The sequence below is a fragment of the Xanthomonas vasicola genome, assembly GCF_000772705.2.
GTDB classification, from domain to species: Bacteria; Pseudomonadota; Gammaproteobacteria; order Xanthomonadales; family Xanthomonadaceae; genus Xanthomonas; species Xanthomonas vasicola.
The window spans coordinates 1-57,671 of the sequence record NZ_JSBW02000022.1 but is presented as its reverse complement, the minus strand read 5'-3'; the positions used below and the strand labels follow the sequence as shown (position 1 = coordinate 57,671).

The 57,671-nt window shown below is 63.9% G+C and carries 45 protein-coding genes, 1 other RNA gene and 4 pseudogenes (1 of these 50 running past the window's edge); 25 read left to right on the top strand and 25 right to left on the bottom strand.

The genetic code is table 11. From position 1 onward, the window contains the following. The 3 genes from NX05_RS04610 to NX05_RS04600 form a co-directional block, all read right to left on the bottom strand. Window positions 1-188, bottom strand: partial view of a D-2-hydroxyacid dehydrogenase family protein gene (locus NX05_RS04610; protein ID WP_039431819.1) — the beginning only. Its footprint begins 805 nt before the window's first position; only the first 188 of its 993 coding nucleotides appear in the window; it begins with the start codon at window positions 186-188; its stop codon lies off the left edge, out of view. Beyond that, window positions 188-508, bottom strand: coding sequence for a DUF1820 family protein (locus NX05_RS04605; RefSeq protein ID WP_008572943.1), 321 nt, complete (start codon window positions 506-508; stop codon window positions 188-190). Before NX05_RS04605 ends, NX05_RS04610 begins: the two co-directional genes overlap by 1 nt. Before the next feature lie 115 nt (window positions 509-623). Further along, window positions 624-1,316 carry a rhomboid family intramembrane serine protease gene (locus NX05_RS04600; protein WP_010364746.1) on the bottom strand — a complete coding sequence of 231 codons (693 nt, stop codon included), beginning with the start codon at window positions 1,314-1,316 and terminating at the stop codon, window positions 624-626. Window positions 1,317-1,534: 218 nt separating this feature from the next. Between NX05_RS04600 and NX05_RS04595 the strand changes: the two genes are divergently transcribed. The 3 genes and pseudogenes from NX05_RS04595 (at window position 1,535) to NX05_RS04580 (ending at window position 5,184) form a co-directional block, all read left to right on the top strand. Beyond that, window positions 1,535-2,875, top strand: a complete 1,341-nt coding sequence (locus tag NX05_RS04595) for an outer membrane protein transport protein (RefSeq protein ID WP_039431821.1) — start codon at window positions 1,535-1,537, stop codon at window positions 2,873-2,875. A 246-nt stretch (window positions 2,876-3,121) separates the two neighbouring features. Beyond that, entirely contained in the window at window positions 3,122-3,823 is a 702-nt protein-coding gene (locus tag NX05_RS04585; RefSeq protein WP_010376389.1) for a 2OG-Fe(II) oxygenase, read from the top strand. Between the two features lie 244 nt (window positions 3,824-4,067). Next, window positions 4,068-5,184: pseudogene (locus NX05_RS04580) on the top strand (PA0069 family radical SAM protein). 132 nt (window positions 5,185-5,316) lie between these two features. On the opposite strand, the gene NX05_RS04575 reads toward NX05_RS04580, so the two are convergent. Continuing rightward, window positions 5,317-5,907, bottom strand: a complete 591-nt coding sequence (locus NX05_RS04575) for a hypothetical protein (RefSeq protein ID WP_039431825.1) — start codon at window positions 5,905-5,907, stop codon at window positions 5,317-5,319. Continuing rightward, a complete protein-coding gene (locus tag NX05_RS04570; protein WP_005927202.1) occupies window positions 5,907-6,536 on the bottom strand; it encodes a hypothetical protein in 630 nt (209 codons plus the stop codon). The genes NX05_RS04575 and NX05_RS04570 overlap by 1 nt, the downstream gene beginning before the upstream one ends. A gap of 472 nt (window positions 6,537-7,008) precedes the next feature. Here NX05_RS04570 and cls point away from each other — a divergent pair, with 472 nt between their 5' ends. The 3 genes from cls (at window position 7,009) to NX05_RS04555 (ending at window position 9,591) form a co-directional block, all read left to right on the top strand. Further along, complete coding sequence (cls, locus tag NX05_RS04565; protein ID WP_010364759.1) at window positions 7,009-8,469, top strand: cardiolipin synthase; 1,461 nt, start codon at window positions 7,009-7,011, stop codon at window positions 8,467-8,469. 74 nt (window positions 8,470-8,543) lie between these two features. Then, window positions 8,544-8,813 (top strand): hypothetical protein, encoded by a 270-nt coding sequence (locus NX05_RS04560; protein ID WP_039431828.1) that lies wholly within the window; start codon window positions 8,544-8,546, stop codon window positions 8,811-8,813. Window positions 8,814-8,823: 10 nt separating this feature from the next. Then, on the top strand, window positions 8,824-9,591 hold the full coding sequence (locus NX05_RS04555) for a pyridoxine 5'-phosphate synthase (RefSeq protein WP_010364763.1): 768 nt from the start codon (window positions 8,824-8,826) through the stop codon (window positions 9,589-9,591). Between the two features lie 409 nt (window positions 9,592-10,000). Here NX05_RS04555 and NX05_RS04550 read toward each other — a convergent pair whose 3' ends face one another. The 11 genes from NX05_RS04550 to dnaA all read right to left on the bottom strand — a co-directional run bounded on the left by NX05_RS04550 (window position 10,001) and on the right by dnaA (window position 23,368). Beyond that, complete coding sequence (locus NX05_RS04550) at window positions 10,001-10,414, bottom strand: ExbD/TolR family protein (protein WP_005912449.1); 414 nt, start codon at window positions 10,412-10,414, stop codon at window positions 10,001-10,003. Window positions 10,415-10,417: 3 nt separating this feature from the next. Beyond that, window positions 10,418-10,840 (bottom strand): ExbD/TolR family protein, encoded by a 423-nt coding sequence (locus NX05_RS04545; RefSeq protein ID WP_010364790.1) that lies wholly within the window; start codon window positions 10,838-10,840, stop codon window positions 10,418-10,420. A gap of 46 nt (window positions 10,841-10,886) precedes the next feature. Next, the gene (exbB, locus tag NX05_RS04540) at window positions 10,887-11,648 is read right to left on the bottom strand and encodes a TonB-system energizer ExbB (RefSeq protein WP_005912445.1); all 762 of its coding nucleotides are present in this window, start codon (window positions 11,646-11,648) and stop codon (window positions 10,887-10,889) included. An 84-nt stretch (window positions 11,649-11,732) separates the two neighbouring features. Further along, a complete protein-coding gene (locus tag NX05_RS04535; RefSeq protein WP_039431830.1) occupies window positions 11,733-12,404 on the bottom strand; it encodes an energy transducer TonB in 672 nt (223 codons plus the stop codon). Between the two features lie 153 nt (window positions 12,405-12,557). Next, on the bottom strand, window positions 12,558-13,751 hold the full coding sequence (locus NX05_RS04530) for a tetratricopeptide repeat protein (protein ID WP_010376399.1): 1,194 nt from the start codon (window positions 13,749-13,751) through the stop codon (window positions 12,558-12,560). 276 nt (window positions 13,752-14,027) lie between these two features. Beyond that, window positions 14,028-14,834: a M48 family metallopeptidase gene (locus tag NX05_RS04525; protein ID WP_039431832.1), complete on the bottom strand. Its 807-nt coding sequence runs from the start codon at window positions 14,832-14,834 to the stop codon at window positions 14,028-14,030. A 186-nt stretch (window positions 14,835-15,020) separates the two neighbouring features. Further along, window positions 15,021-15,857 (bottom strand): CPBP family intramembrane glutamic endopeptidase, encoded by an 837-nt coding sequence (locus NX05_RS04520; RefSeq protein ID WP_039431834.1) that lies wholly within the window; start codon window positions 15,855-15,857, stop codon window positions 15,021-15,023. Window positions 15,858-15,924: 67 nt separating this feature from the next. Further along, window positions 15,925-18,369 carry a DNA topoisomerase (ATP-hydrolyzing) subunit B gene (gene gyrB / locus NX05_RS04515; protein ID WP_039431835.1) on the bottom strand — a complete coding sequence of 815 codons (2,445 nt, stop codon included), beginning with the start codon at window positions 18,367-18,369 and terminating at the stop codon, window positions 15,925-15,927. Between the two features lie 113 nt (window positions 18,370-18,482). Then, window positions 18,483-19,589, bottom strand: coding sequence for a DNA replication/repair protein RecF (gene recF, locus NX05_RS04510; RefSeq protein ID WP_039431837.1), 1,107 nt, complete (start codon window positions 19,587-19,589; stop codon window positions 18,483-18,485). A gap of 1,072 nt (window positions 19,590-20,661) precedes the next feature. Next, window positions 20,662-21,762 carry a DNA polymerase III subunit beta gene (gene dnaN, locus NX05_RS04505; RefSeq protein ID WP_010364809.1) on the bottom strand — a complete coding sequence of 367 codons (1,101 nt, stop codon included), beginning with the start codon at window positions 21,760-21,762 and terminating at the stop codon, window positions 20,662-20,664. A 277-nt stretch (window positions 21,763-22,039) separates the two neighbouring features. After that, entirely contained in the window at window positions 22,040-23,368 is a 1,329-nt protein-coding gene (dnaA, locus tag NX05_RS04500) for a chromosomal replication initiator protein DnaA (protein WP_039431839.1), read from the bottom strand. A gap of 242 nt (window positions 23,369-23,610) precedes the next feature. On the opposite strand from dnaA, the gene rpmH reads away from it, so the two are divergent. The 6 genes and pseudogenes from rpmH (at window position 23,611) to mnmE (ending at window position 28,895) form a co-directional block, all read left to right on the top strand. After that, window positions 23,611-23,751 carry a 50S ribosomal protein L34 gene (gene rpmH / locus NX05_RS04495; protein WP_002805908.1) on the top strand — a complete coding sequence of 47 codons (141 nt, stop codon included), beginning with the start codon at window positions 23,611-23,613 and terminating at the stop codon, window positions 23,749-23,751. Between the two features lie 38 nt (window positions 23,752-23,789). Then, window positions 23,790-24,227, top strand: coding sequence for a ribonuclease P protein component (gene rnpA / locus NX05_RS04490; protein ID WP_010364838.1), 438 nt, complete (start codon window positions 23,790-23,792; stop codon window positions 24,225-24,227). Window positions 24,228-24,252: 25 nt separating this feature from the next. Then, on the top strand, window positions 24,253-25,977 hold the full coding sequence (yidC, locus tag NX05_RS04485) for a membrane protein insertase YidC (protein ID WP_039431841.1): 1,725 nt from the start codon (window positions 24,253-24,255) through the stop codon (window positions 25,975-25,977). Window positions 25,978-26,055: 78 nt separating this feature from the next. Further along, a pseudogene (locus NX05_RS25335) lies at window positions 26,056-26,760 on the top strand (polysaccharide deacetylase family protein); the annotation flags it as partial. Between the two features lies 1 nt (window position 26,761). After that, a pseudogene (locus tag NX05_RS25330) lies at window positions 26,762-27,394 on the top strand (tetratricopeptide repeat protein); the annotation flags it as partial. A gap of 160 nt (window positions 27,395-27,554) precedes the next feature. Continuing rightward, window positions 27,555-28,895 carry a tRNA uridine-5-carboxymethylaminomethyl(34) synthesis GTPase MnmE gene (gene mnmE, locus NX05_RS04465; RefSeq protein WP_039431848.1) on the top strand — a complete coding sequence of 447 codons (1,341 nt, stop codon included), beginning with the start codon at window positions 27,555-27,557 and terminating at the stop codon, window positions 28,893-28,895. Window positions 28,896-29,051: 156 nt separating this feature from the next. On the opposite strand, the gene NX05_RS04460 is transcribed toward mnmE, so the two are convergent. Beyond that, on the bottom strand, window positions 29,052-29,909 hold the full coding sequence (locus tag NX05_RS04460; protein ID WP_039431850.1) for an acid phosphatase: 858 nt from the start codon (window positions 29,907-29,909) through the stop codon (window positions 29,052-29,054). A gap of 190 nt (window positions 29,910-30,099) precedes the next feature. On the opposite strand from NX05_RS04460, the gene NX05_RS04455 reads away from it, so the two are divergent. Further along, window positions 30,100-32,400 carry a TonB-dependent receptor gene (locus NX05_RS04455; protein WP_039431852.1) on the top strand — a complete coding sequence of 767 codons (2,301 nt, stop codon included), beginning with the start codon at window positions 30,100-30,102 and terminating at the stop codon, window positions 32,398-32,400. A 248-nt stretch (window positions 32,401-32,648) separates the two neighbouring features. Further along, complete coding sequence (locus NX05_RS04450; RefSeq protein WP_039431854.1) at window positions 32,649-33,749, top strand: glycerophosphodiester phosphodiesterase; 1,101 nt, start codon at window positions 32,649-32,651, stop codon at window positions 33,747-33,749. Window positions 33,750-33,828: 79 nt separating this feature from the next. Here the strand turns inward: NX05_RS04450 and NX05_RS04445 are convergent, their stop codons facing one another. Together NX05_RS04445 and NX05_RS04440 are read right to left on the bottom strand one after the other, a co-directional pair. Continuing rightward, window positions 33,829-34,614, bottom strand: a complete 786-nt coding sequence (locus tag NX05_RS04445; RefSeq protein ID WP_017112429.1) for a rhomboid family intramembrane serine protease — start codon at window positions 34,612-34,614, stop codon at window positions 33,829-33,831. Between the two features lie 337 nt (window positions 34,615-34,951). After that, complete coding sequence (locus NX05_RS04440) at window positions 34,952-35,908, bottom strand: TerC family protein (RefSeq protein WP_039431856.1); 957 nt, start codon at window positions 35,906-35,908, stop codon at window positions 34,952-34,954. A gap of 264 nt (window positions 35,909-36,172) precedes the next feature. Here NX05_RS04440 and NX05_RS04435 point away from each other — a divergent pair, with 264 nt between their 5' ends. The 3 genes from NX05_RS04435 (at window position 36,173) to NX05_RS04425 (ending at window position 39,303) form a co-directional block, all read left to right on the top strand. Next, complete coding sequence (locus NX05_RS04435) at window positions 36,173-37,339, top strand: class I SAM-dependent rRNA methyltransferase (RefSeq protein WP_039431857.1); 1,167 nt, start codon at window positions 36,173-36,175, stop codon at window positions 37,337-37,339. Window positions 37,340-37,457: 118 nt separating this feature from the next. Continuing rightward, entirely contained in the window at window positions 37,458-37,778 is a 321-nt protein-coding gene (locus tag NX05_RS04430) for a hypothetical protein (protein ID WP_010364861.1), read from the top strand. Window positions 37,779-38,061: 283 nt separating this feature from the next. Next, on the top strand, window positions 38,062-39,303 hold the full coding sequence (locus NX05_RS04425) for a dipeptidase (protein WP_026112275.1): 1,242 nt from the start codon (window positions 38,062-38,064) through the stop codon (window positions 39,301-39,303). Window positions 39,304-39,545: 242 nt separating this feature from the next. On the opposite strand, the gene NX05_RS21785 is transcribed toward NX05_RS04425, so the two are convergent. Beyond that, window positions 39,546-39,620, bottom strand: a non-coding RNA gene (locus NX05_RS21785) — sX9 sRNA. A 200-nt stretch (window positions 39,621-39,820) separates the two neighbouring features. On the opposite strand from NX05_RS21785, the gene NX05_RS04420 reads away from it, so the two are divergent. The 6 genes from NX05_RS04420 (at window position 39,821) to NX05_RS04395 (ending at window position 49,596) form a co-directional block, all read left to right on the top strand. Next, complete coding sequence (locus NX05_RS04420; protein ID WP_026112276.1) at window positions 39,821-41,131, top strand: MFS transporter; 1,311 nt, start codon at window positions 39,821-39,823, stop codon at window positions 41,129-41,131. A gap of 25 nt (window positions 41,132-41,156) precedes the next feature. After that, a complete protein-coding gene (locus tag NX05_RS04415) occupies window positions 41,157-42,326 on the top strand; it encodes a glycerate kinase (RefSeq protein ID WP_017118145.1) in 1,170 nt (389 codons plus the stop codon). A gap of 242 nt (window positions 42,327-42,568) precedes the next feature. Further along, complete coding sequence (locus NX05_RS04410; protein WP_039431871.1) at window positions 42,569-43,759, top strand: sugar diacid recognition domain-containing protein; 1,191 nt, start codon at window positions 42,569-42,571, stop codon at window positions 43,757-43,759. A 120-nt stretch (window positions 43,760-43,879) separates the two neighbouring features. After that, window positions 43,880-45,628 (top strand): sensor domain-containing diguanylate cyclase, encoded by a 1,749-nt coding sequence (locus NX05_RS04405; protein ID WP_039431860.1) that lies wholly within the window; start codon window positions 43,880-43,882, stop codon window positions 45,626-45,628. A gap of 120 nt (window positions 45,629-45,748) precedes the next feature. Next, window positions 45,749-46,138, top strand: coding sequence for a DUF2628 domain-containing protein (locus NX05_RS04400; protein WP_039431863.1), 390 nt, complete (start codon window positions 45,749-45,751; stop codon window positions 46,136-46,138). 971 nt (window positions 46,139-47,109) lie between these two features. Next, on the top strand, window positions 47,110-49,596 hold the full coding sequence (locus NX05_RS04395; RefSeq protein ID WP_039431873.1) for a GH92 family glycosyl hydrolase: 2,487 nt from the start codon (window positions 47,110-47,112) through the stop codon (window positions 49,594-49,596). Between the two features lie 529 nt (window positions 49,597-50,125). On the opposite strand, the gene NX05_RS04390 is transcribed toward NX05_RS04395, so the two are convergent. The 5 genes and pseudogenes from NX05_RS04390 to NX05_RS04370 all read right to left on the bottom strand — a co-directional run bounded on the left by NX05_RS04390 (window position 50,126) and on the right by NX05_RS04370 (window position 54,679). Beyond that, window positions 50,126-51,541: an amino acid permease gene (locus NX05_RS04390; RefSeq protein WP_039431864.1), complete on the bottom strand. Its 1,416-nt coding sequence runs from the start codon at window positions 51,539-51,541 to the stop codon at window positions 50,126-50,128. A gap of 218 nt (window positions 51,542-51,759) precedes the next feature. Next, complete coding sequence (locus NX05_RS04385; protein ID WP_010376430.1) at window positions 51,760-52,140, bottom strand: hypothetical protein; 381 nt, start codon at window positions 52,138-52,140, stop codon at window positions 51,760-51,762. Window positions 52,141-52,270: 130 nt separating this feature from the next. Further along, a pseudogene (locus NX05_RS25225) lies at window positions 52,271-52,882 on the bottom strand (glutathione S-transferase family protein). A 163-nt stretch (window positions 52,883-53,045) separates the two neighbouring features. Next, window positions 53,046-53,276, bottom strand: coding sequence for a hypothetical protein (locus tag NX05_RS04375; RefSeq protein ID WP_010376436.1), 231 nt, complete (start codon window positions 53,274-53,276; stop codon window positions 53,046-53,048). 479 nt (window positions 53,277-53,755) lie between these two features. Beyond that, complete coding sequence (locus tag NX05_RS04370; protein WP_039431866.1) at window positions 53,756-54,679, bottom strand: LysR family transcriptional regulator; 924 nt, start codon at window positions 54,677-54,679, stop codon at window positions 53,756-53,758. 95 nt (window positions 54,680-54,774) lie between these two features. Between NX05_RS04370 and NX05_RS04365 the strand changes: the two genes are divergently transcribed. Together NX05_RS04365 and NX05_RS04360 are read left to right on the top strand one after the other, a co-directional pair. Next, the gene (locus NX05_RS04365; protein WP_017118148.1) at window positions 54,775-55,782 is read left to right on the top strand and encodes a zinc-binding alcohol dehydrogenase family protein; all 1,008 of its coding nucleotides are present in this window, start codon (window positions 54,775-54,777) and stop codon (window positions 55,780-55,782) included. 183 nt (window positions 55,783-55,965) lie between these two features. Beyond that, window positions 55,966-57,498, top strand: a complete 1,533-nt coding sequence (locus tag NX05_RS04360) for a DNA recombination protein RmuC (protein ID WP_172645685.1) — start codon at window positions 55,966-55,968, stop codon at window positions 57,496-57,498. The last annotated feature ends 173 nt before the right edge of the window (window positions 57,499-57,671 follow it).

Genomic DNA, 57,671 nt, shown 5'->3' with positions numbered 1-57,671 from the left:
AGCGCCGCATCCACCCGCGTGCGCTCGCGGATCAGCACCACCGCATCGGCGTCGGCCAGCCACGCAACACGCGCATCGAGATGCTCGTCCAGTGCGCCTATTACCTGCACCTGGTGACCTTGCATGCGCTGCACAAAGGGCAGCTGAGCCACAGCACCCTGATAGTCGTCGGGCACCAGGATGCGCATCAGCGTGGCTTGATCGGCGAGGGGAACGGAGTGACCACCTTGTCGCCGGTGGTGGCATCGCGAATCACCGACTGGCCTTTTTTCTCGACCTCTTCGATCCGCACGATGCTCTGCATCGGCAGGTGCAAGGTCTTGGTGTTGCCGAATTCTTCGCGCAGGCGTTCTTCGGTGGGGTCCACCACCAGCCCATCGTGCACGTCGAACACCAGCTCGCCGATCTGGTTGAAGCCCCACAGATGGCTGCCGGTGACCTCACGCGCGTAGAGCTCGTACACCTTGCCGTGATTGAGGAAGGTGACTTTGTACAGAGACTTGGACATGCCGCGATTATAGGCGCGCCCGCCTGGCCGCCGAAGTGCGCGGCATCGCGCGTTACTGGCTCCGCAGCGCAGCGCTCAGAGCCTGCTCAGCCCAACGCCCGGTGCGCTGCGCGCCTCAGAAGCCGTGGCGCTTGCGCAGCCGCCGCGCGATCGCCGCGCGCACCGACAAGCCGTACACGATGCCGAATACAAAGCCGGCGATATGCGCCGACCACGCCACCATGCCGAAGGCCGGGCCGATGTAGGCGAACACCACCTGCAGCATTGCCCAGGCGCCGATCAACAGCGGCGCCGGCACCCGGATGAATTCCAGAAACACGCCCAGCGGCAGCACCACGCCCAGCTTGGCGCCCGGAAACAGCGCCAGATAGGTGCCGATCAACGCCGACACCGCGCCCGATGCACCGATGATCACGCGGTCTGGGGTGCCGATGGCAAAGATCGCCGCCAGGTTGGAGGCCGCGCCGCCGACCAGAAACAGCAGCAATAACCGCCATGGGCCAAGGATGCGCTCGGCCGGCAGCCCGAAGATCAGCAAGAACACCAGGTTGCCGAGCAGATGCGACCAATCGGCGTGCAGGAACAGCGCAGTGAACAGGCGCAGCACGCTGCCGTCGCGCAAGGTGGCCCACCAGTCGCCCAGATTGGAGACGCCACTGGAAAGTGCGCCCCAGTCCAGCCACAGCGTATTGCGCGCCTCGCCCGGCCGACTGATCGACCACAGATACGCCAGCCACACGGTCGCGAACAGCAGCGGCACCGCCCAGCGCGGCGTGGGTTTTTTGCGGGAAGGAAGAGAGACGAACATCGGACGGGGACAATAGCCGGTCCGCGCCGCTGAACCCAACCCTAACCTGATGCCACGTTCAGCGTGCGATTCGTTATTGTTCGGTTAATCGCCATAGGTATACTGCGTACGGCGTCGTATGTCGGGGGGGGGTCTCCGGCGCGCTCCGGGCACTGGATTGGTGCTGGACGCGGGCGCTGAATCGACCATTGCAGTCCTTATCCGGAGAGCTACAACTTATGTCTACTGCTTCCACTCTCAGCCGCGCCACCCTGTTGGCCGTCGGTATCGCTGGCGTGCTGGCCGTTGGTCAGGCGCACGGCGCCGCATTCCAGCTGAAGGAAAACAGCGCCAAGGGTCTCGGCCGCGCATTCGCAGGTTCGGGCAGCGCCCCGGACGATGCCTCGATCATCGTCAACAACCCGGCCGGTATGCGCCAGCTGGACGGTCGCCTGTTCCAGGCCGACGTCAGCGCCATCAGCTTCTCGGCCAAGTTCCAGCCTGAGTCAGCCAACTATGCCAACGGCGCTCCGGTCTCCGGCGGCAACGGCGGCGATGCCGGCATGATCGCACCGGTCCCGGCGATGTACTTCCACGTGCCGTTCGGCGAGAACGACAACATGCACCTGGGTACCTCGCTGACCGCGCCGTTCGGCTTCAAGACCGAATACGACCGCGACTGGGTCGGCCGCTACCACGGCACCAAGACCGAGCTGCAGGCGATCGACTTCAACGTCGCGTTCTCCTATGACGTGAACCCGTACGTGTCCTTCGGTGCCTCTGTGTTCGCCGAGCGTCTGGATATCGACCTGGCCAACGCCGTCGATTTCGGCAGCGTGCTGGCCGCGCGCCGCGTGCCGGGCTTCGCGCCGGGCAGTGCCGATGGCTACTCGCGCATCAAGGGCGACAGCACCGAAGTGGGCTTCACCCTGGGTGGCTTGTTCAGCATCGATGAGAACACCCACATCGGCTTCAGCTACCGCTCGCAGGTGGACCACAAGATCACCGACGGCACCGCCGACTTCACCACACCGGGTAACGCTGCTGCCGTGCTCGCGGTTGCCGCACCGGGCACCTTCGTCGACACCAAGGGCCGCGCCACCGTCAAGCTGCCGGCCAGCGCCACCGCCAGCTTCACGCATAACGTGAACGAGCAGTGGTCGATCATGGCCGATGTCACCCGCACCGCCTGGAGCAAGTTCGACCAGGTGACCGTGGACTTCGCCTCCAACCAGCCCGACAGCGTGCTGGACTTCTCCTACCGCGACACCACCTTCGCCTCGATCGGTGCCGACTACCGCATGAGCGATACGGTGACCCTGCGCGGCGGCCTGGCATACGACCAGACCCCGACCACCGCCGAACACCGCGACGTGCGCGTGCCGGACGCGAGCCGCAAGTGGGTTTCGCTGGGCATGAGCTGGCGTCCGTCGGCGCAGACCGAGTACAACTTCGGTTACACCCACCTGTTCACCAGCGACCCGACCAGCGACACCCGCAGCGCCACCGGCGACCGTCTGGCTGGCAGCTACGACGTGAAGGGCGACGTGCTTGCCGCTTCGATCAACTACAAGTTCTGATCGTCGCAGCCTGCGTTGTTTGACGAAAAACCCCGCTTCGGCGGGGTTTTTCTTTGCTGCGTTGCACGCCCAACACGCGCAACCAGCAACCAGCGAAGCGGGCAAGGCACCGCGCTTCACCACCTTGCGCGGTATCGCCACGTGGCCACGCATTGGTGATGTCGACAACGTCGCGTGCGGATCCCGCTTGTGCGCCATGCATGGCGAACGCTGCAGCCGGCGCGCCAGATTGCTATGGTCAGGCGCATGAGCCAACCCGACTTCATCCAGATCACCGACAACGCCGTCTCGCGCGAAGATTGCGCGGCCATCGTGCAACGCATGCGCCAGAGCCAGCAACTGCATCCAGGCCGCATCGGTGGCGGTGTGTTCCCCGACCTCAAACATAGTCGTGACCTGCGCATCAGTGGCATGGCCGAATGGGCGGAAGTGGAAAGCCGCCTGCAGCAGGCCGTGTTCGACGGCGTGCTCAGCTATCTGCGGCAGTATCCGCAGGCCCTGATCTCACCGCTGATGCTGCAGGTGACCACCGCCGATGGCACACCGCATCGCCTGGTGGCCGAGGACATCGTGCAGATGAGCGACCAGGCGTTGGGCGATCTGACGCGCACCTGCCTGCGCCCGGGCGCGATCAATCTGCAGTGGTATACCGCCGATCAGGGCGGCTACCCGTATTGGCATTGCGAGCTGTATCCGCGCGATGCCAGCGCCGACACGCTGCATCGGCATCTGCTGTGGACGCTGTATCTCAACGACGACTTCGCGCAAGGCGAAACCGAATTCCTGTTCCAGCAACGCAAGGCCCGCCCACGCACCGGCAGCCTGCTGATTGCCCCCACCGCCTTCACCCACACCCACCGCGGCAACCGCCCGGTCGGCGGTGACAAGTTCATTGCGACGAGCTGGATTTTGTTTCAGTCGGCGCAGGCGCTTTACGGCGGGGAATAGGGAATCGGGAATAGGGAATGGGGAATCGCAACGGCGGCGCTTTCTGCTGTTGCTGTTGCTGTTGCTGTTGCTGTTGCTGTTGCTGTTGCTGTTGCTGTTGCTGTTGCTGTTGCCGATTTCCGTTTCCCGATTCTCCATTCCCCCGCTGCGACTGCGCCCTGCACTGCGTCGTAGCAGTTGTGCTCGCTCCCTGGACCGGTACACGTCGCTTGCACCGGGCGTCGTTAGTAAGAATACTAACGGCATGCAGAAGAACTCTTTCCCCGGCGCGAGCGCGGCAGCTGAGCGCGATGTCCGCAGCTCGCGCACGGTCATCAAGGGGCGCGGCACCACCGCCTACGTGCCCGGTCGTTTCTCGGTCACCACCGCCGTCGAGATAGACGATGGCTGGGGCGCGCTCGATGCCGACGGCGAGACTGCCATGCGTCCCAAGACCGTGGTGGCCGAGGAAATCGCGCGCAACATCATCAGCCGCAACAACTCGCCCGACATCGGGTTCTCGCAGTCGGTGAACCCATACCGCGGATGTGAGCACGGCTGCGTGTACTGCTTTGCCAGGCCCTCGCACGCCTATCTGGATCTGTCGCCGGGGCTGGATTTCGAAACGCGCATCTTCGCCAAGCCGAATGCGGCCGCGCTGCTGCGCGCGGAGATCGCACGCCCGTCCTACCAGTGCTCGCCGATCGCGTTGGGGATCAATACCGACGCCTACCAGCCCGCCGAGCGGCGCCTGCACATTTCCCGCCAATGCCTGGAAGTGCTTGCAGAGGCCCGCCACCCGGTCAGCTTCGTGACCAAGGCGGCGTTGATCGAACGCGACATCGATGTGCTGGCCGAGATGGCGCAGCACAACCTGGTGTCGGTGTATTTCTCGATCACCACGCTCGACAATCGGCTCGCGGCGAAGATGGAGCCGCGCGCCGCCGCGCCGCATGCGCGACTGCGCGCCATGCAGGCGCTACACGCTGCCGGCGTACCGGTGGGCGTGCTGGTCGCTCCGGTCATCCCGATGATCAACGACCAGGAACTGGAGCGCATCCTGGACGCGGCCGCAGCCCACGGCGCACGTTCGGCCGGTTACGTTGTTGCGCTTGCCGCACGAACTCACCCAGTTATGGCGCGAGTGGCTTGAGCTGCACTATCCGGATCGCGCCAAGCATGTCATGAGCCTGATCCAGCAGATGCGCGGCGGCAAGGACTACGACAGCCGGTTCGGCAAGCGCATGGTCGGCGAGGGTCCGTTTGCGGAACTGATCGCGCAGCGGTTCTCCATCGCGTATCGGCGCCTTGGGTTCGGGCGATTGCCCAGGCTAGTTCGACGCCGGCTAATCGCAGTGCCTCCTATCGTTATGGGGAGATAGGCGGGTATTCCGAGGTCGGGGTTAATTGCACCCCGCCACGTTGAAGCCCCGGATCCGAAATAGCAGTGCACATCCAATCGTTAGGCTATGTTTATTTGCAATGTTGGACCGATCGACCAGGATTGCTTACTGTCAATCACCGCCGGATTGAGGAAGGACAACGGAGATAGGGCGCTTTCCGTCCGCAGCTTGGAAAGCACCGGGCCAAAAAGCGATAATTCCAGCAGCACAGCTGCCTCTTTCGCAGTGAACAGTGATGTCGTCGGAGTTTCCCGGATGCACTGCTGCCGCTGCGATCACGACCGCTAAGCTTCCAGCCAAATACCAATAGAGGCTCATCGATCGTTTCCTAGCAAGCAGCACTGAAAGAGAAAAGAGAGCGGCAAAGAAGCCTGCTCCCAGAAGCGATTTAAGCCAGGTGACCAAAAAAATGTGGACGTGTACCAAGCCAGAGAAGGCATAGGTCGCGAGGGCTGAAAACGTCAGCCAAGCAGCAACAGCCATGATGAAGGCCGCCCCAGCGGTCTTATGTCCACGCCACACCAAATCTGCTTGCAGCAGAAAAAAAGCTAAAAGCAGAATGGGAGCTACTGCATAGCACAGCAGTCCGATCTGGCGTTGAGTCGCCACAAAGAGCACAGAGCAAGCCAACGTTCCCGCGAGCAGAACTGTTTCGCGAAAGCGCAGGCTTAACCTGCGCTCCCTGATGCGGATGGTCCTCATTATTTGACTTGGACCACATCACCGACAAGGACAGTGCCACTACCTACCGTGACTGTGCCTCCAGAGATGGTGGCTGCACCACTTGACGTGAGCCAGTCTATGCCGCGCTGGTAGTCGGGCCGAGATGCTGCGCCCGGGCTTTCGTAGGAGCTGTAATCGACATTGATCGGCTCACTGCTGGACGTCCCAATGAGATTGCCCGCCGAATCGTAGGCTTCAACGTAAACAATGGCGCGCTTTGCGGAATCATAGGCGAAGATCGCTCTGCTCTTGTCGTTGAACGTGGTATCGATGCGGATGCTGTAGTCCTCCGAACTCCTCCATTTATAGGCGTTGGAGAGAACCTGTTGGATGAAAAAGATGAAATTCTCGCCAGTATTGGGCACTTGCCAGTCGTTTTTTTCAAGCCACTGGATGACTTGTTGACGGGTCGCACCTTCCCGGCGTACGTCGAAGGCGCTGGCGAAGGCAGACGACTCGTCGGACGCCACCTCAACCATTCGGCTGACCGAACTCGGTGCAACAGTTCCATTCGCCAAGTCGATCTTTACGTTGAGCGTGCCAATATTTCCATAGCTCCGATACACCGACGAGTAGATGGCGAATTGGTCGGCATCCGCTTGAGACACGGGCTGCTCCTGAATCCCGGGTGGTGCCACCGAGACGGGGCCGTTTACAGTATTGACTGTGTAGAGGTATGGAACGCCTGTGGTGCGATCACCGATGTAGACTTGGCCAAGACCGGAAGTCAGCTGAGTTGCTAGTACTCCTCGCTGCGTCTGCGTGCACGAATCGCAGAAGTGAATGTCATTTGCAGTGGCTTTTCCGACAAATCCTAAGAGCACCAAGCTGCTGAACATTGCGATCATCTTCATCATCAAAAGCTCCGTTTCGATCCCCTGCTGCACGAGTGTCACTGCCTTCATGGCTACCGTCAAACCTCAATCCAGGCGTCATTTGCGAAGGTCGAGCTTGATCACATTAGATCGTTGTGATGTCCGAGCATCCTGCGAACAATCACGCGCGATCATCGGAGCTCGAGCAGCACTGCGGCAGTCCAGGCGCCCGTCAGACCGCTGCAGCGGCTCTTAGAATCCGCGCATGCTCGCATTTGCACAGGGCGCGTGGGATTGGCTGGCCAACACTCCCCACCTCGAAGCGCTCCTTCTCGCCGCCTATGTGCTGTACCTGCTGTGGATCGCCGCCTGGATCGTGCTGCAAAAGCGCGAGCCGGTGGCCACGCTGAGTTGGGTGCTGTCGCTGGCGGCGCTGCCGTATCTGGGGCTGTTGATCTACTACTGGCTGGGCCCGCAAAAGGTCAAACGCCAGCGGCTGCGGCGCGGGCGCTCGCGCTCGGGCATGGAGAGCTACAGCAGCGTCTGCCCGCCGGATGCCGACTGCACAGAGCTGGCCAAGATCGCCCAATCCACCACCGGGCTGGCGCCCAGCAGCGCCACAGAAGTGCACTGGCTGGTGGATGGCGCTGCCACGTACGCCGCCATCATCGAAGCGATCCGTGATGCGCGCGACCACATCCATCTGGAGTACTACATCTTCCAGCCCGACCGCAGCGGCACCGCGATCTGCGCTGCGCTGATGGAACGTGCCCGCGCCGGAGTCAGGGTGCGGCTGCTGATGGATGCGATCGGCTCATCGGCGATGACCCGGCGCGTGTTGCGCACGCTGCGCGAGGCCGGAGTGGAAACCGCCTGGTTTCATCCCTCGCAGCTGCTCAAGCCGTTCAAGCGCCCGTGGTTGAACCTGCGCACCCACCGCAAGGTGATCGTCATCGATGGCCGAGTCGGCTTCACCGGCGGCATCAACGTCACCGACGATGAAAACGAGCAGGTGCGCAAAGATGCCTATCGCGACCTGCACGTGCGCCTGCAGGGCCATGTGGTGCGCAGCCTGCAGCTGGTTTTCCTGGAAGACTGGCTCTATGCCACCGGCCAGGGCCGCGCCGCATTCCATGGCCAGCAGCTCTGGCCGGACGATGTGCCCACCCGTGCGCAAGGCACGGTGGATGCGCAGGTGCTGGTGTCTGGCCCGGATTCGTCCTGGGAAGCGATCCACCGCCTGATGGTCGCAGCCATCCATGAGGCCAAGCACCGCGTGTGGCTGGTCACCCCGTATTTCGTCCCCGGCGAAGCCGCGCGCATGGCGCTGACCTCGGCCGCGCTTGGCGGGCTGGACGTGCGCCTGCTGGTGCCGCGGCTGAGCGATTCGCGCCTGGTCACCTACGCGGCACGCTCGTATTTCGACGAGCTGCTGGAAGCCGGCGTGCGCATCTACGAGTACGGCCCGCGCATGTTGCACACCAAGGCGCTGCTGGCCGACGACGATGTCTGCATCGTCGGCAGCGCCAATTTCGACAGTCGCAGCTTCCGGCTCAATTTCGAATTGTCGATGCTGTTCCGCGACCAGGCAGTGGCGGCAGAGATGGCAGGGCTGATCGGCGCCGACATGGAACAGGCGCAGGAAGTGCGTTTCGTGCGGCATCGGCCGTTATGGCGTTCACGCCTGCCGGAAGCCTTCGCGCGGCTGTTATCGCCGCTGCTCTGACCAACGGCGCGGTGCCCACGTGGAACCACGCCGGGCACGGCGTTACACTGCCGCCACTCAACGGGGAGCTCGTCATGCACTGGCTGTTTCTGCTTATGGCACTGGGTGCGCTGGTGCTGGCCTTCAGCACGCCGCACGTGTGGTTGCTGGTGGTTTCGCTGCTGGTGGCATTGCTGCTACTGCTGCTGTGGACACGCGGCTGGTTCGCCTCGCGCATGGACGACACCCAACGCGACACCAGCAGCATGATCGACCCGGCCGAGCTGCGCCGCCTGCGCGAGCTGGCAGAAGCACGCAAGTCGGCTGCACTGGCCGCTGCACGCGACAACGAGCCGCAGGCCTGATGACCGCCGTATGACCACTCGGCTCAGCGTTAACGTCAACAAGATCGCGGTGCTACGCAATTCGCGCGGCGGCACCGACCCGGACGTGGTGCAAGCTGCACGCACCTGCATCGCCGCCGGTGCGCACGGCATCACCGTGCACCCGCGCCCGAACCAGCGCCATATCCGCGCCGACGACGTCTTCGCACTGAGCGCGCTGACGCGTGCGCATGCGGTGGAATTCAATATCGAAGGCAACCCGTTCGCGCCGCCGCGCGCGGGCTATCCGGGGTTGCTGGAGTTGTGCCGCGCCACGCGCCCGGAGCAGATCACGCTGGTGCCGGATGGCGACGGGCAACTGACCTCCGACCATGGCTTCGATTTTGCGCAGGACACCAGGCAACTTGCCGCGCTGATCGCCGCGTTCAAGGCGGTCGGTAGCCGTGTCAGCCTGTTCGTCGATGCCGGTAACCCGGACATCGCCCGCGCAGCCGCATTGGGCGCAGACCGCATCGAGTTGTACACCGGCCCATATGCGTACGCGCATGCCAGCGGGCAGGCAGATACCGCATTGGCACTGTTCGCCGATGCCGCGCAGCGTGCCAGTGCCGCCGGCCTGGGCATCAATGCCGGACACGATTTATCGCAAGCCAATCTCGGCGATTTTCTCGCCACAGTTCCGGGCGTGCTGGAAGTATCCATCGGCCACGCCTTGATCAGCGAAGCCTTATATCAAGGGTTGGATGCGAGCGTGCGCGCGTACGTCGAGATTTTGCGCGGCGGTCGCTTTACCGCCTGATTTGGCGCAATGCCGACAGTCGATCGTGCGCGAACGCTGGTTGGCATGGCGACGCAGTGGCGGTGTCGTTTGATGCAGCGGCGAAGGACACGCCTGTTATTGGGGTAGTAGGCAGACAGCAGCTCGCCGCAGGCGATGCAAGGTAATCCACAGGGAATGGACGATGGCCGCGCGCATCGAATCAGCACGTGGCCACTTTGTCGCGTGCCATCTGGCACCGCGCCAACCAGATAAGCCGGCAACGTTCTAATGCACTGGCTGCTCAGCCGCCAGGAGCAATGTGATCGAGATCGCTGCGCCACAGCCATGTTTACAACTACCACTACCCACACAGCAGAAAAAAACGCCACCGTTTCCGGTGGCGTTGCAGTCGCGTCATGACTGTTGTGTTGCGGTCTTGCAGAGACGTTTACTGCTGCATGAAGCCGATTTTCTTCATCTGCGAGTTCTTCGCAGCGGCCAGCACCTTCGCCATCACTTCGTACTCCGCATCCGGATTTGCATCGATGCGTAGTTCCGGCTGATTGGTCGGATCGGCCTGCACCACTTCTTCCATCTTCTGTTGCAACACATCGACCGGAGTCGGACTGTTGTTCCAGAACACCTGGTTGCTGGCGTCGATACGCAACTCGATCGGCGGCGGCGGTTCGGTCGTCTGCGGTGGCGGGTTGAGCACCCGCTGCGGCAGGTCCACGGCGATCGGATAGGTCATGATCGGCGCGGTGACGATGAAGATGATCAGCAGCACCAGCATCACGTCCACGAGGGGCGTGACGTTGATGTCGGCCATCGGCCCACGGCTTCCACCAGTACTAAATGCCATGGCTTACTGCCCCTTCACTTTGGTTGCAACGAAACCGACGTCCAGCATGCCCTGACCCTGCGCGATCTTGGTGATCTCGTTGATCGTACGCATCTTGGTCGTGCGGTCGCCACGCAAATTGAGCGGCGGCTGCGGGGTCTGCTGTGCTGCGGTGGACAGGCGCGACTCCAAGGCTTCCTTGGAAATCGGCTCGTCGTTCCAGTACAGCGACCCATCTTCCTTGACGGCCAGAGTGATCGGCGCGGCGCGTTTCTCCGCATCTTCCTTCTGGATCAAGTTGGCCTGTGGCAGCTCCACCTTGACCTTATGGGACATCAGCGGCGCCGTAATGATGAAGATGATCAGCAGCACCAGCATGACGTCCACCAGGGGCGTCACATTGATGTCGGCCATCGGGCCACCGCTGTTTCCACTACTGAAGGCCATAACGGGCTCCGTCTAAATCGTTGCGAAGTCGTTCTTTACAACCGGATTAGCGAACGCGCGAACCGGTGGCGAAGAAGTCGTGCAGGTCGTGGGCGAAGGTGTCGAACTTGGCGATCACCGAGCTGTTGACCTTGGAGAAGAAGTTGAACGCGAACACGGCGGGGATGGCGACGAACAGACCGATCGCGGTCATGATCAGCGCTTCACCCACCGGGCCGGCAACGGCGTCGATGGAGGCCGAACCGGTTGCACCGATTTTGATCAGCGCGCCGTAGATGCCCCACACGGTACCGAGCAGACCGACGAACGGTGCGGTCGCACCGACGGTGGCCAGCAGGGTCATGCCCGACTGCAGCTTGGTGCTTTCGCGGGTCACGGCCTGACGCAGGGCGCGGTCGACGAACTCCGAACGGCTCAGGCTCTCGCCCAGGCCACCGGTGCTGCCTTCGGCGCGCTGGTGGTGAGCAGCAGCCTGGGCTGCGTCTAGTGCGATCTTGGAGAACGGCTCGGAAGCCGGCTGTTCTTCCATCGCGCGGATGGCGTCCTGTGCATTCGGGGCATCCCAGAACGCGGTGGTGACGCGGTCAGCCGCGCTCTTCAGACGTGTGGCACGGAAGATGTTGATGACAGTCCAGTACCAGGAGGCAGCGGACATGGCGATCAGGGTGATCAACACGACCCAAGACACGGCGAAATCGCCGGGGCTGGAGGTCATTTCGGTGATCAAGTGCTCGAAGCCCATCTGCGACAGAGCGGCCGACGGATTGGAGCCCCCTGCAGCGGCGGCGATAAAGAATTCCTGCAGCATGACGCTTACCTTTGTTGTGTGTGGTGATGAAGGGTGGAGCGAAAGGAAGACAGGATCCTGGGCCGACCGTAGCCGGCCCGTGGATCAGTTCAGAGCAAAGTTGACCGGGACGCGGACACGTCCGGCGGCTTTCTGCCCGTTGACAGTGGAAGCGTTGAACTTCCACTTGCGTGCTGCGTCCATCGCGGCACGGTCAAGGTCGCGGTTGCGGCTGGACTTTTCGACCGACACATTGGTCACGTTGCCGCTGGCATCCACATCCACGATCAGGATGACCTCACCTTGGACACCGGCACGGAATGCCGCCGGCGGGTACTTCGGTGGGTTCATGTTCTTGGACGAGATATCGACGCTGGCGCCAATGTCGCTCGGCGGAGCCGGAGGGCTCGGCGGGCTGGGCGGCGTGACGATATCGCTCGGACGCGGGTCGGGAACGTCGACCACCGGAGCTTCCGGCGGCGGCGGAACCGGTGACGGCTTCGGCGGCGACAGATTCTTGACCGGCGGTGGCGGCTTGTCTTCCGGCGGCGGCGGCGGCGGCGGCGGGGGAGGAGGAGGCGGTGCATCCACCAAGGTAACCATGGTGGTGCGCTCCTTCTCTGCCGGAACCTTCGGCGCCACTGCAGGGATCAGCAACATCATCAGTGCAGTGAGGTGCAAAGCAATTACAAAAGCAATGCCGATAATGCGGGCCCAGCTCAGACCCTGGTTCCCGGCATCATAGTCATGCCTGTGGATAACGAGTTGTTCCGTCATGCGCCAATGGCTCTTTCAGTGGGGGCCCGGATCACTGTGATGATCCCCAGGTTTTCGGACGGTTTTGACACCGCAGGAACTCCCAAGCTTATACCAATCCCGAGTCCTGTAACCACTAAAAACACAGGGATTTCGGGGGTTTATTTTCTTTTTTTACTTCAGGTTGATGATCTTCTTGGCGTCTTCTGGTTTTTTAACACCCTTGGCGATCGCCTGCTGTGCGGCCTGCTTGGCCTCCGGGATGCGACCTTCCGAGTGCAGCACCTTGGCCAGATTTAAATACGTCTCGCCATCCTTGGAAAGCGGTGCGGCCTTCTGCCAGTTTTCGATCGCCTTCGGCACATCGTCGCTGTAGTAATACGACTGTGCCAATGCGAGGTATGTCTGATAATCAGGCTTGAGGATGCCTTTTTGCATACCTTCATTGATAACCGCGATGACGTCCTTTTCTTTGTTCTCGGTGTTGGCGTAGATGGAATACAACTGCTTGTATTCCTTTTCTTCGGTCAACTGCCCGGCGGCACGCAGCTTGTCCATCACGGCTGCGGCCTTTTCCATCTGGTCGGCCTGCATGTACATGCTGGCCAGGTTGAGCTGGGCCTTCTTGTCGTTGGGCGTCTTGGCGGCAAGCGCTTCGGCGGCAGCGACGGCCTCGCCGGTCTGGCCAGCTTCGGCATAGGACGCCATCAGCAGCTGGTTCCAGGTGTCCTTCGGCTCGGGCGAAGCGGCAATAGCCTGCTTCAGCACCGGAATCGCTTCCTTGTAGCGCTCGGCCTGGTACAGCGCCTGACCCTTGAGGATCAGATCTTCCGGACGCTGCGACTTGCTCTCTTCCAGGTACTTGTCCAGCGTGGCCAGACCTTCGGCCTTCTGGTCGTCCTGCAGCTGCAACTGGGCCAGCATCAGCATTGACTGGAACTGGCCGTTGTTGTCCAGCGCGTTCAGGCCGATGGCCTGCTGCAGATACTTCTTGGCAGCGGCGGTGTCGTCCAGGTTGTAAGCGGCCTGGGCAGCCAGCTGTGCGGCCAACGCCTTGTCGGCTTCGTTGGCAGCGCTGTTGGCCAGGATCTCATCGGCCTGGCTGCGCACGCCCGGATAGTCTTCGCCCTTGTTGAAGGTTTCGATCAGCTTCTGCAGCTTGCTGCTCAACTTGGAGGACGGCTTGATCGTCGGTGCCTGACGGGTCGACTGTGGGTACAGCTCCTCGGCCTTGCCGCTTTTGGATTTACGGCTGGCGCGTTCGGAAGAACGGTCCGACTGCGCGACCGCATCGGTAATGACAGCCCCACCCAGCGACGCGGCAATGAACAAGGACAACAGGGCTTGCTTGCGGTTGAGCAGTTTCATGTTTCACCTCGGACGATCCGCCGTCGGGCGGTACGAAAAGCGGAATGGGCGCTGTACGAAAAATCTGGGCCGGCAAACTTAGCAGAAAGTCTCAGTTCTCGAAAACGGTTTCCATGTTGTGGTGTGACAAACGGCAACGGGGTAAACAAGTCTTAGCACAGCTAACATTCAGTGACCGGTCGCAACACCTGCGCCCGCAGTGTAACGAGGCAGGCGTTGAATTCAGGTCAGTACCCGCACGGAACAACAGAAGCCGCGTGGATGCTGTTAGCGGCTCTAGCCACAACGTGGCACGCGCCCGGCTTGCTTGGCCTGCTGGTACACCGGTTCAAGCTGACCAACGTCGGCCTGCAGTTCGCGGATGCGGTTGGCAGGATCGGGGTGGGTCGACAGCCACTGCGGTTGGCGATTGCCGCTGGCGGCCATCATGTTCTGCCATAGCGTTACCGCCTGCGCCGGATCGAAACCGGCCTGGGCCATCAGTCGCTGACCGACCACATCGGCTTCGCTTTCCTGGGTACGCGAGCCAGGCAGCAGAAACACTGTCTGGGCGGTCATACCGCCAACCTGTTTGACCGCGCTGGCCGCGCCGTCGCCATAGGCGGCGCCGGCAAGCGCGCCGATGATGCCCAGACCGGCTTGCGCGCCAAGCTGACGGGTGATGCGCTCTTCGTGATGGCGCGAGATGACGTGGCCGATCTCGTGTCCGAGCACAGCCGCGAGCTGATCCTGGGTCTTGGCCACGGTGAAGATGCCGGTGTTCACCCCGACCTTGCCACCGGGCAGGGCGAACGCGTTTGCTTCGTTATCCACGAACAGCGCGGTTTCCCACTTGGTTTCGCGCCATTGCGGTGGCAGCTGTGCCACCAGTGCGTTGACCACGCACTGCACGTAGGCATTCTGCTTGCCGTCGGTACTGACTTTTTCCTTGGCCTTGGTCTGCGCGAAAGATTGCGCGCCCAACTGGTCTAATTGCTGTTGCGACACGCCACCGACCACCTGTCGGCGGCCGGTTGGCGAAGTTGTGGTGGCACACGCCGTCAGTGCAAGCACGGCAACAACGGTCAACAGCCTAGCTTTCATTCGGATCCCCCTAGAACCATCCGGCCATTTTGGCAGGCTCGTCTTAACATTTCGTCAAGCGGCTGCGTGCGGCTACCGGGGCGTGCTTGCCCGGTAGCGATTGGGCCAGAGCGTGCGGGGTCATTCCGTAATCAGGTACCGTCGCGTTGCGACGGCAGGGCAGTCGCAGGTCGCCGCTATTCGCGCTCAGCCGAGCCCGAAAAAGTACAACGCCGCCAGCGCGGTGGCGTTATTGATGCCATGCGCAGCGATCGGGGCCCACAGCGTGCCGGTGCGCCAATACAGCCACGCGAACGCCGCGCCCATACTGCCGTACACCAGCCACAGCTGGGCGATGGCGGCAGGGCCATTACCGCTGATACCGGGAACTTCATGCACCAGGGCGAAAATCGCGCCGCTCAGGACGATACCCAGCCATGGGCGGCCGGCACTGAGCAAGCGACCAAACAGCACGCGGCGGAACAGCAGCTCTTCGTAGGTCGGCGCGATGACCACCGCAAACAAGGTCAATGCCAGCGGCCATTGCTGGAGCGCTTCTTCCATCAACGGCAGGTTGGTGGGCACCGGTTTAATGCCCAGGGCCGAAGCCGCCACGCTGACCAGATTGCTGAGCAGGAAGACGGCGGCGGCGATCAAGGCGGTCCAGCCCCAGGTGGAGGGGCGGCGCGCGGCAGTCCGCGAGGCGGCCTGTTCGGCGGCAGTGGCACGACGACGCCAGTAGTACAACAGCAACGCTGGCGTGGCCGTGCTGACCAGCGCGGTGACCAGCTGCACCAGCACACCGGGTTGGCCGATGGCGGCCATCACCTCGGTGGAGGACGGCGTCAGGCCCTGCGCCTTGGCCGCCTGTACATGGCTGAAGCCACGCACCGCGCCCCACAACGCAAAGCCGGCCACGCTGAGGGTTAGCAACAGGCCGGCGGCGATGAGCACGTCGACCCAAAACCCCACGAGCACAGGCAGCAGCGGCGGCTTGCCGGCAACTGCGCGAGGTGCCGGGGGAGGTGGAAGATCTGTGCTCATCGTCGTTCTGCGAACACCGCCCCGAGCAGCACGCCGCGAGTGCGACGTGCGCGCCGGGGGTGGCAGCTCAGATATCCAGGTTGGACACCTTCAGCGCGTTGTCCTCGATGAAGTCGCGGCGTGGTTCGACCACATCGCCCATCAGGGTGCTGAAGATCTGGTCGGCGGCCACCGCGTCCTCGATCCGCACCTGCAACAGGCGACGGGTGTCGGGGTTGACCGTGGTTTCCCACAGCTGTTCGGCGTTCATTTCGCCCAGGCCCTTGAAGCGCTGCACCTGGCGGCCCTTCTTGGCCTCATCCAGCAACCAGGCGTGCGCCTGCGCGAAGTTGGTGATCGGGTGGCTCTTGTTGCCGCGCACGATCTGCGCGCCTTCACGCACCAGGTCGTGCAGGGCCAGCGACACCTCACGCAGTGGACGCAGTTCGCCGCTTTCGAATGCACCCATCGGCAGCACCTGGGTGAACTCTTCGCCCATATGGCGGCGGATCGCCACCAGCGTTGCAGGCGCGTTCTCGGTGGCCGGGTCGAAGCGCAGCTGGTAGCGTGCGGTGCCCAGGGTGCCGCGATTGAGCACTGCCTGCAGCGCATCCAGGGTCGGATGGTGGTCGCCTTCGGCCTGCAGTTTTTCCACATCCAGCGGCGGCAGGTCGATCAAGGCGGTGAGCAGCGCCGGGTCGTAGCGGTGCGCGTTGCGCGCAATCGCTTCGTTGGCGCTGGTAAACAGCATCAACAGTTTTTCCAGCGCTTCGCCGGTGATCGGCGGCTCGTCGGTGGCCGGAATCAGCGCCGCACCTTCGACCGCATTGCTGGCCAGGTAGGCGTTGAGCGCGGCGTCGTCCTTCAGATACAACTCGCTCTTGCCCTGCTTGAGCTTGTACAGCGGCGGCAGGCCAATGTAGATGTAGCCGCGCTCGATCAGCTCCGGCATCTGCCGGTAGAAGAACGTCAGCAGAAGGGTACGGATGTGCGAGCCGTCAACGTCGGCGTCGGTCATCAGGATGATGCGGTGGTAACGCAGCTTGTCCGGGTTGTACTCGTCACGGCCGATGCCGGTGCCGAGCGCGGTGATCAGTGTGCCGACCTGATCGGACGCCAGCATGCGGTCGAAGCGCGCACGTTCGACATTGAGGATCTTGCCGCGCAACGGCAGCACTGCTTGGTTCTTGCGATTGCGTCCCTGCTTGGCCGAGCCACCTGCCGAGTCACCCTCGACGATGAACAGTTCGGACAGCGCCGGGTCTTTTTCCTGGCAGTCGGCCAGCTTGCCGGGCAGGCCGGCGATGTCCAGCGCGCCCTTGCGGCGGGTGAGATCGCGCGCCTTACGCGCGGCTTCACGGGCACGTGCGGCATCGACGATCTTGCCGGTGATCGCCTTGGCTTCGTTCGGGTTCTCTTGCAGGAACTCCTGCAGGCGCGCACCGAAGGCGTTTTCCACTGCCGGGCGCACGTCCGAGCTGACCAGCTTTTCCTTGGTCTGCGAGGAGAAGCTGGGGTCGGGCACCTTGACCGACAGCACCGCGATCATGCCTTCGCGCATGTCGTCGCCGGTCAGCGCAACCTTGGCCTGCTTGGCGATGCCGTTCTGTTCGATGTAGGTGCTCAACACACGCGTCAACGCGGCGCGGAAACCGGCCAAATGGGTGCCGCCATCCTTCTGCGGGATGTTGTTGGTGAAGCAATACATGGTTTCCTGGTAGGCATCGGTCCATTGCAGGGCCACGTCCACCACGATGCCGTTGTGCTCACCGGTGACCGAGATCACGTTCGGGTGCAGCGGCGACTTCAGCTGCGCCAGATGCTCCACGAAGCTGCGGATGCCGCCTTCGTAATGGAAATCGTCGCGACGGCCCTCGCCACGCTCGTCGATCAGGGTGATCTTGACGCCGGAATTGAGAAACGACAGCTCGCGCAGGCGGCGCGCCAGGATGTCGTAATGGAACTCGACGTCGCTGAAGATGGCCACGGACGGCTTGAAGCGCAACGTGGTGCCGCGCTTGGTCGAGGCTTCCAGCTGCTTGAGCGGGTATTGCGGCTCGCCCAGCGCGTATTCCTGCTGGTAGTGAAAGCCGTCGCGCCAGATGTCCAGCCACAGGTGCTCGGACAGCGCGTTGACCACCGAGACGCCCACGCCGTGCAGGCCGCCGGAGACCTTGTAGCTGTTGTCGTCGAACTTGCCGCCGGCATGCAGCACGGTGAGGATGACCTCGGCCGCAGACACGCCTTCTTCCTTGTGGATGTCGACCGGCACGCCGCGCCCGTTGTCGGACACCGCCACCGAGCCGTCGACCAGGATCTTCACCACGATGTCGTCGGCATGGCCGGCCAGGGCTTCATCGACAGAGTTGTCGACCACCTCGAACACCATGTGATGCAAGCCGGTGCCGTCATGGACGTCGCCGATGTACATGCCGGGGCGCTTGCGGACGGCTTCCAGGCCACGCAGCACGGTGATCTTGCTGGAGTCGTAAGTGCCGTTGGGTGTTGGCGGGGTGTTTTGTTCGTCGGTCATGCGCGTGCCGTTGGCTCCACAACACGGGCGCTGACGGCGGCAGCCGCTTCGCACCGTGGGAAAAGGGGGATAGCGGGCAAATTATACCAGTCGGCTCGCCCCGGCCGTTGGGGTCAGTCAGAGGCGGCTTGCGGCGCGAGCTGGCCGTGTTCCACGTGGAACCGTTGCAATAGCGCGCCAGCGTCTACGAGCCCGGGCGGGGTCTCGGTCGCGGTGATCAGCACCTGCGCTGGCGCTGAGACAAGCCGTTGCAGGACGCGCGCTTGGTGATGCCGGTCTAGTTCCGACCCCAGGTCATCCAACGCGATCACCGGCCATTCGCCGCGCTCGAAGGCAAAATCCTCGGCCTGGGCGAGGAGGCAGGCGAGGGCGGTGAGCTTGGCTTGGCCGCGAGAAAGCGCATCTTTACCAGGAAGCACGTCGAAACGGGGCATCCAGTCCGCACGGTGCGGGCCTTGTGAGGTGTAACCGTTCTGGCGGTCACGCTCGCGGGCAAGCAAGAGGGCGTCGGCGAGCGAGACCTCGTGGCGCTTCCAGCCTGGGGCAAATGTGAGTGCGGACAGCCCAAGCGATGGCGCGATTGCGTCCGCCACCGGAATGAGCCGGTCCTGCAAGCGTTCCAGGTAGCGCATGCGCCGAGACGTCAGCGTTTCACCGGATTCGGCGAGTTCGTGATCCCAAGCATCCAGCATACGCGGCTGCGCGCCTTGCTTGAGCAGCGCATTGCGCTGCTTGAGCGCTCGGGCATAGCGCCGCCACAGGGCCAGGAAGTCGGGTTCCACGTGGAACAAACCCCAATCCAGGAAGCGACGGCGAGGTTCACCACCACCGCTGATCAACACGTGGCTACCCGGCTCGAAGGTCACCACCGCCAGCGCGGCGCACAGAGATCCCAACTGCGCTACGTCTTCGCCATCCAGACGTCCCGTCCATTCCTGGCCGCTATGACGTAAGCCGGCACGACGCGTCCGCTCTCCTGCAACGCCGCTGCCTTCTTTCCATTCCACGAAGACTTCAAGGTCATTCGCGCCTTGTTGTATCAGGCCGTCACGGACGCGGCCACGGAAGCTGCGGCCATATGCCATCAGGTGCAGCGCCTCGAGCACGCTGGTTTTACCCGCGCCGTTATTGCCAGTCAGCAAATTCAATGCACTGGCGGGATGGAGCTCGACGGTCTGAAACCGACGAAGCCGATGAATGGACAACCGCACTACATGCATCGATCGGTGTGCTCCGGGATGTAATCCGGCATGCCGGTCGGGTCGAAGGATACGTGATCGGCATGAAACCCGTGCAGACGCGCCAACAGGCGGTGTTGGACAGATAGGGGATAACTTGTGGATAAAAAAAGATGCCCGAAGCCGTTTTTGCCTTATCCACAGCTTTTAGGCCGGCAAATAGGCCGATAATCACAGGGTTTCGAGGCCATAAATAGCTTGAAAAACAATAACTTGATCCACTTTTCGGCGAAATCTGTCCCTACCATCACCGCCAAGCTCTTAAGTTATTTCTACTTTTAAAAGCAAAGCTAGATGTGCATAAGTCAAAACCAGGATTTCCAAGCCAGCGATCTTTGTCACCTGGTGGGTCGGCACGATGGCGATGGGTTGTCGCTCTGCTCTCGGGCTGAACCCGTTCAGTGCCAGACCTCTGGAATGTACTTTCCCCGCGACCACTTCCAACAAACACTTGGTCTCACAAAAGCGAACACCTAGGGCAATCCAGAGCCGAGTACGGCTTCGTCGTTCGAGCGTGGGTAAGAACTCGTAATCTGAACGGAGCTCCACCCAGATTGCGGGTACGTTGAAAATCGCTTGTTAGTCCCGGAGCCCGACTGTCACGGGGAATCTGTCCAGGCCAGCGGCCAACGCTGTGTGTATTCGAGATATCTCGGACTTCTGCATAACCTCACCCACGACACCGGTCGCACCCCATTTCCATCCTGCATCGCGAGTAATCCGAAACTTGGGTCTACCGTCATCGAAAAAGGGCAGCCAATCAGGGCGTGTGGGAATGTATTTTAAGCACTTGCCTGATGTATCTCGTCAGCAACGAAGCCAACAGTGTCAGCGCCTGGTGATCCGAAATATCGCGATGAAGATTCTCCCTCCGGCGATTGAGCAACATGCCTTGCCTGTTCTGCTAGCACTACGGTCCCAGCAGCCCGCCTTTCCGCGTTATGGCGATGACGCCCAACCAAGTTAGGCAAACTAGGCCCAACAAGCTGCAGAACAGGCAAACAAAAAAGCCCGGCTTTCGCCAGGCTTCTCGTGTTCCACGTGGAACGAGGCGCTACAGACGCAGCGGCATCACCACGTGACGGGACTTCTCGCTGCTTGCCTCACGCACCAACGCAGACGAATTCGCGTCGCGCAGCTGGATGACCACGTGCTCATCGCGCAAAGCCGATAGCGCGTCGAGCAGGTAATTAACGTTGAAGCCAATCGCTAGGTCGTCGACCTTAGTATCGGCTTCAATCTCCTCCTGCGCTTCTTCCTGCTCGGGGTTATGCGCGCTGATCTTCAGCTGACCCGGCGAGACTTCTACACGCACACCGCGGTATTTTTCGTTGGACAGAATGGCCGCACGCTGCAAAGACGCACGCAGCGCCTCGCGATCCACCTTGACCTCACGATCGGCACCAATCGGAATCACTGCCTCGTAGTCCGGGAAGCGGCCGTCGATCAGCTTGGAGGTGAAGGTCACATCGCCACGCTTGACGCGGATATGGCTACGACCAACTTCCAGCTCGACCTCCCGATCCGCGCCTTCCAGCAAACGTTGCAGCTCGGTCACGCCCTTACGCGGCACGATGATCTGACGCTTGGCGCCGCCAGCCTTCTCCAACTCCATCTCGCATAAGGCCAAACGGTGGCCGTCGGTCGCCACACAGCGCAGCAAACCGTCGCGCAAGTCGAACAACAGACCGTTGAGGTAATACCGGACGTCTTGCTGTGCCATCGCAAACGCGGTGCGTTCGATCAGCTCTTTCAGCCCGGCCTCTGGCACCACCACGCGCTCGGTCGCTTCAACTTCGTCCACGGACGGGAAGTCGTTCGCCGGCAGCGTCGCCAGCGTGAAGCGGCTACGCCCGGCCTGCACGGTGACCTTGTCGCCGGTCTGCGAAATGGTGACGCGGCTGCCGTCGGGCAGGGCGCGCAGGATGTCGAACAACTTGCGTGCAGGAATCGTGGTTTCGCCGTCCTGCGCGTCCTCCACCATTGTGCGCGAGATCATTTCCACTTCCAGGTCGGTACCGGTCAAGGACACCTGTCCGTCCTTGACCTGCACCAGCAAGTTAGCCAGAACAGGCAGGGTTTGACGGCGTTCGACCACATTGACCACTTGGGCCAATGGTTTGAGGAAGGCTTCGCGCTGCAGTGTAAAACGCATGTGGTTCCGTGCCCCTATGCTTTAAAAGATAATGGAATAAATCAAAAGCTTGGTGGTGATGGTAGGGCCGTTTTCAGCGGATAACCACCATAACTGTTTGTTTCCAAAGACATTTCAGCGCCTGAAACGCTTGGGACTAGTGCGCCTGAGCTGGTGGGAAACCCTGTGGATAGTTTTTCCATCGAACCGCGGCGCAACGTTATCCACAGATTCTCCCGCATTTGACCCCAACGTTTCCACGCTTTTCTCCAGCGGGCACACGATTGCGGTCAACGGGCTACTCGCTGAGCTTGCGAATCAGCTTTTCCCAGTCCTCGCGCAGCTTGCCGTCGGCCTCCATCAGCGTGCGGATCTGCCGGCAGGCATGCAGCACGGTGGTGTGATCGCGGCCGGCGAAGGCGTCGCCGATCTCCGGCAGACTGTGCTCGGTGAGCTCCTTGGCCAGCGCCATCGCCACCTGGCGCGGACGCGCCAGCGAACGCGTACGCCGCTTTGAAAGCAGATCCTTCATCTGCAGTCCGTAGTAGTCCGCCACGGTCTTCTGGATGTTGGGGATGCCGATCACCTGTTGCTGGGCGCGCAACAAGTCGCGCAGCGTCTCCTGCGCAAATTCCACCGTGATCGAGCGCCCGGTGAAATTGGCGCGCGCCACCAGCGTGTTGAGCGCGCCTTCCAGATCGCGCACATTGGAGCGCATCTTCTTGGCGATCAAAAATGCCACGTCGTCGGGAATCTCGGCGCCACGCTCGCGCGCCTTGGCCAGCACGATGGCTGCGCGGGTTTCGAAATCCGGCGGATCGATCGCCACCGACAGGCCCCAGGCCAGGCGCGACTTCAGCCGCGGCTCTAGGCCTTCCACTTCGCGTGGATAGCGGTCGCAGGTCAGGATGATCTGCTGGCGGCCGTCGAACAGCGCGTTGAAGGTGTGAAAGAACTCTTCCTGCGTGCGGTCCTTGCCTGCGAAGAACTGAATGTCGTCGATCAGCAACGCATCGATCTGCTGGAACTGGCGCTTGAACTGGTCCATCGCCTTGTCCTGCAACGCCCGGATCATCGCGCTGAAGAATTGTTCCGAACGCAGGTACATCACCTTGGCGGCCGGATTGGCCTGCCGCAGCGCATTGCCGGCCGCGAACATCAGGTGGGTCTTGCCCAGGCCGGTGCTGCCGTACAACAGCAACGGGTTATGCGCACGGTCGCCGGGCTTCTGCGCAGCCTGGATCGCGGCGGCCAGACCCAGTTGGTTACTGCGGCCTTCCACGAAATTGGCGAAGGTGTAATGCGAATCCAGGTTGCCGGCGAACGGCACGATCGGCGCCGCTTGCGGTGCAACGGCCGCCGCGACGGGGGCAGGAGCCGGCTCGGGCGCGCGTGGGCGCGAACCCACGGCTAGCGCCACTTCGCCATTGCCACAGAAATACGCCAGCAACTCGCGGATGCGCGGCAGGTAGCGTTCGCGGACCTGGTCGACAATGAAGGCGTTCGGGGCGTACAGCACGATGCTGTCGCCGCGGTCTTCGGCTTGCAAGGGTTTCAACCATGTGTGGACATCTTCGGGCGGGAATTCAGCTTCGAGACGTTCCAGACAGCGGGGCCAAGCATCCATCAAAGTATGATCATCTGTTGCTGGCTGCGGCGCGCAGAAAAGCGCCGTGCACGCAGCCCGGTAGTGAAAAGAGGATGGGGCAGACTAGCACCGGAGACGCGGTTTTCCCAGAGTTATTCACAGGTCCATCCACAGGCGGTGGTTATTCCCACTCGCGGTAACGCCTGCGGGGTGTTGACCCGGGCTGTAGTGGACCTATAGAATTACCGGTTCTATTCGTCTCCATTCATGCAGAGGGCCCCATGGCCACCAAGCGTACTTTCCAACCCAGCAATCTCAAGCGAGCACGCGACCATGGTTTCCGCGCACGTATGGCAACCGCCGACGGCCGCAAGATCCTGGCTCGCCGCCGCGCCAAGGGCCGCAAGCGCCTGAGCGCTTGATTGCCGCGCCGCTCCCTGCGGCCGAGGCAGTCCTTACCGTGAACGTATCGAACCCGTGCAGGCGATTTCCTCGCTCTGCGCGGGTTCGTACGCGTGCGCAATATACGGTTGTTTTCGATAACGCACGCCGCACCTCGGATCCGCTCCTGAGCCTGCACTGGCGCATTGGCGATACGCCGCCGCGCCTGGGCATGGCGGTGTCGCGCAAGGTCGATACGCGCGCGGTGGGACGTAACCGCATCAAACGTGTGTTGCGCGATGCCATGCGGCATCTGTTGCCTGAGTTGGCCGGTGGCGATTACGTCATCGTGGCGCGCTCGGCAGCTGCAAAAGCGACCAATCCGCAGATTCGCGACGCCTTCGTGCGTCTGCTGCGCCGTGCCGGCGCATTGCCCCTGCCTGCTGCGCCCGGCACAATGCCGCCCGCCAGGACGATGCACCCATCCTCCCTTTCCCCGACAGAGCCGGAACTGTAGTTCCGACTGAGCGAGTTGCTGCCCGATGAACCAGACCCGTGTTTTCCTGATTTTTGCCTGGCTGATGGTCGCGGCGCTGCTGTGGATGGAATGGGGCAAAGAAAAAGCGGCTGCCAATGCGCCCGTTGCGGCGGCGACGCAGTCGGTGCCGGCGGCACGTGATCTGGATGCGGCAACGCCGAGCGCGGCCAATGTACCCGCTGCTCAGGCGATTCCGCAGGCCGGCGCGCCGGGTACCGTCCCGGCGACCAGCACCACCGGTGCGACACCGGCTGCTGCAGGCGCCGCACCGGTGGTGACCCTGACCTCGGACGTGCTGCGCCTGAAGCTGGATGGCCGCAGCGTGCTCGACGCCGAACTGCTGCAGTTTCCGCAGACCAAGGACGGCACCGCGCCGGTCAGCCTGCTGACCGAAGACGCTGCGCACCCGTACAACGCGACCAGTGGCTGGGCCAGCGAGCATTCGCCGGTGCCGGGCGTGGGCGGCTTCCGCGCCGAGCAGCCGGGTACCGCGTTCGAACTGGCCAAGGGCCAGGACACGCTGGTGGTGCCGTTCGTGTGGAATGGCCCCAACGGCGTATCGATCCGCCGCACCTTTACCCTGGAGCGTGGCCGCTATGCGATTTCGATCAAGGATGAAGTGATCAACAAGAGCGGCGCGCCGTGGAACGGCTACGTCTTCCGCAAGCTGAGCCGGGTGCCAACCATTCTCAGCCGTGGCATGACCAATCCGGACTCCTTCAGCTTTAACGGTGCGACCTGGTATAGCCCGCAGGAAGGCTATGAGCGCCGTGCGTTCAAGGACTACATGAACGACGGTGGCCTGAATCGCCAGATCACCGGTGGCTGGATGGCGCTGCTGCAGCACCATTTCTTCACCGCATGGATTCCGCAGAAAGATCAAGCCTCGCTCTACGTGCTGAACCAGGACGGCCCGCGTGACGTGGCCGAACTGCGCGGCCCGGCCTTCACCGTGGCGCCGGGCCAGACTGCCAGCACCGAAGCGCGCCTGTGGGTGGGCCCGAAGCTGGTCGGCCTGATCGCCAAGGAAGACGTGAAGGGTCTGGACCGTGTGGTCGATTACAGCCGCTTCTCGATCATGGCCATCATCGGCCAGGGCCTATTCTGGGTACTGAGCCATCTGCACAGCTTCCTGCACAACTGGGGCTGGGCCATCATCGGCCTGGTGGTGCTGCTGCGTCTGGCGCTGTATCCGCTGTCGGCGGCGCAGTACAAGTCCGGTGCCAAGATGCGCCGCTTCCAGCCGCGTCTGGCGCAGCTCAAGGAGCGCTACGGCGACGATCGCGTCAAGTATCAGCAGGCGACGATGGAGCTGTTCAAGAAGGAAAAGATCAACCCGATGGGCGGCTGCCTGCCGCTGTTGATCCAGATGCCGATCTTCTTTGCGCTGTACTGGGTGCTGGTGGAGTCGGTAGAACTGCGTCAGGCGCCGTGGCTGGGCTGGATTCAGGACCTGACCGCGCGCGACCCTTACTTCATCCTGCCGCTTTTGAACATTTCGATCATGTGGGCCACGCAGAAGCTGACCCCAACCCCGGGCATGGACCCGATGCAGGCCAAGATGATGCAGTTCATGCCGCTGGTGTTCGGCGTCATGATGGCTTTCATGCCGGCCGGTCTGGTGCTGTACTGGGTGGTCAACGGCGGGCTGGGCTTGTTGATCCAGTGGTGGATGATCCGCCAGCACGGCGAGAAGCCGAGCAAGATCATCCAGGCCAACGCCAAGTAAGTTGAAGAAGGCCCGCCGCAAGGCGGGCTTTCTGCATGTCAGCCTGTCTCTGTTGTCTCTTTCGCCAAGGACGCCGTCGTGACCACATCGCCGTTGCATCGCCTGTTGCTGTGCGCAAGTTGCATGGGAGTGCTGGCGCTTGCCGGCTGTGGAAAGCATGACGCGAGCGATGCCGCATCAACTGCGAAATCCCCTGCTGCAACGACCGCAGGCACGCAGGCCGACAAGACCGGCGACGCTGAGCAGGCGTTGATCGCGCAACTGCACGAATAGCTGGATCGGCACCGCCGCATCATCGTGCTGCTGGCCGATGAGGACAAACAGACCCCACGCAATCGTGCCACTTCCAGCAGCCTGGAATAGCAGCTGTTCCACGAAAATCTCGAGCAGCGCGAACGCAGCGCCGCGTCGTTCGACACCGTTCTGGCTTCCAAGGAGGCAAGCCGGTTCGCGACGATTGCTGCAGTGCTGGACGAGGTGGAATCGGCACCGGATCTGTTCGATGCCGACCGCCTGGCGTTTGCCGAAGTGTTACGCGATCTGCATGCGCGCATCGGCCGCGACTCCGCATTGCCGGCGGTGAAACTCCACCAGCGTATCGGTGAGGATCTGGAGGCACTGGACGAGATCGAGCGCAGCTACAACAAGGAGCTGACGCAGATCTTCAGCCGCTTCGATTGCAGCCGCGCCATCGTGCCCAAGCGCGAGAAGTAGGACGACGATGTGACCCATCTGCGTACGCTGTACACGCGCGAAAACATCCTGCGCGATCACGGTGTGGTGGCCTGCGGTGTCGGCAGTCTCGGCGCAGATACCGGCCAGCCTGCCGAGCTCGCAAGGCGGCGAGTTCGTGTTCCAGGTTTCAAGCGGAGAAGAATTTCTCACTACAGATACCGCGTAGTTGTCGGCTGATGCGATTGCGCTTAACGGACGCATAGATGCCGCGCGTCCTGCGCCGGCCGTAGCCGGTGCGACAGCGGCTACAGCGCCGGTCACGGTAAAAACCCTGCAAGGTGGCGAAGCCACGCTGGCGTTACCCACCGCAGTGAAGAGCAGCGACCGCCAACGCGCACAATTGGCCAACGAACGCGGCCTGCAGTTGTACAAGGAAAAGCGCTACGCCGATGCGGCCGAGCAATTTGCCGAAGCGCTGAAGTTGCGCCCGGATTTCGCGCTGGCAGCCAATAACCTGGGCTGTGTGTATTACCGCCAGGAGTGCTTCGCCGAAGCTGCGCGCTGGCTGGAGAACACCTTGAAGATCGATCCATCGCGCGCGGCGGCTTATCTCAATCTTGGCGATGCATATGCAAAAGCCGGCGATCCCGACAAGGCACGTAAGGCCTAGTCGACGTATCTGGAATTGCAGCCGCAAGGCAGTGGCGCGGCGCAGGCGCGTGCGCAGTTGCAATCGCTGTGATGCAAGCTGGCCGACAAGATGTTGCATGCAGACGCCAGGACACCGCGATTGCCGGAACAGGTAGGCGATCCCAAAGACCGGCAGACAAGTCGTTCGGCGCGGCGGGCGGCGCCGTTTACAATCCAGGTGTCCTTCTTCAATCCACGTTAGAGCCGTGCCCATGTCGTCTTCCAGTTCGACCATTGTTGCCATCGCCAGTGCTGCCGGAATCGGTGGCGTGGGCATCGTGCGTTTGTCCGGGCCGCAGTCGGTGCAGATTGCAGCGCAACTGGGCATCGCGCGTCTGCAACCGCGGCATGCACACTACGCGCGCTTCCGCGATGCGCAGGGCGCGGTGGTCGATGACGGCATCGCGCTGTGGTTCAACGCGCCGCATAGCTTTACCGGCGAAGACGTCGTCGAGTTGCAAGGCCATGGCAGCCCGGTGCTGTTGCGGCAACTGGTTGCCCGTTGCATCGAACTGGGTGCACGTCAGGCACGTGCCGGTGAATTCAGCGAACGCGCATTTCTCAACGGCAAGCTCGATCTTGCGCAGGCCGAAGCGATCGCCGACCTGATCGCAGCCGGCGATCTGCGTGCAGCACGTGCTGCACGGCGCGCATTGGCCGGGGTGTTTTCGCGACGTGTCGATGCGGTGGCGGACACCCTGACCCGACTGCGTATCCATGTGGAAGCGGCCATCGATTTTGCCGACGAGCCGCTGGACACCTTGGGCGGCAACCAGGTACGCGACGGCTTGACGCAGGCGCGCACTTTGCTTGCCCAGTTGCTGCGCGATGCCGAACGCGGACGCAAGTTACGCGACGGCCTGCATGCGGTGTTGATCGGCCCGCCCAACGCCGGCAAGAGTTCGTTGCTCAATGCGCTCGCCGGTAGCGATCGCGCAATCGTCACCGATGTCGCCGGCACCACCCGCGACACCTTGCACGAAGCCATCCAGCTCGACGGCTTCGAGCTGACCCTGGTCGATACCGCCGGCCTGCGCGAGGGCGGCGATGCGATCGAACGCGAAGGTATGCGTCGCGCCCGCGCCGAATTGGAGCGGGCCGATCTGGCGTTGGTGGTGCTCGATGCACGCGACCCACAGGCGGCACGCGAGGCAATTGGTGATGCCATCGATGCCGTACCGCGTCAGCTGTGGATCCATAACAAATGCGATCTGCTCAGCGATGGCGTGCCGCTCGATGCCAATGCGATCGTCGTCTCGGCGGTGACTGGGCAAGGACTTGAGCAATTGCACATCCGCCTGCGTGAGCTTGCGCTCGGCGATGGCGTGGAAAGCGTCGATGGCGAATTCTCCGCCCGCACGCGCCACGTCGAAGCGCTGCGTCGCGCCGAACAACACGTGGACATCGCCGATCTGGAACTAGGCTTCGAACAACTCGAACTGGCAGCCGAAGAACTGCGCCTGGCACACGAGGCGCTTGGCGAGATCACCGGCAAAATCAGCGCCGATGATTTGCTCGGCAAGATCTTTTCGAGTTTTTGTATCGGTAAGTGATGCGGCGGTGCCCAGCGCGTTGGTACGCGCTGAGGTTCTCAGAGTTAGCCCGCGCACAAGTGTGCATTCGCTTGGTATACCACCCGCGTCGTTAGCGCTGCTGGCGGCATCTGGTGCTTATCGTCTGAGTGCGCACAGACGCTCGCCTATTCTGAGCTACATCACACCAGGCAACACCGTCTTCAGCGCTTCGCTTTCCGCATTACATGCAGCCGCCGCAGATGCCGTTGGCGGCTTTGCCTGTGCTTTCTCAATCTCGGCGCGTGCGGTGGCTAGGTCTTTTTCGAATGCAGGGTTGCCGTGCAAGGCGGCGACGGTGGCGGCGCCCACCATGCGGCCCTGGGTGACATCGCTCTGCCAGTGGACGTTGCAGACCAGGCGGCTGTCGCCGAAGGCACGGCCGCGGGCGAGCAGGGCGTCGCGGTGGGCGGGGGCGATTTCCGACAGGATCAGGCCCCAGGTCCAGCCGATGGCGGTATGGCCCGAGGGGTAGGAGCCGTTCTTGCGCAGGGCGGCGTCATCGTCCGGGCTGCACGTCGGTTGCTCGTTGCGCATGAACGGACGCGGGCGTTGGTAGCGTGCCTTGGCGGCGCTGGTGGCGGTGCTGGCATCGCGCATGCTGCGTTCGAGCAACTGCATCAGATGTGGGGTGCCGGTCTGGTCGATTTGTACGCCGAGTGCGCAGCTGAAATGCGTGGCAGCGGCCGGAAAGCTCAGCACTGCGTCCTGTGCGGCCAGCTCCCAGCGCGGTGTGCCGCGCAGGGCGAGCATGGCCTTGGAAATTGCCTCGTCGTTGGCAAGCGCGGCGCTACCGTCCTGCGGTGGCGGTGGCACCAGCTGCAGGCTGTCGGGCAGTTGGTGTTTCTCTAGGTACCCACGCGCGTCGGTGGCGAGCACCGAATCTTTCGAGGCTGCCTTGTCGCGTGCACTCGCGATGCCGCTGCCGATCAACAGTGCGGCGATGGCAACGCTGACCAGCGTCCGATGAGAGTGGCACGCAATGCGCTGCGACATAGCAACCTCAGACAACGAATGGAAGAGCTCGCAGATTACGACGCATAGATGACACCTGCATGCCAGCGCAACGCAGCAATGGCGAGGGATGCAAACCCGGTGTCGTCGCACTGTCATTTCGCGGTCGCATCGACGCAAGACAACTGTCGCACGCTTGCCGCCATCTTTTGACTCGTCGCCAGCGCCGCTCATGCCCAAGACCCATCAGTTAAGCGCCGCCGTTCTCGCTGTGCTCGTGCTCGCGCCTGCCGCCTACGCTGCCGACCTCGACGTGTCTGCCGATACCGGTGCGGTCGTCCAGCAACTCGATACGGTGTCGGTGATCGGCCAGGGCGAAACGCGTCAGGTGCAGCGCATCACCCAGCAAGACATTCCGGTGTTGCCGCCGGGCACCAGCATCCAGAAGCTGCTCAACCGCATGCCGGGCGTAAACGTGCAATCCAATGATGCGTTCGGTGCCAACGAAGAGTCGCAGACGATCAGCCTGCGCGGCTTCAACGGCACGCGCCTGGGCTATACGCTGGATGGCCTGCCACTGGGCGACAACGCCTACGGCAATTACAACGGCCTCAACATCAGCCGCGCATTGATCGCGGAAAATTTCGGCGGCGTGGAGTTGGCCTCGGGCATTGGTGCGCTGGGCACTGCCTCCACCAGCAACCTGGGCGGCACCATCCAGTATTACTCGGCTGATCCGTCCAGCGTGTTTGGCGGGCAGGTGTCGCAGACGGTGGGCTCCGATGCCAATCGCCGCACCTTCCTGCGTGTGGATACCGGCGATTACAACGGGTTTTCCGCGTATCTGTCGGGCATCAACGCCCAAGCCGATATGTGGGCACGCCCGGAATCGCCGACCACCACGCGGCAGTTCAACGCCAAAGGCGTGTACCAGTTCGATGGCGGCAAGCTGACTGCGTTTGCCGATACTTCGCGCACATCGCAGGCCGACTACGCGTACCTGTCCAAGAGCGGCATGGCGCGTGGCCTGGGTTGGGACTGGAATCTGTACGCGCCGGATTGGAACCGTGCCCTGGCCGCAGCGTATTGCGCGCCGGCCACGCGCAATGCCGCGCGTTGCGGTTTCAGCGGCGGCGTCGACAACGTTGACGATGCGTATTACCAGAGCCGCGCGTTGCGAGACGACGACCTGTTCTATGTGGCTGGCGACTTCCAGCCCAACGATGCGATCAGCCTGCATACCCAGGTCTATCACCATGAAAACAAGGGCCAGGGCCACTGGTGGTCGCCGGGACAGGCGTCCAATCCGGGAACGCCGGAGGCATTGCCGATCTCGATCCGCAGCACCAATTACTGGATCAACCGCACCGGCGGCATCGCCTCGCTCGGTTGGCAGTTGGGCCCGCATCATCTGGAAGCCGGCCTGTGGTACGAGCGCAATCACCATGATGTGGAGCGCAACTTCTACTGGATTACCGGCCCGGTCAGCGACGACAAGTTCCTGCAGAATCCCAACCGTCGCTTGTTCTCGCAAAACTACGTCATCACCACGCGCCAGTTCTATGTGCAGGGCAACTTCAAGTTTCTCGATGAGCGCCTGAGCCTGGATCTGGGCATCAAGAGCCCGAGCACTGAAATGACCGCGCGCGAAACGCCGGGCGTGGCGGTGGAAGCGCCGGTAGCAACCGGCTCGCTCAAGGCCAGCGAATCGGTGTTGCCGCAGATCGGCTTGGGCTATCGCCTCGCCAAAGGCCAGGAAGTGTTCGCGTCCTATGCGGAAAACATCGCCGCGTTCCAGGGTGGCGGCGCCGGTGGTCCGTTGCTTGTGACCCAGGCGTCGTTCGATGCCAGCGTCGGTGCATTGGAGCCGGAAAAATCGCGCACGCTGGAAGCAGGCTATCGCTTCGTCCGCGATCGCTTCGAAGCCTCGCTGGTCGGTTACGACGTCACTTTCGACAACCGGCTGCTCTCGCTCAACCCGTGCGCCAGCATCCAGCAGGGCACCACGCCGGCGTGCACCACGCGTTTCTTCAACGTGGGTTCGGTGAGCAGCCGCGGCGGCGAACTGACGGTGATCTGGAAGCCGACCAGCTACCTGCAGTGGTACAACTCGGCATCGATCAACCGTTCGACCTATGACGACAACTACGTGCAGAATGGCGTGACCATTGCCACCGCCGGCAAGTACACGGTGGATACACCCAAGCGTATGTTCGCCAGCGAAATCGCCTTCAACTACGCGAACTGGAACGTCAACCTGCGTGGCAAGTACACCGGCCAGCGCTATTACACCTACACCAACGATCAGGGCTTTGGCGGCTACACCGCGTTTGATGCCGGCGCCGGGTACGCGTTTGGCCAGGTCGGCGTGCTGCAGGCGCTCAAGCTCTCGCTCAACGTCACCAACCTCACCAACAAGCGTTACGCCTCCAACCTCACCGCGTTCGCCAACACCGACCCGAACGGGCGTCAGCTGGCGTTCCATGCCAGTGCGCCGCGTCAGGTGTTTTTGACGTTGGATGCCAAGTTCTGAGGACGGGAATCGGGATTCGGGATTGGGGAATCGTAAGAGCCGGTCTTGCGGTTGCTTACCGATTTCCGGTTTCGATGGACGTAGACAGTTTTAGGCTGGCTAAGCAAGACGTCGCGAGTGATTTTTCCGAGGGGTGCGGGCGATGCAGTGGAACCGGGATGTACAGTCGTACTTCCGCGCCGCTTATCAACCAGACTCGCCTGGCGGTCATGCGTCGATTCGGTAACTGTTTTTCGTTGGAGAGATGCATGATGCAGTTCGGTCGTATCTGGCTGGTGGGAGCGATGATGGTTGGCATGAGCGGCCCGGCAGCTGCCGAAGCACCGCTGGCGAAGACAGTGCAGATCTTTGCGCACCGTGGTGCCAGTGCGCTGCGCCCCGAACACACCTTGGCCTCGTACGCCAAAGCCATTGTCGATGGCGCCGATTTCGTCGAGCCGGATTTGGTGTCGACTAAAGATGGCGTACCCATCGCGCGGCATGAGAACGAGATCGGCGGCACCACCGATGTGGCGAGCCACCCGGAGTTCGCTGCGCGCAGGACGCGCAAGACCATCGACGGTCAGGCGATGGAAGGCTGGTTTACCGAAGATTTCAGCCTGGCCGAGTTGAAGACGCTACGTGCGCGCGAACGGCTGCCGCAGCTGCGCGGCACGCGCTGGGATGGGAAGTTTCAGATCGTCACCTTCGATGAGATCATCGATTTCGTCGCCGCGGAATCGGCGGCGACCGGGCGCAGCATCGGTCTGATTCCGGAAATCAAGCACCCGACTTACTTCAAGGCGCTTGGCCTGCCGATGGAAGACAAGGTGTTGGCCAGCTTGCATGCGCATGCCTACACACAGACTGCGCCGGTGATCATCCAATCGTTCGAGACCAACAATCTGCGCTATCTACGTAGCAAGATCGGGCGCAGCAGCAACATCCGTCTGCTGCAGTTGCTCGGTAGCGCACAGATGGCGCTGCCCGATGCCGGCACAGCCAATGCGCCGAAGACCTACGGTCAGATGATCACGCCCGACGGCCTGAAGCAGGTCGCCACATATGCCGATGCGATCGGCCCCGACATCCGCAGCATCATTCCGCTGGATGCGCAGCAGCGCCTGGGCACGCCCACCAGCCTGGTGCGCGACGCACATGCGGCCGGGCTGCAGGTGCAGCCCTATACCTTCCGTCCGGAAAATTATTTTCTGTCCGCCGACAACCGCAGCAGCGGTGCGGTGACCGAGCGCAACGACGCTGGCGCACTGGCCGAGCTGAAGGCGTATCTGGATGCCGGCATCGATGCGTTCTTCGCCGACGACCCGGGCCTTGCGCGGCGTGCATTGAACGAGCATGCAACGCGTTAAACGCACATGCGGTCTGATAAGAGCGTGCTAGCGCGCGATGAAGCGTACCGATAACGCCTCATCGCGCGCTAGCGCGCTCCTACGTCCCAGGGGGTCGCTCACGCGGCGGGAAATGCAGCACCACGCTCTGCGAGCCGTCGTCCTGGCGTTGCCACAGCACCGGTACCTGACGCGGCGGCGGTGGTTCCAGCATTGCATGCTCGGCGTTGCTCACTTCCCAGGCGGCGTCTTCATCCTCGTCTTCCCAGCTGTAGCGCGGCTTTGCCTGTTGCGGGTCGCGCAGGCGCAGCAGCAGCGCGGCGATCAGCCCGGCCACCGCACCGCCCAGATGCGATTGCCAGGACACCCCGGCTTCGTGCGGCAGGATGGTCATCAACATGCCGCCGTAGAACAGGAAGGCGATCATGCTGGTGGCGATCGCCGGGCGGTCGCGGCGTAGCAGACCGAGCACGAACACCAAAAACATCAAGCCGTGGGTCACGCCGCTGGCGCCCAGATGCCGGCTGCCTGGCTCACCCAGCAGCCATGCGCCCAGGCCCGAGCCCAGCCACAACAGCGGCAGTGCCATGACCGTGGCGCGTGGGTACACGCTGCCGGCCAGCGTGCCCAGGATCAACAACGCGGCGGCGTTGGCACCCAGGTGCGCAAGCGAGCCATGCAGCAGCGGTGCGGTGAGGATGCCGAGCAGGCCGTCCGCCTGCAGCGGCGCCACCGCCCAGGCCCGCCAGTCGAACATGCCCTGGGCGGTGAACACCGCCACCAGTAGCAGCACGGCGGCCAGGCTGACGTTGAAGGCACGCAGCACCCGAGAACGATCCAGGCGGTTCTGCGTGGCGATATCGGGAGCGAGAGAATGCGTTGTCATGCATAACGGATGGCGGCTTGGTTTTGCCTTTGCAAGCCCCGTTTGCGTGGGATAACCGGATCCGGCGGCGGGACAATCCGTGGATCATCCGTGCACTCACCTGCGCCGCACCGTGCAGTTAGCGACGCGTGCCCCTGGCCGCGTCAGTCGCCAATGCCAAATGCTCCGCGGAAGTGGGCGGAGCGACCGAAGCCAGCAATCAACACGCAACGCAGAAGGCGCCCACGGCTGCCACACAAGACAGCAGTGAGCCCTGTGTTTCATCCGGAGATTGCGGCAAGCCCCCCATCTACCCGCCGCGACCAACCACGAATCCGGAACCACCAATCCCAGCCCCTCAGTGCCCGGCGGACTTGGGCGGGCGCAGCAGGCTCAGCACGATGGTGGCGACCAGGATCGTCACCACGACGGCCAGCGACACCAGGACCGGAATCTTGTACAGATCGATGATCATCATCTTGGTGCCGATGAACACCAGAATCACCGCCAGGCCGTACGGCAACAGGTGGAAGCGGTCGGCCATGCCGGCCAGCAGGAAGAACATCGCGCGCAGGCCCAGCACCGCGAACACGTTGGAGGTGAGCACGATGAACGGGTCGGTGGTGATCGCGAAGATCGCCGGGATGCTGTCCACCGCGAAGATCACATCGATCACCGCAATCAGGATCAGCACCACGAACAGCGGGGTAAACCAGCGCTTGCTGTCCTTGATCACGCTGAGCAGGTTGCCGTGGTACTGCGGGCTCAGGCGCAGGTGGCTGCGCATCCAGCGCAGCACCGGGTTGCTCTCCAGGTCTGGCTCCTTGCCGGCCGAGAACCACATCTTGATCCCGGTCAGCAGCAGGAACGCGCCGAACACGTAGAGCAGCCAATGGAACTTGGCCAGCAGCATCGAGCCGGCAAAGATCATGATCGCGCGCAGCACAATCGCACCCAGCACACCGATGATCAGTACGCGCTGGCGCTGTTCTTCGGGCACGCCGAAGTAGGTCATCACCATCAGGAACACGAAGATGTTGTCGACCGCCAGAGACTTTTCCACCAGGTAGCCGGTGAGGAACTGCAGCCCGATCTGGTCGGCCTGCGCGTCGCCCGCGGTGCCCTGCAGGTACCACCACAGCCCGGCATTGAAGGCCAGCGCCAGCAGCACCCAACCGATGCTCCACCAGGTGGCCTCCTTGAAGGTGACCTTGTGGGCACCGCCGTGGCGCATCAGCACCAGATCGATCAGCAGCGCGGCGATCACCACCACCGCGAAGCCACCCCATAACCAGACGTTGCCAATGGTTTGCATAAGAATCCCGAAAAAAGTGAAAGCGGCCTGGACAGCCGGCGGGCTGAGGCCTTGTGACACGGAAATCGTGGATTCCGGGTGACGGACCTTCGCCTGCGCGGCGAAGGTCTCGCTCGCAACCGGCCGGGCCGGTTGCCGTTGCACCGGAGCGCTGCACATGGCGGGCTCGTAATGACGGCGACAACGCTGGGAGCTACTCCCCTTCTGCGCCCGATTCTGCGTGCACGGCGCAGGCACGTCAATCCAGCCGGATACAATGGGCCGATGAATATTCCAGTCCCCGTCGTCCGTCTCAAGAATGCCTGGCGCTCCAGCCACCCGTGGATCTTCCAGAAGCTGGTGGAAAAGCCCGCCGCCAAGCCCAAGCCCGGCACCATCGTCGATGTGGTCGGCGTGGATGGGGAATGGATTGGCCGCGGCTTCTACAACGGCCATTCGCGCATTGCCGTGCGCATCCTGGAAACCGACCAGTCGGTACCGGTGGATGCGGGCTGGTTCTCGCGCAAGATTGCCGCGGCAGTGAGCCTGCGCCGCGACTGGCTCAAGCTCGATGGCGTGTCCGATGCCTGGCGCGTGGTGCACAGCGAGGGCGACGGCCTGTCCGGCCTGGTGGTGGACCGCTACGGCGACCTGGTGGTGGTGGAGTTCTTCGCCGCCGGCATGTTCCGCCACCGCGACTGGATCTACGAGGCGCTGCGCGAACAGTTCCCCGGCTGCCGCTTCCACAGCTTTGCCGACGAACACGTGCAGAAGCAGGAAAGCTTCGATTTCCACGGCAACACCACCACCGAAGCGGCGGTGATCACCGAGCACGGCATCAAGTTCCGCGCCGACCCGGCCGGTGCGCACAAGACCGGTTTTTTCGCCGACCAGCGCGACAACCGGCAGTGGCTGAGCGAGCAGGTCGAAGGCAAGACCGTGCTGGACCTGTGCTGCAACACCGGCGGGTTTGCGGTGTATGCGGCCGCGCGCGGTGCGGCCGAAGTGCTGGGCGTGGACATCGACGAAGACGTGATTGCCATTGCCAAGGGCAACGCCAAGCTCAATAACGTGCGGCCCAAGTTCGTGCAGGCCGACATCTTTCCGTGGCTGCGCGATGCGGCCAACCGCGGCGAGCAGTTCGATGTGGTGATCCTGGACCCGGCCAAGATGACCCGCGACCGCGATCAGGTGATTCCGGCGCTGAAGAAGTACCTGGACATGAACAAGCTGGCGCTGGGCGTGGTCAAGCCGGGCGGCCTGTTCGCCACTTTCTCGTGCACCGGGCTGGTCGCCGAGCAGGAGTTCCTGGACATGCTGCGGCGCGCGTCGTATTTCTCCGGGCGCACCATCCAGATCCTGAAAGTGGCCGGTGCCGGCCCGGACCACCCGTTCATGGCCCACGTGCAGGAATCGCGTTATTTGAAGGCCGTTTTCTGCCGCGTGGTGTAACCGTGTTGCGCGGCGGAGGACGCGGTCTGCCGCAGTGCAGGCAGCGTCTTTCGCGGCGCGATGCCATCGTCGGCAAGCGTCGATTCAATGCAGACACCCAACCAGGAGCCGGCAGCCGATGACCTCCAGCGACGAAGACGAGCGCAAGGCCTTGCGCCGGTTGCTGCGCGAGATCGAACGGCCCAATGCCAGCCTGCTGGCCAGCAATTGGCCGGTGTTTGGGGTGTGGCTGCTGTTTTCCGGCGCCTTCATGTATTTGTTCCAGACCGGCGACGGCTCGCCACTGCACCCGTTGCTGCTGGCGCTGGGGTCGACCTGTCTGGGCGTGTTCGGTGCGTGGATCGTGTTCCGCTCGGTGTGGGCGCGGCAGTGGCCGCATGTGCGCGAACACATCGATGTAGACAGCGTGCGCGCGCGGCTGGCTGAACTGGACGACTGAGCGATACGCGCGCGTGGCGGTCTTCGCGCGCTGGGCTGCCAGGCGGACCAAACCGATGCGTGATGACCGGCGGTTGCCCGCGCCGTGGTTGCCGGCTGCGGCGTGGCTCGACAGCATTGCGCATGCTTGTGCCATCGGCATCGCCGCAGAACTGCTCTTGCAGTGCGCGTATCGCACGCCACGCCGTGCGGATCGAACGCAGCGCTGCAGCGTTCTACGTATGGCCGCAGTGCGCGTGCAGCCAGCCGCTATGATCGGCTCATCCCACTGCCTGGGAGGTCGCATGCACCTGCGCTCGCTTTCGCTATCTGTCGGGTTGTTGCTGGCGGCCGCGCTGCCCGCGCACGCGCTGGAATTTTCCAAGGCCGAACTGGCACGCGCCACCGCGCTGCAACACCGTCTGGTCACGCTGGATTCGCATCTGGACACACCGGCCAATCTGGAGCGCGCCGACTTCGATGTGTTGCAGGCGCATGCCGGCAACCGCCTGTCGCAGGTGGATCACCCGCGCATGGTCGAAGGCGCGCTGGATGGCGGGTTCTGGGCGGTCTACACCGGGCAGGGCAATCGCACTGCGGCCGCGCATCTGGACGACCGCGACGCCGGTCTGCAGCGCTTGCTGAAGATCCACACGCTGGCGGCCGCGCAACCGCAGCGCTTTGCGTTGGCGACAACGCCGGCCGATGCCGCGCGCATCAAGGCCGCGGGCAAGCGCGTGGTGTACATCAGCATGGAAAACGCCAGCCCGCTGGTGGCTGACCCCACGTTGCTGCGCTTCTATTACGCGCAGGGGCTGCGCTTGATGAGCACCGTGCATTTTCTCAACAACGAGTTCGCCGACTCGGCCACCGACCCCAAGGGGCCGGAGTGGAACGGCCTGAGCCCGGCCGGCAAACAGCTGGTGCAACAGGCGCAGGCGCTGGGCATCGTGATCGATCAATCGCACGCCTCCGATGCGGTGTTCGACCAGTTGATTGCGCTGTCGCCGGTGCCGATCGTGCTCTCGCACAGCGGCGCGCATGCGGTCTACAACCACCCGCGCAATATCGATGATGCACGCTTGAAGGTGCTGGCCGCGCACGGCGGGGTGATTCAGGTCAATTCCTACGGCGGCTATCTGGTGGACAGCGGCGTCAGCCCCGAGCGCAAGGCTGCCGAGAAAGCGCTCACCGACCAGCATGGCGGCTGGGAGCACGTCAAGATTGCCGACGGCACCAAGCTCAGCGCCGCGCTCAAGGAACTGGATGCGCGCTACCCGATTAAGCGCGCCACCGAAGAGGATTTCTTCGCGCATCTTGAGCACCTATTGGCCGTGGTCGGGCCCGAGCACGTGGGCATCGGCATGGATTGGGATGGCGGTGGCGGGGTGGTGGGCCTGGAAGATGTCTCCGACCTGCCGCGCATCACCGCGTGGTTGCTGCGCAAGGGCTACACCGAGCAGCAGATCGCCGGCATCTGGGGCGGCAATCTGCTGCGCGTGATGGGCCAGGCGCAGGCGTATGCGGCGGGGAATAGGGAATCGTGAGTGGAGAGTCGGCACTAGTGCCGGGATTTGGCAGTGGTGGTTCGAGATTCGCAAAGCGCACGGCGGTCAGTGCGCCGGTGTGTTGCCGGATGCTGTATCGGACCCGACGGTATGGAGGATGTCCGCGCGTTGCGGTGCGGGCGTCTGCGTCGCACGATCCGCCAGCCGTGCACCAACTGCCGATCACTGGGGCGTGTTTCGGTTCAGCAGATGCCGCGCGTGCCTGGTCCGAAATGTAGAGCGACTACCAACACGCTGCGAGCAGTCGACCAGGTGAGTGCGGACGGCGCCGGGACCGGAGCGGACGCGTGGTACACGCCGCACCGAGCACCGTCCGCGTCCGCCTGATCGCTGCCATTGGGCGTTTGCACAAAAAGTGGCGCGTGCTTGCCCACGGACGGGCGGCACCCTAACGAAGATTCCGTAAAAACGCTCAATCTAGAATGCGCCGAACCCTGTGTGGTGCTGGTGCCAAGGCACTGTGCGCCGGCTGGCCCACCGACTGCTGGAGCGTGCGATGACCCAAGCCACCCGGCCCCTGCCGCCCTCCGAAGGTATGGGCGCGACCTACCGCAAGATCCTGTGGCGGCTGATCCCGTTCCTGTTCGTCTGCAATCTGTTCAATTACCTGGACCGGGTCAACGTCGGCTTCGCCAAGCTGCAGATGCTGCGCGATCTGGGCATGAGCCAGACCGTGTACGGGCTGGGCGCGGGGATCTTCTTCATCGGTTACCTCGCTTGCGGGGTGCCCAGTAATCTGATCCTGCAGCGCATTGGCGCCCGGCGCTGGGTGGCGATCATGATGGTCAGCTGGGGCCTGCTGTCCACCTGCCTGCTGTTCGTGCGCACCCCGGCCGGGTTCTACACCCTGCGCCTGCTCACCGGTGCGGCCGAGGCGGGCTTCTTCCCCGGCATCTTGCTGTACCTGACGCGCTGGTTTCCGCGTGACCGGCATGGCCGGGTCATGACCGTCTTCATGTCGGCGATCCCGATCTCCGGGGTGCTGGGGGGGCCGCTGTCGGGCTGGATCCTGGGCTATTTCTCGGCCGGGCAGGGCGGGCTGGCCGGCTGGCAATGGATGTTCCTGCTGCAAGGTTTGCCGACCGTGCTGCTGGGCATCGGGGTGTGGTTCCTGCTCAGCGACGGCGTGCAACAGGCGAGCTGGCTGGACCCGCAGGAAAAACAGGCCTTGGCCCGCGTACTGGCCGACGACGAAGCAGGCAAGCCGGCCGGTGCGTCCACCTCGCTGCGCGCGGTGCTGCGCAACCCGGCGGTGTGGCTGCTGGGCACGGTGTACTTCTGCATCCAGAGCGGGGTGTATGCGATCAACTTCTGGCTACCTTCGATCATCCAGGACAGCGGCGTCACCGACCCGGTCCGCATCGGTCTGATGAGCGCGATCCCGTACTTGGCGGCGGCAGTGTTCATGGTGCTGATGGGCCGCTCGGCCGACCGACGCGGCGAGCGTCGCTGGCATCTGGTGATTCCGTTGCTGATGGGCGCGGCCGGCCTGTGCATCGCCGCCAGCGTCCCCGACAACCTGGGCTTGGCCTTGTTCGGTATGACCCTGGCCACGATGGGGGCGGTCAGCGGCTTGCCGCTGTTCTGGCCGCTGACCAACGGCTTTCTCACCGCCGCTGCCGCGGCCGGTGGGCTGGCGCTGATCAATTCCACCGGCCAGGTCGCTGGCTTCGTCAGCCCCTATCTGGTGGGCTGGATCAAGGACACCACCCACAGCACCGAGCTGGCGCTGTACGTGCTGGCCAGCGCCATGCTGCTGGGCACCGCGCTGGTGCTGCGGGTGCCGGCGCGCGCGGTGAACCAGTGATGCGCCCGTCCAAGCGAGTGTCCCCATGAAGGTCGTCATTGCCCCCGATTCGTACAAGGAGAGCCTGTCTGCGCTGGAAGTGGCGACGCAGATCGAGGCGGGCTTTCGCGAGGTGTTCCCTGACTGGCACTACAGCAAGGTGCCGGTTGCCGACGGCGGCGAAGGCACGGTCGATGCCCTGGTTGCCGCCACCGGCGGGCGGGTGATCGCCTGCACCGTCAGCGGTCCGCTCGGCACCGCGGTGCAGGCGTTCTTCGGCCTGACCGGCGACGGCCGCACCGCGGTGATCGAAATGGCCGCCGCCAGCGGGTTGGCGCTGCTGCCGCCGGCCGAGCGCGCGCCGCTGCACACCAGCACCGCAGGCGTAGGTGAGTTGATCCTGGCCGCATTGGACGCCGGCGCATGCCGCTTCATCATCGGCATCGGCGGCAGCGCCACCAACGACGGCGGCGCCGGCATGGCGCAAGCCTTGGGCGTGCGGCTGCTGGATGCGCAAGGCGAGGCGATCGGCCCGGGCGGTGGCGCGCTGGCTGCGCTGGCGCGCATCGACACCGAGGGCATGGATGTGCGGCTGCAGGACTGCCAGTTCGAAGTGGCCTGCGATGTGGACAACCCGCTGATCGGTCCTACCGGCGCCTCGGCGATCTTCGGCCCGCAGAAAGGCGCCACCCCCAGCATGGTGCGCCAGCTCGATAGCAACCTGCAGCACTACGCCGACCTGCTGGAGCGCGACCTGGGCGTGCGGTTGCACGCGCTGCCAGGTGGCGGTGCGGCCGGCGGGCTGGGCGCGGCCTTGGTGGCGTATCTGGGCGCGCAGTTACGGCCCGGCGTGGAGATCGTCGCGCAGGCGCTTGGGCTGGATGCACTGGTCGCCCAGGCCGATCTGATCATCACCGGCGAAGGCCGTCTGGATAGCCAGAGCCTGCACGGCAAGACCCCGGTCGGCGTGGCGCGGGTGGCGCAACGGCACGCCAAACCGGTGATCGCCATTGCCGGCTGCCTGGGCAACGGCGCCGCGCTGCTGCACGGCCACGGCATCGATGCCATGTTCGCGGTGGTGCATCGCGCCTGCACGCTGGAACAGGCATTGGCCGACGCCGCCAGCAACGTGCGCATCGCCGCGCGCAACGTTGCGGCAACGTTGCAGGTGGGTCAGGTGTTGGCACAGCTGCCGCCGGGTGTGGATGGGTGCTGATGGCCGCGCGCCGGTGGCATCAGCGGCGAGGGCATGCGCTCGGTTCTGATGCAGCCTGTTGGACAGCGCGCGTGCCCGCTGCACGCCGAATCGCACCACGCCAACGGAGGTCAGCACCGTTCGCAGACACGCTGGGACATAGACCTGCAGCACAGCGCACGCCGAATCACACACGTGGCGAACATGTGCGCACCGAACATGCCACCGTGACCTCTCTCGATCGCGTCAACAGACCCCGGCCCATGCTCACGCTCGACCGCACCCTGGCGCAGTCCATCGTCGACCGCGCGATGACCATCATCGACGGCAACGTCAATGTGATGGACCACTCCGGCGTCATCATCGCCAGCGGCGAGCCGGCGCGTATCGGCCAGGTGCACGAAGGTGCGTTGCTGGTGCTGTCGAGGCAGGGCCGGGTGGAGATCGACGCCGCCCTGGCGCAGCAGCTGGATGCGGTGCGCCCCGGCGTCAACCTGCCGCTGATCGCCGATGGCCGCATCGTCGGCTGCGTCGGGCTGACCGGCGACCCGCAGCGCATTGGGCAACAGGCCGAGCTGGTGCGCATGGCCGCCGAAGCGATGCTGGAACAGGCCGGACTGCTGCACCTGCTGGCCCGCGACGCGCGCCTGCGCGAAGAAGTCACGCTGGGCCTGATCCGTCCCGATGGCCCGACCCCGGCGCTGGCCGGCTGGGCCGAGCGGCTCGGCATCGCGCTGGACCTGCCGCGCGTGGCCGCGGTGATCGAAGTGGAAAGCGACAGCCTGGACCTGGACGCCATGCTGGTGGAACTGCAGCGCCTGCACACCCTGCTGTTCACGCCCGAGCGCGGCAACCTGATCGCCGCCACCGCGCTCAACGAGCTGGTGGTGCTCAAGCCGGCACTGGACCGCCGTGGTCACTGGGACGTGGAGGAGCAACGCCGCCGCGCGCACAGTCTGCTCGAGCGCATGCGCGCCAGCAGCCGGCTGCGGATCCGGCTGGCCCTGGGCCAGTATTTTCCGCAGTCCAACGGGCTGGCGTTGTCGCACCAGATTGCGCGCACCACCATGCGCATCGGCAAGGCGCGCACCCCGCAGGCCGACGCATTTTTCTACGACGATTACCGCCTGCCGGTGCTGGTGGACGACCTGCGTCAGGCCTGGCAGGCCGAGGAATTGCGCAAGCCGCTGCAGGCACTGCTGGCGCAGGAACGTCGCGGCCAGTTGTTGAAGACCTTGTCGGTCTGGTTTGCCGCCGGCATGCGCATGGCCCCCACTGCCAAGGTGCTGGGCATCCATCGCAACACCCTGGATTACCGCATGCAGCGCATCCAGGAACTGTGCGCGGTGGACCTGAGCAACACCGACGACTGCATGCGCCTGTACCTGGCGCTGCAGATGCGCGACGACAGCCCCGCAACCGTGGCGAACACGGACACGACCACCACCGACTGAGTGACGCGACACCCGCAGCACGCGCGCAATGCGGCGCTGTGCAGTAGCGCACGCAACGCCGCCTTGGCTGGGGTGCGCAGTCCGCTAAACTGCGCAGATTGCCCGGCCACGAGCGCTCCGTTGAACCAGTGCGATACCGTCGTGTCATCTGCGTCCAGCGAGGCCCAGCGCCTGGCACGTCTGGCGTTATTGCAGGTGGTCGACACCGCCGCCGAGCCGTTCTTCGACGCGCTGGCCGCTGCCGCGCAGGCGATCGCCGGTACCCCCATCGCACTGGTCTCGCTGGTGGACGAACGGCGGCAGTGGTGGAAGGCCAACATCGGCCTGCCGGGGGTTTCGGAAACCCCACGCGAGCTGGCGTTCTGCGCCTACACCATCCAGGGCGATGCGGTGATGGAAGTGCGCGACGCGCCGGCCGACCCACGCTTCCACGACAACGCCCTGGTCACCGATGCGCCCGGTATCCGCTATTACGCCGGCGCCCCCATCGTGCTGCCGGATGGCTTACGCATGGGCACCGTGTGCGTGATCGACCAGCGCGCGCGCGCGCTGGAGCCGGCGCAATTGCAGGCCTTGCAGCAACTGGCCAAGGTGGCCGCCGAAGGCCTGGAGCAACGCCGCGTGATGCTCGAGCGTGAGGCGGCCAACGCCCAGCTGCAGCAACGCCTGCGCGAGAGCGAAGCGTTTCTCGAGCGCACCGGCCGCGTGGCTGGGGTGGGTGGCTGGGAAGTGGATGTGACCAGCGGCACGCTGACCTGGTCCGACCAGACCTGCCGCCTGCACGACCTACCACCTGGTTATCGGCCCAGCCTGACCGAGGCGATCGGCTTCTACCCGCTGGAAGCGCGCGCGATCATCACCCAAGCGTTTGAAGCGTGCGTGCGCGACGGCACTCCCTGGGATCTGGAACTGCCGCTGACCAGCGCCACCGGGCGGCGTCTGTGGGTGCACAGCACCGGCTCGGTGGAACATGTGGATGGGCGCAAGCGCCTGATCGGCGCAATCCAGGACGTCACCGACCGGCACCGGGCGGTAGATGCGCTGGCCGCCAGCGAGCGCAAGTTCCGCAAGATGTTCCAGTACAGCCTGGGCCTGATCTGCACCCACGACATGCACGGCCGGCTGGTCAGCATCAACCCGGCCGCGGCGCGCTCGCTGGGCCGCAGCGTCGAGCAGATGGAAGGCCGCTCGCTGGTGGAATTCGTGCGCCCCGAGCACCATGCCGCCTTGCAGGGCTATCTCTCGCGCATGGTGCTCGATGGCCAGGATTCGGGCGTGATCGAACTGGTGGCCGGCGACGGCAGCCTGCGCCATTGGCAGTATCACAACGTGCTGGATGTGGAGTCCGACGCCACCGTGGTACTGGCTCACGCCCAGGACATCACCAACCAGTACCGGCAGGAAAAGCAGCTGCTGGAATGGTCGTTCACCGACCCGCTCACCAACTGCTACAACCGCCGCTTCCTGGACGAATTGGACAAGCGCGACCCCAGCGTGCGCTGGGGCTGCATCGTGGTGGATCTGGACAAGTTCAAACTGGTCAACGACACCCATGGCCACCAGCGTGGCGACGAGGTGTTGGTGCAGATGGCCTGGTTCCTCAACCAGCCGCTGCGCACCCAGGACCGCCTGGTGCGCCTGGGCGGCGACGAATTCCTGGTGTTGCTGCACCAGGCCACCCAGGCACAGCTGGACATCTTGATGCGCGACTACATGGGCGCCATCGACGACGCGCCGATCCGCTTCACCCTCGGCACCGCCTTGCGCCAGGAAGGCGAAGCGCTGGCGGCGGTGGTTGATCGCGCCGACCACTCGCTGTACTCGCTGCGCCGTGCCCGTCGCGGCACCGGCATGAGCGACCAGCGCTGACCATTCGCGCTGGCACCGCGCCCGCAAAGCTGCACCGAACCCGTGTGACCGGCTGCGGAGAACGTGCCGATGAATACCCGATCGCCTATCATGTAACCGTTTACAACTATATGGATTGGAATGGATACCTTCGATCGCACCCAGCTCAGCCCCAAGTGGCAGTTCCGCTTCGCTTTCTTTGATCGTCACGGCGGCCCCAAGGATCCCGCCCACAAGGAAGCGCTCAAAACGCTGCCCTTCGGCGAGAAGCTCAAGGTGGGCATGAACTTCTACGCGCTGTTCTTCGGCTTCATCTACTTTTTCATCCTCGGCTTGTGGCGCAAGGCGTTGGGCCTGATCGGCATCGGCCTGGTGGTCGGCATCGTGGCCTCGTTCCTGCCCGCAGCGATCGGCAACGCGCTGAGCATTCCACTGGCCCTGCTGGCCGGCATGAGCGCCAACTACGCCTACTACCTGGACAAGGTGAAGGGCAGCACCAGCTTCAATCCGTTCGAAGGCATGCGCTGGTAAGTCACGGGCACCCAGGCGCGGACCCTCCCACCGACGCCTTGCCGCCAAGCCCGGTCCGATGGCCGGGCTTTAGACGGCTGACACCGCAGGTCCCCTGAGCGGTCTGAAGCGGCGGGTGAGAAGAGCGTTTCCCGGCACGCTTTGTCCGGGCTCGACCAAGGCGGCCGCTGTTGGGGGCACTGTGAGCACCCCGCACTGACGATCTAGGCGGCAAACCAGGCCTTGGTGGCTATCGATATGGCCCTGTCCATGCCGGGCGAAAAAGTGACCGTGGACCTTCAGCACCGCCGTCCTGACCAGACGTGTGTGCCAGAACAACGGATAGTTCCGATGTGCAGCTGAGCCTGCGCTGCGCCGAGGAGAAAGGCGCACGCACGACGTTGAAGTTCCAGATCGAAAGCAGTCGCTTTCACACGCCAGGATTTCAAACAATCGCCACGCACGGGCCTCACTCATTGCTGAGAGCGGCGACACTCGCTGCGCTTGCGCCCGGTATGCAGGGACTGGACCACATGATCACCACGCTAGCGCCGCCGCAAGGTGCCAGATCTGGAAGCCTTGGTGGCTGACCGGGAACGTTTCAGTGCGCATTACGCAGAGTTGTTTGAAGTGCTGAACCAGCAAACGCCTGCATCGGCGCGCGCCTGATGCGGCCAGGATTGGGGAGCTGGGGCGGCGTACCGCCGGATTTGAGGATGTCCATCCGTCGCGCCCGGTTTGCCAGCAGATTGCTGCAGTTCCTTGAAGTCTGCCAAGCACGCGCATCATCTTCTTTGCGCGACGCGCACGATACGGCCGCCCAGGGCACGTGCGCCCGGATTCAGTGCACAATCATCGCAGGCGTTTCTCCAGCCGCTGCGGCGCAAGAGAGCCGTCTTAGAGCTCGCCTGTCAGGACAGCCGCAGCTCCGTGCGGCGCACATATGTGCGCCATTTCAGCTGAGTCCTGTCGCCCCATGTGAGATGCCGTGCATGTTCCCTGACGTTGTATCTGATCGTTCTCTTTTGCCCGCATCATCAACGCCGCTGTGGCGCCGCGCCGCCAGCCTGTGCCTGCTAGGCGTCACTCTCGCCGGCCCGCTGGCCGCGCAGGACCCGGCGCAGGTCAACACCTTCATCGGCAGCAAGGACGACGGCAATACCTACCCGGGCGCATCGGCGCCGTTCGGCCTGATCCAGGTCAGCCCGATCGGCGCGCACTACGCCGGCTGGCGTTACGACGACCCCAGCATTCGTGGCTTCGGGCATTCGTTCCTGTCCGGCGCCGGTTGCTGGGAGCAGGGCGGGCAGGTGTCGGTGCTGCCGGTTACCGGGCGCATCGGCCCCGGTGGCGACTTCGACACCAAAGATGCCAAGGCATTCGACCAGAAGCGCTATGCCGCGCGCTACACCCATGACGGCGAAGTGGGCCAGGCCGGCTACTACAAGGTGCGGCTCACCGATTACGGCGGCATCGACGCCGAAGCCAGCGCGCTCACCCGCGCCGCCACCGAGCGCTACACCTTCGCGCCGGGTGCCGGCACCGGCCATGTGTTGGTCAACGTGGCCCAGGCCAACGACCGCCATGTGGTGATCGGCAGCCAGGTGCAGATCTTTGGCGACCGCGTGGTCGAGGGCAAACTCACCACGCAGAGCTTCTGCGGCGGCCACGAATACACCACCTGGTTCCGGCTGGAATTCGACCGCCCCTTTACCGCGCATGGCGTGTGGGGCGAAGAGGGCGGCGTGCCCGGCGCGCGCCACAGCATGGGCGGCGAACTTAAGCCCAACGGCGCCTGGCTCAGCTTCCCGCTGGGCAAGAACAAGAACGCGCGTGCGGTGACCGTGGTCAGCGCCATCTCGCATGTGGATGCCGAAGGCGCCCGCAGCAACCTGCGTACCGATGGCATGCAGGGCGGCAAACTGCTGAGCCTGGAGCAGATGCGCAAGCGCGCGCAGCACCTCTGGCGCAACGAATTGGCCAGCATGCAACTGGAAGGCGCCAGCAACGACGACCGCAGCGTGGCCTACACCGCGCTGTATCACGCCTTGCTGCAGCCGCTCACCGGCAGCGATGCCGATGGTCGCTATCGCGGCTACGACGATACGATCCATCGTGCTGATGGCTGGACCTACTACGCGTATTTTTCGCTGTGGGACACCTACCGCACGCAAAACCAGTTGCTGGCCTTGCTGCAACCGGCGCGCGCACGCGATATCGGCCGCTCGTTGCTGGCGATCCATCAGCAGGGTGGCTGGTTGCCGCGCTGGGGTTACGCCAACTTCGACACCAACATCATGACCGGCGACCCGGTCACCCCGTTCCTGGTGGATCTGTGGCGCTTCGGCGCGCTGCAGGGCAATGAGGCGGAGGCGTATGCAGCGCTGCGCCAGAATGCGTTCGGCCAGCCGCCGATCAATTCGCGCCACGCCGGGCGCTCTGGCAATGCCAGTTATCTGGCCAACGGCTTCGTGCACTACGACCGCGCCTTTCCCTCCAAGGGCATGGACGTGGACCCGCACCACGGCGGCTCGGCCACGCTGGAATACGCTTTGGCCGATTGCGCGCTCGCACAGATGGCGCAGGCGCTAGGCCATAGCGACGACAGCGCGCAGCTGCGCAAACGCGGCGGCAACTGGCACCGCGTCTGGGACGCGGATGTGCGCGATGCCGAGACCGGTTTTGCCGGCTTCCCGCGCCCGCGCCTGGAAGACGGCAGCTGGTATGCGCCGTCCGACGACCACTACAGCCCACGCTCGGCGCATGGCTTCCACGAAGGCACGGCCTGGCAGTACCAGTGGCTGGTGCAGCAGGACATCCCCGGCATGCTGCAGGCCATGCATGGCCGCGAGCAGGCCGGGAAGCGGCTGGACGCCTTTTTCGCCTACGACGATCTGCTGAAAGATCCGCTCACTGCGGCACGTACGCACTGGGTGGTCGGCCCGTACAGCTATTACAACCAGTATCGCTACAACCCCAACAACGAACCGGATCTGCACGCACCGTGGATGTACACGCTGATCGGGCAACCGTGGAAGACCGCCACCGTGCTGCGCGCCGCGCAACAGCTGTTTACCAACGCACCCAACGGCGTGACCGGCAACGACGACCTCGGCACCATGTCGGCCTGGTATCTGTTTAGTGGGTTGGGCTTGTATCCGGCGGTGCCGGGCAGCGGCGAATTCCTGTTGCATGCGCCGCGTTTCAAGCGGGTCACGCTGAAGTTGGGCAACGGCAAGCGCCTGCGCATCGACGCCCCCGGCGCCGATGGCCGCGCGCTGCAATACGTGGACAGCGTGCGGTGGAACGGCAAGCCGCAGCCGCAGGTATTCCTGGAGTGGGCGCAACTGCAACAGGGCGGCACGTTGGCGTTTGCGCTCACCAAGCAGGCGCCCACGCAAGGCTGGGGTACGCAAGCGGATGCATTGCCGACATCGTTTTGTGCCACGCCACAGGCGCAGTACACCGCGGCGGATTAGCCCCTCTCCCTGCGGGGCAAGAAGGGGCAACAGCGCTTGGCGCTAAAAGAGCGGCAATGTTAAAGCCACTCTCCCATCGGGGCGAAAAGGCACAGCTTGCGCGCCACTGGCGCGCGTGCCTTGGAGCGCCCGCGCCGCAAGCGCGGGCTGGGGCGCGGAGCGGGGCGTGGGGTGAGGGTACGGGGCAAAGCCCTCGTGTTATCCCGCTGCACGAAGCTACGCTCGCACCCTCATCCGGCGCTACGCGCCACCTCTTCCCTATGAAGGGGACAATGCCCCGACGGGAGAAGGGAAAGCAGTGCATGCAGTTTCAGATCTCTTGGCAGAGCTGAAAGCCTTTCTCCGCCGGGCGAGAAGTCACAGCCTGCAAGCCACTGGCGCGTGCCTTGGAGCGCCTGCGCCGTGTGGGGCTTCGGGGTCGGGATGCGGAGCGAAGCCCCGGTGTTCTTTCGAGAGCACGTGGCTTCGCACGTACCCTTATCTGCCCCTGCGGGTCACCTTCTCCCGACGGGAGAAGGATGTCGCGCTCTCAGCCAGCCGCATTCAATCGGCTATTCCGTCGCCCATACGCCAAGTACACCACCACGCCCAGCGCATTCCACAGCAGGAACCAGACCTGCGTCTTGCTCGGCAAACTCCAGAACAGGTACAGGCAGCCCAGGATCGCGACCGGCCCCACTACCCATGCCAGCGGCGTGCGGAAGGCACGTGCGCGGCCGGGCTCGCGCACGCGCAGCACCAGCAGGCAGGCAGCCACTGCGGTGAATGCCGCCAGCGTGCCGGCATTGGCTAATGCGGCGATCTCGTCGAGCCGTGCCACGCCCGCCAGTGCCGCCACCAGCACCGCGGTGAACAGCGTGATCGCCACCGGCGTGCCGGTGCGTGCATTGACCTTGGACAAGCTGCGCGGCAACAAGCCATCGCGCGACATCACAAAGAAGATGCGGCTCTGCCCGTACAAAAATGCCAGCAGCACGGTCGGCAACGCAATGATCGCCACCGCTCCGATCACCAACGCCGCCTTGCCGTGGCCGAGTTCACGCAGGATCAGCGCCAACGGTTCCGGGCTTTTGCCGAACACGGTGAAGCTCATCGCACCCACCGCCGCCAGCGCCACCAGCACGTAGATCAGCGTGCAGCCGATCATCGAGCCGACGATGCCGATCGACAGATCGCGCCCCGGGTTCTTGGTTTCTTCGGCCGCAGTGGAAATCGCATCGAAGCCATAGAACGCGAAGAAGATGATCGCCGCCGCGGCCATCACGCCGCGCTCCACGCCGTCCGGGCCCATCGCCTTGGAGAAGCCATACGGCATGAACGGCTGCAGGTTGGCGCTGTTGAAGGTTGGCAACGCAATGGCCACGAACACACCCAGCGCGATGATCTTCAGCACCACCAGCACCGCATTGAGCGTGGCGCTTTCCTTGGTGCCGGCCATCAGCATGCCGGCCACCAGGAAGGTGATCACCACCGCCGGCAGGTTCACGATGCCGCCGGCATGTGGCCCGGCGATCAGTTCGTGCGGCAAGCTCACCCCCAACCACTGCAGGAAGCCGACGAAGTAACCCGACCAGCCCACCGCCACCGTGCTCACCACCAGCGAATATTCCAGCACCAGGCTCCAGCCCACCACCCAGGCGATGCATTCGCCCAACGCGGTGTAGCTGTAGGTGTAAGCGCTGCCGGCGGCCGGCATCATCGTGGCCATTTCCGCATACGCCAGCGCCGCGCAGGCGCAGACGATGCCGGCCGCTACGAACGACAGCAGCACTGCAGGGCCGGCCTTGTCGGCGCCGACGCCAATCAACGTATAGATACCGGTGCCGACAATGGCCCCGATGCCGAGTGCGATCAGATGCGGCCAACTCAGGCTGCGGACCAGTTGCCGGCCGGCCTCGTGCACGGTGACCTGATCGATGGATTTGCGCCTGAGCCAAGACGACATGCGGACCTCGCAGGAATCAAAGAATGCGCGAGTGTCGCCCAACGCAGCGCAGCAAAGCTATCCGGTCCAAGCGCATGCGACTGCCGCGGTCGGGCAGGGCACACACGTCCATGGCGTTACCCTCACGCCGCGCGCCCTGCAACTCAATCACCGAGTACACCCGCCGACGCCATGTCACTGCTTGTGCAAGTCCCACATCGCCAATCCCGAATCTGCACTCATTCAACCGACGGGCGATGCGGCGGGCGCGCGTTGCGATAGATCAGCTGCACCGCCCATGCACCGGCAAGCCCGACCACGCCGGCAGCAAAGTGGCTCCAGTCGAGCACCCGCGGCGCTGCGCCATTGGCCTCATGGCCCCACAGGTTGAACCACAGCAGCACCAGCGCTGTGATGCCCATGCCGATCCAGAACCAACGCCGGGTTCCGCCGATCGCATAGATCAAAAACGGCAACGCCGTACCGATCAAAAAATGCACCGGAAAGAAATACACCGAGCCGTAGGGCCGCATCAGGTACCAGACGATCGCCGCGAAGGTGCCCAGAAAAGCAAACAGGCCCAAGGCCAGCAGGCGGGTTCGGTTGGTGGCAGTAGTCATCGGCAAGCCTCACAAAAGCAGAACCTCACCCTACCCATGCGCAAGTCACGCTGAGGTCAATGCAGTGCGAGCGTGCTGCATGCAGTTGCTGCGTTGTCTGGCTCGCGTCGCACTGGTGCTGTGCGCAGCCTTACGGCGCGGTACAACCGTGGCGCTGAATTCCGGCGCGTAGTTGCAGGTGTGCGTAGTACGCCGTTACCGCAGGCAACGTCGTATGTGCGATTGGGCTGGCCATCCAGCGTTGCGTCGACAGGCCCAGATATCGGCCAAGGTGAAGTCTGCCCCGAAAACGAATGGACCGCCGCGTTGCAGTTGTGCGTCGAGAATCGCCATGTGCTGGTTCCACTGCGCCACGCTTGCGGCAATCGCCTGCGGATCGGTATCCGCCGCGCCGCCATGGCGGCCATGAATGCGTAGCGCCAGGCGGTGTTGAGCTCGGTGGCCTGCCAATCCATCCATGCACGACCATTGCACGCGCGGCGGGCGCGGCTGGCAGCAGATCGTGGCGTTGGCTGCGTGCAGCCAGCTACCGGCAAATCGCGTTCGATTCCCACAGCACCAGCGCGCCGTCGCGGATCACCGGCACCAGCGCATTGGGATTGAGCGCGCGAAATTCCGGCGTCTGCACCGATGCAAAGCCGCTGCCGTACGCATGCAGCGTGTAGTCCAGCGCCAGCTCATCGCACAACCACAGCACCTTACGCACGTTGATCGAAGTTGGCTTTCCGTAGATCTCCAGCATGTGTTCTTCCTTGCTACGCGTGATGGGAAGCAATTGGCGATGGTGGCACGTACTGCATGCAACGCCAGACGCGTGATGCGGCTAGCGCAGCCGTGCGTGTTGATGCCCGCTGCGGTGAGCAGCCGAGCGCGCATTGCATTCTCACCGCTGCAATCGTGCGCCGCTACAGTTCGATCTTGCCCGCGTACGCATCGCGCACGGTCTGGCTGATGTAGGTGCTCAAACCTCGCCCCGCCGTGGCAAGCCGCTGCATGGTCGCCACCACCTCGGCACCCGCGCTGTCGGCGGTATACACATAGGTCTCGCCGTTGCGAAAGCGCACCGCGATGGCGTCATCGGCCAGCGCGTACGCCACCACGCCAGAGTGGCCGTCGTGGTTGCCATAGCGCTGCATGCGACCGGAACTGGATGATGTCATGCCGGCAGGCTAGATCCGCCGCAGTGATGGGCGCTTCAACGAACGCGGCAATGGCCCGCGCAGCAACGACAGAGCAATCCATGGGCAGCGACGCATGCGGGCTGCATATTGTTGGCGTAGCGGTGCAGCCACACGGAATGCATTGCAACGCAGGGAACAAGAGAACCGCCGGTGGGTGCGACGTGAACACGGCACACCGCGTAACGCTCAGTGGATATGGCGTGTTGATGACATGCATCTGCTCAACACATCGACCAAGCAACGCGGCCGACCAAAGAAGTCGTGCCGCCTGAGCAGTGCTTCTCGTCAACCGCATCACTCCACACCAACCCCACTCGCCCGCACCGGCTATAACGCCGTCAGCCCTCGCTGCGTTTCGCAAAGCAGCACATGCAGTTGCCGGACCACTGGTGAAAGAAGTCGTGCCACCTGACCACTGCTTCTCATCAACGACATCACTCCACACCGGCCTGCACCGGATACAACGCCGTCAGCGCCTGGCAGCGTTGCGCAAACAACGCATGCAGTTGCCGGATCGCCGGCGAAAACTGCTTGCGGTGCGGGCACACCAGATGCAGCGGCAGGCGGTCGCCACACTCGGGAAACAGCACCTCCAGCCGTCCGGCCTGCACGTCGCCGCACACATCCAGCCACGATTTGTAGGCAATGCCTTCGCCCGCCACCGCCCAGCGCCGCACCACATCGGCGTCGTCGCACAGCATTGTGCCGCGCACCGGCACCACGTGGCGGCGGCCCTCCAGTTCGAACTGCCAGCGGTCGTAGGCACGCCCGGCCAGCACGTACAGCAGGCAGGCGTGCTCGCGCAGCGCATCCAACGTGGCGGGCCGCCCATGGCGCTGCAGGTACGCGGGCGCGGCCACCAGCACGCGGCGGTTGTCCGGTGCCAGCGGCAACGCCACATGTTCGGCATCGTCGATGCGGCCGAGCCGGAACGCCACATCCACCGGCGCGCGATACAGGTCGGCCACCTGATCGGACAGGTGCAGGCGCAAGGTCAGCTTCGGGTGCGCGGCGCGGAATTCGGTCAGCCACGGCAGCAGCACGTTGCGGCCCAGGTCCGACGGCGCCGTCACCTGCAGCAAGCCCTGCAGCGCACTGTCGTGGTCACGCACATGCTCGCGCCCGTCGCGCAGCAGCTCCAGTACCTGGCGCGCGTACGGCAGGTACTGCTCGCCCTCGGCGGTCAGCCGCAGGCTGCGTGTGGAACGGGCGAACAGGCGCAGATCCAGCGCGCGCTCCAGCCGCGCCACCGCCGCGCTGGCCTGACCAGGCAACAGGTCCGCCTCGCGCGCGGCACTGGAAAAACTGCCCAGCGCTGCGGTCCGCACGAACAGCGCCAGGTCGTCGAAGCGGACCATCTTCACTCCATCGTGAAAGTGCTTGCGCAGTTTGCCGGTTTTTCTGTGAATTCAGGTGGCCGACCATGCAGCTCCCTCCCGCACGACGCCCCGCCATGAAAGCCATTGCCTATCCGCAACACGGCCTGCCCATCGACGACCCGCGCGCACTGGTCGAACTCGAGCTGCCCCTGCCCACCCCCGGCCCGCGCGATTTGCGCGTGCGCATCCACGCCGTCTCGGTCAATCCGGTCGACACCAAGGTGCGCAACAACGCCGCGGTGGACGCCCCGCGCGTGCTCGGCTGGGACGCCAGCGGTGTGGTCGATGCGGTCGGTACGCAGGTCAGCCTGTTCCGCCCCGGCGATGCGGTGTACTACGCCGGCGCGCTGACCCGCCCGGGCACCAATGCCGAATACCACCTGGTCGACGAGCGCCTGGTCGGGCGCAAGCCGTCCACGCTTGATGACGCCGCGGCCGCCGCGTTGCCGCTGACTGCCATCACCGCCTGGGAACTGTTGTTCGACCGGCTCGGCATTGCCGAAGGCGGCGGCGAAGGCCAGGCGCTGCTGGTCGTGGGTGCGGCCGGTGGCGTCGGCTCGATGCTGGTGCAGCTGGCGCGCACGCTGACCAAGCTGACCGTGATCGGTACCGCCTCGCGCCCGGAAACCCAGGATTGGGTACACGCACTCGGCGCGCATCACGTGATCGACCACAGCCAGTCGCTGAGCGAAGGCCTGCAGCGGATCGGCATCGCGCAGGTGCAGCACGTCGCCAGCCTCACCCACACCGACCAGCACTTCGCCCAGCTGGTCGAGGTACTCGCCCCACAGGGCCAGCTGGCCTTGATCGACGACCCGGCCACGCTGGACGCCGTGCCGCTCAAGCGCAAGAGCCTGTCGCTGCACTGGGAGCTGATGTTCACCCGCTCGCTGTTCGAGACCGACGACATGATCGCGCAGCACCATCTGCTCAATCGCGTCGCCGAGCTGGTGGATACCGGCGTGCTGCGCACCACCCTGGGCGAGCACTACGGCCGCATCAGCGCCGACAACCTGCGCCGCGCCCACGCCGCGCTGCAATCGCACCGCACTCGCGGCAAGCTGGTGCTGGAAGGCTTCTGAGCGAGGCGCCTCGCGCACGACAGCGGCCCGGCATGGCCGCTGTCGTGCCGCCGCACCCCGCAGCGCTGCCGCGCGATCACTACTGGTCAAGATCCGCGACGCAGCTGTTGCGACAGGCACCGCTACACTGCGCGCATGTCATCCGAATCCCTGATCCTTCTTGGGCTGCTTGTCGTAGTCCTCGTGTTGCAGCTGCTCGCGCTGCTGCGACGTCCGTCCACCACCGCGCTGGAGCATGCGCTGCGCGCCGAGCAACGCGACGGCCGCGGCGAACTGCGCGAGCAACTCGAAGGCTTGGCCCGCCAGCAGGATGCCCGCCTGGAAACCTTCGCGCGCAACCTCACCGAGCTGTCCACGCGCACCGACCAACGCCTGGACCTGCTGCGCGACGCGCTCGGCGAAGACGCCCGCAAGGCGCGCGAAGAAAGCGGCCTTGCGCAACAACGCACCGGCGAACTGCTGACCCTGCGGCTGAGCGAACTGCGTACCCAGCTCGAAGGCTTCGGCCAGCAACAGGAAACCCGCATCCACGTGTTCGGCCAGCAACTGACCGAACTGATTGCGCGCACCGACACGCACATGGCCGCGCTGCGCGAAGCGCTGGCCGAAGACTCCCGCAAGGGCCGCCAGGAAGCCGGCGAATCGCAACAGCGCTTTACCGAAGCGCTGGGCCAGCGCTTGAACGAACTCACACAGCGCAACGAACTGCGCATCGGCGAACTGCGCGCCACACTGGAGCAGCAGCTGGCCAGCCTGCAAAACGACAACGCCAGCAAGCTCGAACTGATGCGCGCCACCGTCGATGAAAAACTGCAGACCACGCTCAACACGCGTCTGGATGCCTCGTTCAAGCTGGTCTCCGAACGGTTGGAACAGGTGCAGCGCGGCCTGGGCGAAATGCAGCAGCTGGCCACCGGCGTGGGCGACCTCAAGCGTGTGCTCACCAACGTCAAGGACCGTGGCGGCTGGGGTGAAGTGCAGCTGGACAACATCCTCGAGCAGACGCTGACGATGGAGCAGTACGCACGCGGCGTGCGGGTGAAGCCCGACAGCGCCGAGGCGGTGGATTTCGCGATCCGCCTGCCCGGGCGCGGCGACGACACGGTGGTGTGGCTGCCGGTCGATGCCAAGTTCCCGCGCGAGGATTACGAACGCCTGATCGACGCGCAGGAAAAGGGCGACCTCGAGGCAATCAAGCATTCGACTGCGCAGCTGGAACGCGCCATCCGCATCCAGGCCAAATCGATCAGCGACAAGTATGTCTGCCCGCCGCACACCACCGACTTCGCGGTGATGTTCCTGCCCACCGAAGGCCTGTATGCCGAAGTGATCCGCCGCGCCGGTCTGGTAGACCTGCTGCAGCGCGAGCATCGCGTGGTGCTGGCTGGTCCCACCACCTTCACCGCCTTGCTCAACAGCCTGCAGATGGGCTTCCGCACGCTGGCCATCGAGAAGCGCTCCAGCGAGGTCTGGCAGGTGCTGGGTGCGGTGAAGAGCGAGTTTGGCAAGTTTGCCGGCATTCTCGAAAAGGCCGAGCGGCAGATCAGCACCGTGGGCAAGAGCCTGGGCGAAGCCAGTCGCAAGACCCGCACCATCGAACGCCGCCTGCGCGGGGTGGAAACCCTGGCCGGCGAGCAATCGCAGGCGCTGCTGGACGATGGCAGCGACGACACCGGAACCAGCAGCGAAGATGACGGCAGCGACGAGCAGGCGTGATCCGGCTGCAGACAGTGATGCATGACGTCCGCAGGCGACAGCACAACGTAGATACCGTCTTGCCCCTTATCTGGCAAGAGCGTTGTGCGGGTCAAATGCAGTGCCGGATTTGAGCACGCCGTAGGCCAGATGCAGCAGCTTGCGCATGGCGGCGCAGACGATCTGCTTGCCGT

Bases quoted from the DNA above. Each gene is read 5' to 3' on its own strand.
- NX05_RS04555 (WP_010364763.1), top strand. From the start codon at position 8,824: ATGACCACTCGGCTCAGCGTTAACGTCAACAAGATCGCGGTGCTACGC.
- NX05_RS04365 (WP_017118148.1), top strand. From the start codon at position 54,775: ATGAAAGCCATTGCCTATCCGCAACACGGCCTGCCCATCGACGACCCG.
- rpmH (WP_002805908.1), top strand. From the start codon at position 23,611: ATGGCCACCAAGCGTACTTTCCAACCCAGCAATCTCAAGCGAGCACGC.
- NX05_RS04370 (WP_039431866.1), bottom strand. From the start codon at position 54,679: ATGGTCCGCTTCGACGACCTGGCGCTGTTCGTGCGGACCGCAGCGCTG.
- NX05_RS04410 (WP_039431871.1), top strand. From the start codon at position 42,569: ATGCTCACGCTCGACCGCACCCTGGCGCAGTCCATCGTCGACCGCGCG.
- NX05_RS04520 (WP_039431834.1), bottom strand. From the start codon at position 15,857: ATGAGCACAGATCTTCCACCTCCCCCGGCACCTCGCGCAGTTGCCGGC.
- NX05_RS04435 (WP_039431857.1), top strand. From the start codon at position 36,173: ATGAATATTCCAGTCCCCGTCGTCCGTCTCAAGAATGCCTGGCGCTCC.
- NX05_RS04425 (WP_026112275.1), top strand. From the start codon at position 38,062: ATGCACCTGCGCTCGCTTTCGCTATCTGTCGGGTTGTTGCTGGCGGCC.
- NX05_RS04600 (WP_010364746.1), bottom strand. From the start codon at position 1,316: ATGTTCGTCTCTCTTCCTTCCCGCAAAAAACCCACGCCGCGCTGGGCG.
- NX05_RS04455 (WP_039431852.1), top strand. From the start codon at position 30,100: ATGCCCAAGACCCATCAGTTAAGCGCCGCCGTTCTCGCTGTGCTCGTG.
- dnaN (WP_010364809.1), bottom strand. From the start codon at position 21,762: ATGCGTTTTACACTGCAGCGCGAAGCCTTCCTCAAACCATTGGCCCAA.
- NX05_RS04445 (WP_017112429.1), bottom strand. From the start codon at position 34,614: ATGACAACGCATTCTCTCGCTCCCGATATCGCCACGCAGAACCGCCTG.
- NX05_RS04550 (WP_005912449.1), bottom strand. From the start codon at position 10,414: ATGGCATTTAGTACTGGTGGAAGCCGTGGGCCGATGGCCGACATCAAC.
- cls (WP_010364759.1), top strand. From the start codon at position 7,009: ATGCTCGCATTTGCACAGGGCGCGTGGGATTGGCTGGCCAACACTCCC.
- NX05_RS04595 (WP_039431821.1), top strand. From the start codon at position 1,535: ATGTCTACTGCTTCCACTCTCAGCCGCGCCACCCTGTTGGCCGTCGGT.
- exbB (WP_005912445.1), bottom strand. From the start codon at position 11,648: ATGCTGCAGGAATTCTTTATCGCCGCCGCTGCAGGGGGCTCCAATCCG.
- NX05_RS04525 (WP_039431832.1), bottom strand. From the start codon at position 14,834: ATGAAAGCTAGGCTGTTGACCGTTGTTGCCGTGCTTGCACTGACGGCG.
- NX05_RS04415 (WP_017118145.1), top strand. From the start codon at position 41,157: ATGAAGGTCGTCATTGCCCCCGATTCGTACAAGGAGAGCCTGTCTGCG.
- mnmE (WP_039431848.1), top strand. From the start codon at position 27,555: ATGTCGTCTTCCAGTTCGACCATTGTTGCCATCGCCAGTGCTGCCGGA.
- yidC (WP_039431841.1), top strand. From the start codon at position 24,253: ATGAACCAGACCCGTGTTTTCCTGATTTTTGCCTGGCTGATGGTCGCG.
- NX05_RS04390 (WP_039431864.1), bottom strand. From the start codon at position 51,541: ATGTCGTCTTGGCTCAGGCGCAAATCCATCGATCAGGTCACCGTGCAC.
- NX05_RS04535 (WP_039431830.1), bottom strand. From the start codon at position 12,404: ATGACGGAACAACTCGTTATCCACAGGCATGACTATGATGCCGGGAAC.
- NX05_RS04560 (WP_039431828.1), top strand. From the start codon at position 8,544: ATGCACTGGCTGTTTCTGCTTATGGCACTGGGTGCGCTGGTGCTGGCC.
- recF (WP_039431837.1), bottom strand. From the start codon at position 19,589: ATGCATGTAGTGCGGTTGTCCATTCATCGGCTTCGTCGGTTTCAGACC.
- NX05_RS04575 (WP_039431825.1), bottom strand. From the start codon at position 5,907: ATGAGGACCATCCGCATCAGGGAGCGCAGGTTAAGCCTGCGCTTTCGC.
- gyrB (WP_039431835.1), bottom strand. From the start codon at position 18,369: ATGACCGACGAACAAAACACCCCGCCAACACCCAACGGCACTTACGAC.
- NX05_RS04460 (WP_039431850.1), bottom strand. From the start codon at position 29,909: ATGTCGCAGCGCATTGCGTGCCACTCTCATCGGACGCTGGTCAGCGTT.
- NX05_RS04450 (WP_039431854.1), top strand. From the start codon at position 32,649: ATGATGCAGTTCGGTCGTATCTGGCTGGTGGGAGCGATGATGGTTGGC.
- NX05_RS04585 (WP_010376389.1), top strand. From the start codon at position 3,122: ATGAGCCAACCCGACTTCATCCAGATCACCGACAACGCCGTCTCGCGC.
- NX05_RS04400 (WP_039431863.1), top strand. From the start codon at position 45,749: ATGGATACCTTCGATCGCACCCAGCTCAGCCCCAAGTGGCAGTTCCGC.
- NX05_RS04375 (WP_010376436.1), bottom strand. From the start codon at position 53,276: ATGCAGCGCTATGGCAACCACGACGGCCACTCTGGCGTGGTGGCGTAC.
- NX05_RS04395 (WP_039431873.1), top strand. From the start codon at position 47,110: ATGTTCCCTGACGTTGTATCTGATCGTTCTCTTTTGCCCGCATCATCA.
- NX05_RS04440 (WP_039431856.1), bottom strand. From the start codon at position 35,908: ATGCAAACCATTGGCAACGTCTGGTTATGGGGTGGCTTCGCGGTGGTG.
- NX05_RS04430 (WP_010364861.1), top strand. From the start codon at position 37,458: ATGACCTCCAGCGACGAAGACGAGCGCAAGGCCTTGCGCCGGTTGCTG.
- NX05_RS04545 (WP_010364790.1), bottom strand. From the start codon at position 10,840: ATGGCCTTCAGTAGTGGAAACAGCGGTGGCCCGATGGCCGACATCAAT.
- NX05_RS04385 (WP_010376430.1), bottom strand. From the start codon at position 52,140: ATGACTACTGCCACCAACCGAACCCGCCTGCTGGCCTTGGGCCTGTTT.
- NX05_RS04605 (WP_008572943.1), bottom strand. From the start codon at position 508: ATGTCCAAGTCTCTGTACAAAGTCACCTTCCTCAATCACGGCAAGGTG.
- dnaA (WP_039431839.1), bottom strand. From the start codon at position 23,368: ATGGATGCTTGGCCCCGCTGTCTGGAACGTCTCGAAGCTGAATTCCCG.
- NX05_RS04420 (WP_026112276.1), top strand. From the start codon at position 39,821: ATGACCCAAGCCACCCGGCCCCTGCCGCCCTCCGAAGGTATGGGCGCG.
- NX05_RS04530 (WP_010376399.1), bottom strand. From the start codon at position 13,751: ATGAAACTGCTCAACCGCAAGCAAGCCCTGTTGTCCTTGTTCATTGCC.